Origin of the sequence: Dyadobacter sp. SG02, from assembly GCF_900109045.1 — a bacterium.
Classification (GTDB): domain Bacteria; phylum Bacteroidota; class Bacteroidia; order Cytophagales; family Spirosomataceae; genus Dyadobacter.
On sequence record NZ_FNYL01000004.1, the window covers coordinates 232,055 to 289,725 of the forward strand.

Genomic DNA, 57,671 nt, shown 5'->3' on the forward strand with positions numbered 1-57,671 from the left:
CTTGGCTGCGCTTGCCTCATGAGGCTAAAAAACTCTCAGCACAATCCATCCTTTGCCGCCGACTTCAGTCGACGGAACAAGGATAATAGGGATAGGTTAGTTTTTGTTTGAATTGGTCCAGCCATATTTCAGCATGAATCTGTTGATCTCTGTTTCAAAGGTTTTGCCTTTGTGGTGTTCTTCTTGCCTGAGTATGTAGCCGCGAACGCGCGTTACATGCTTTTCACTGACACTTACAGCCCAATAGTCGTCCTGCCAGACAAACTTTGTTTTCGTCAGCTTGTTCTTGTTGATCCAGTAAGCTGATTCTCCCTTAATAATCTTCATCACATCCGCGAGTGTCTGGCCACGCGCGAGGCATATGAGGCAATGTGCGTGATCGTGATACCCGTTTACGACATCCAGCTCAATCCCCTTCGACATTGCATACGTTTTGATATGCATAAATACCCCCATGCGAATCTCGTCCCGCAATACAGGGGCCCGATATTTCGTAGCGAAAACACCATGAATCCAAATTCGAGTCCAGCTCATACCGATAAGATTTAAACGCGTCCAACAATAAACCACTGGCGGTTTCATTGATACGCTAAATCCCGAACTTGGTCACACATTAAAATCTTCCCAACACAAAAAAATCAACTGCCGTCGACTTCAGTCGGCGAAAAAAGGGTTAGGAATGAGCTAATGATGTTAAATTTGTGATGAAATTTTTAGATTTTAAATTTACCATTCCTGCATTTTGAAACTCTGGCAAAAGGAAAATACTGTCACTTCTGAAAAAATAGAACGCTTTACGGTTGGGCGTGACCGTGAGATGGACCTGCATCTGGCCGAATTCGACGTGCTGGGTAATATCGCCCATGCTACAATGCTCGAAACGATCGGCCTGCTGACGGCCGACGATCTCGCCGCATTGAAAGCCGAGCTCAAAGTCATTCATCAGCAAATCCAGAACGGCGAATTCGTCATCGAGGAAGGCATTGAGGATGTACATTCGCAAGTGGAGCTGCTGCTAACGCGCAAACTCGGCGATACCGGCAAAAAAATCCATTCAGGGCGCTCGCGTAACGATCAGGTGCTCGTGGATATGAAGCTGTACACACGTGCGCGGCTTTTCGAGGTGGTTCAGGCTACCGAAAAGGTTTTCGATGTGCTGACACGCAAATCGGAAGAGCACAAAACCGACCTGCTTCCCGGATACACCCATTTGCAGATCGCCATGCCGTCGTCGTTCGGGCTGTGGTTTGGCGCCTACGCCGAAGGTCTTATCGACGATATTATCCAACTCAACGCCGCCTACCGCCTTGCCAACCGCAACCCGCTGGGCTCCGGCGCGGGATACGGCTCGTCGTTCCCCCTGAACCGTCAGCTTACCACCGAACTGCTGGGCTTCGAAGGAATGCACCACAACGTCGTGTACGCGCAGATGAGCCGCGGGCGGACGGAACAGGCAGCATTGAGCGCCATTGCGTCGCTCGCCGCCACGGTTTCAAGGCTTGCGATGGACGTATGCCTTTACAATAGCCAGAACTTCGGTTTCATCGTACTGCCCGACGACCTCACGACAGGCAGCAGCATTATGCCGCACAAAAAGAACCCGGACGTGGCCGAGCTCCTGCGCGCGAAAACCAACCGTATGAAAGCATTGCCGATGGAGGTAACGATGGTGCTCAGCAACCTGCCGTCGGGCTACCACCGCGATATGCAGCTGTTGAAAGAAATCCTGATGCCCGCATTCGACGAAATCCTCGACTGCCTCGACATCGCCGCATTCATGCTCGAACATCTGAAAGTGAAGCAAAACCTGCTCGACGATCCGAAATACGATCTGCTGTTCAGCGTAGAGCGCGTGAACGAGCTCGTGATCGCCGGCGTGCCGTTCCGTGATGCATATAAGCAGGTTGGGGCTGAGATTGGAGATGGCACCTATACCGCACCTCGCGAGTTGAAACATAGCCACGAGGGGAGCATTGGTAATTTGCAGACGGATGCTATTCGTGCGAGAATGGAGCAGGAAATAGGTGCATTTGGCTATGACCAGGTTCTTGCCACGCTTGACAACCTGATCCGTTAAGCGATCCACAATGATACTTTTCAAAAAAGCCCTGCTTATTGCTGTGCCTATCGGAATGGCAGGGCTTGCGCTTTCCTTTCAAAGTATAATACCAGAAACATACGGACACCAGCCGTTGGCAGACTCCATTCAGGAAGGCAAAAAACTGGCAATGGACTATTGCCAGCGTTGCCACCTGTTCCCCGAACCCTCATTACTGGACAAACAGACCTGGGTAGCCAGCGTGCTACCTAATATGGGATTACGCCTGGGCATCAGGGTCAACGGACAAGATCCCTATGCCGACCTGATCCCGGAAGAAAAGCGTGTTATGCAGGAACTGAATGTATATCCGGAGACAAAACTCATTTCGGAAGCTGAGTGGAAAAAGATACTAGCCTACTACCGGGCGATGGCTCCTTCTCAGCCCCTGCCTCAGGAAACACCCCTGCCCGTTAAGGATTCTCTCCGTCTTTTCCATGTATCCGACTTGACTGTCGGGGATAAACAGGTGCCCAAAACCACCTTATTGAAATACGACCCGGCCTCGTCGCAACTCTTTATCGGCGACGATCAGAATGCTCTCTACGCATTCGGCAAAACCGGATTGAATGACACCTGGTGGATCGATTCCGCTCCGACTGACATTGATTTTCCTAAAAACGCTCCACCACGCTTGCTTTCCATAGGCGTTTTCAAGCCTTCCGATCAGCGATCGGGGCGGCTGATGTCTTTGTCCAAAACCATGAACCCGGCGCTGGTCAATATCCAGAACCTGCCCCGCCCCGTACAATTTGCGGCCGGTGATCTGAATATGGATGGGAAAGACGATGCTTTAATCTGCGGTTTTGGTAATCACTCAGGCAAATTGTTCTGGCTGGACGATTTTCAACCAGAGAAAGAGCATGTCTTAAAAACGCTCCCCGGCGCGCGAAGAGCCGAAATACGGGACATGAATGGCGATATGAAGCCAGATGTGGTCGCGCTTATGGCGCAGGCCTGGGAGCAAGTATCGGTGTTCTATAATCGGGGCGACGGCCAGTTCAAAGAAAAGGTGTTGCTTCAATTCCCTCCTTCCTATGGCATGAGCTATTTTGAAATGCTGGATTTTAATAAGGACGGCTTTCAGGACATTTTACTTACCAATGGCGACAACTGGGACCTGTCTCCGGTTAACAAGAACTATCACGGCATAAGATTGTACCTGAATGACGGGAAAGACAATTTCAAACTCGTCTGGTTCTACCCGCTTTACGGTGCCAGCAAGGCCGTCGCCCGAGATTTTGATCTCGACGGTGACATTGATATCGCCGCCACAGCATTCTACACGGATCTCGCCAACCCTGCGCACAGCTTCATCTATTTATCCAATGAAGGAAAAATGAATTTCGAAGCCTTCGCCACCCCTATGGCGGCGGCCGGCAAATGGCTGACCATGGAGGCAGGTGACTTTGACCAGGACGGCGACACCGACATTGTATTGGGCTCCTACTTTCATACAATAGGCGAAATGACCAAAATGATCTCTCGGGGACAATTGATATTCCCGCAATTACTCGTACTCACGAACAGGCGCAGATAATCTTGTCCGAAAGTATGAGGCAAAAAAAGCGGCAGATCAAATGACCTGCCGCTTTTCGAATATTAACTAAATCTATTGTCAAGAATTCAATCGACTATTTTACATCCCAGAAGAGCTTGGTAGTGAGTTTATCGTTCTCACGAACCGCTGCGTAGTTGAGCGGGTTGTAAGTGATCTCGTTGCCCGGGTAGTTCAATCTTACCGGAGGCAAAGTCTGGTTGTTGTTATTGTCAACCCAGAAAGTAAGGCCCGGCAAGTTCAAACGACGGATATCTGCCCAGTTTTCGTATGGCTGCACCAGGTTGTAGTGTACCCATTTCTGAGCCGCGATCAATTCCAGTTTCTGGGCAGCAGTAGTCGCTTTCGCCCAGCTCACGCCGTTTCCGGCGATGTAGGCAGTAGCCTCGGCAGTAGTTACGTTGGCTGGCTTGGTTCCCTGGGCCGCGTTGCTCACGTTGGCGATGCGATTGTAGAAATCCATTGATTGACCGATCGCAGTTTCGTAAGCAGTTTTTGCAGATGCATCATTACCAGATCTCAGATAATATTCAGCTTTAATCAGGTTCACCTCAGGTGCATTGATAATGATACCTGGGAAGAACTGGTTGTAGTTGGTTACATAGCGGTTGTAGATCGCAACCCGTCCCGCATTGGCGAGCTCGGTTTGTACCTGAGCTGTTGCAGTTGGATCGATACCGATATACTGGCCATTGGCATTAGCTCCCGGCTCGAACAATATGCGTAGCCGTGGATCGGCGTTCGTGCTGAGGAAATCGATCAGTTTCTTGCCAGCCGTGTTACCAAACCAAGTACCAGGACCCAGACCTTCCTGGAAGCCTTTCGAGTTGATACCGCTGTTGAGATCGAATACGTTGATCTGGATGTTCTGATCATTGGTCTCAACAATCGGGAAAGTAGTTGCATTGCCCAGTATTTCTGCGATTTCCGAGTTGGAGCGCGACTGGAATGCCGCTACGTCCGAAACACGGTTCAGCATACGTAAACGCAGGGAGTTGCAGTAACGTTTCCATGCGGTGAGGTCGCCTTTGTTTACAAAATCCTGTGTCTTGAACGACTGTTGGTAGCCCGCATTGATGGTCGTTGCATTAAGCTCCGCAGAGATGCCTTTCAAATCGTCAAGCATCATCGTATAGAGTACCTGAGGATCATCGAACTTTGCATTGGATGAGTTGTAATCACCACCTTTTGTGCTCAGCAGGCCCGCTTCCGTGAATGGAATCGCACCGAAAACGTCGATCATTCTTTCTGTCTGATCGTAGAGATAAACCTTCGCTACGGTCATAAAGAACTTACGGTCGGCCTGGTCAGTTGCAGATTTGGAATTATAAACTTTTTCCAGTTCGCGGTATTGCGCCAGCAGGTTATAATAGTTGAACCAGATGTTCTCCACACCCGCCGAACCAGGAACATATTGTCCTGAACCATTCACCCAGCCAATCGCCTGGTTGTACTGGTTCAATGTAATGCGGAGCATTGTGAAATAATGCGTGTAACCCGGCAATACGTAGTCCTTGTTGGCTTGGAGAAACCCTGTGAACTGCTTCTCGATCGTCGTTTCGGAGATCTTCGAAGGATCAGGATATACGTCGCTGAAATCGGACTCCTTGCAGGACGCCGCTACCAGCATGAGCCCTGCCAAAATAACTGATGATATCTTTTTCATTTTCATAATCTGATTGAAATTAGAAGCTGGCTCTCAACATTACACCCGCAGTACGGAACGATGGGTTAGCACCAGCGTTTGAGATGTTTTCATACCATCTTGTAGAAGTGTTGGTCTGTTCGGCATCCAGGTCTTTGACGGTACGGTAAATGAAGAACAGGTTACGTCCGAATACAGAAATGGTCACGTTCGAAGCACCGATTTTGCTTCCGATGAAAGATGGCAGGCGGTATGCAAGCGAGATCTCACGCATTTTGATGTAGGTGTTTTTCTGCACATACAATTCATAACGTGCATTACCGTACTGTGGTCCACCCCAGTTGTAAGTAGCGTTATAATACACCGCTTGCGAAACAATGTTGGTATTAGCTTCGCCCGTTGGGGTAACACCGTCCATCAGCATCCCATCGTGGTACACAACCTGACCTGTTGGTCCTGTTGCCGCAGTGGTAGGGATTCCTTTACCATCCTTATCCAGGTAGTAGCTCAAACCGCCGTGCTCGGCATCCATGTTGTTCAAGCTTTCTTTTGTTAAACCACGAGAGGTCATCCAGTTGATACCCGTCGGCATAATAGAACCGCCAAAACGGAAGTCAGTGATCGCGTCAAGTGTAAAGCCTTTCCATGAGAAGCTGTTGATCAAACCACCGGTCAGTTTAGGCATTGCATTGCCTACTTTGATCCAGTTCGCTCCGTCAAGCTGATAAAGCCCGTTCGGACCTACAATACCCTGGCCTTTCTCGTTCCGAAGGATATCGTGAGCATAGATATCACCTATTGGCTGACCTACTACTGAACGAATCTGAGCCGCGTTACCATCGAGGTCGGAGTGAAGCAATTCGGTTGAGTTGTTAGCCAGTTTCTCCACCTTGTTCACGTTTTTCGCAAGGTTCAAAGTCAGATCCCAGTTGAACTCATTCAATGTTTTACCCTGGATCGGCGATACGTTGAATGCGAATTCCACACCCTGGTTTCTTAGCGTACCCACGTTCGCAAGAATCGAGCGGGCGCCCGTTGTAGCGGCGATGCTCAGAGGCAGAATCTGGTCAATAATCTGCGCATTATAGTATGCGATGTCGAGGCCGATACGGTTGTTGAAAAACTTAGTTTCCAAACCGAATTCGAATTCGCGTTTTCTCTCAGGGCGGATCTTATCATTACCATATCTCGAATCGAGGTAGGTGTACAATACCGGCTGGCCACCATTTTGCTGAACGTTCAATGTACCCTGCATATAGGCTACGTTCGCACTGTAAATCTCAGGATAGTTACCTACCTCACCCCACGATCCGCGCAATTTACCATAGCTAAAGAAAGCTGGCAGGTTAAATGCATCTGTGAATACGAACGACGCGTTCACCGAAGGATAAACGAATCCGTTGTTTCCGGGAGCAAGTGTAGAAGTTCGGTCTCTACGGACGGTACCTTCAATGAAGAACAGTCCTTTGTAGTCAAATTGCGCAGTTCCCAAAACGGCATCGCGGGTCCACCGGTCACGACTTCTTGTAACGCTCAAGTTATTCACAGAAGCCGATAGATCGAAGAAGTTCTCGGTACTCAATCCACCTTCGGTGCTGGTGCTGATTTTAGTATTCAGCTGCTTGTAAGCGTTATACCCGGCCATCAACGAGATAGATACATCGTCGGTCAGCTTTTTATTATAGGTCAACAAAGCTTCACCATATACGTTTCTGTACACGTTGTTAGCCATGCTGAAACCACCAGAATAGCCGAAAGCCAAAGGCTTTTCAGTAGAATTGTTATTTTCAAGACGCTCACCGGTAACGTCCGCTCCGATACGGCCACGGAGTTTCAGGTCGTCGGTAATCTGCCAGTGTTGCGTAATGCTGGCGATCACACGGTCACTCCACTCGTCGGAAGTATTTTTTCTGGTATTCCAAACGTAGTCCGCGATGTCGCTTTTAAAACCATTGTACCGGATATTCTCATTGGGGGTCAAGCTTGGGTTGCCTGACGCCTGTGTCACATACTTATATCCCTGGCTGGTTTGATACTTGTCAAAATACCAGTCTGCCGACTCGAAACGGTTCATCATACCGGTGAAGTTGTTGATCATACGGTCAACTTTGAACGGACGGTTGTGCGTTTTCTGGTTGATATAGTTGACCATCAAATCGGTTTTCAGCTTTTTATTCACATCGAAGCTCGCGTTCAGGTTAGCTATGTTTTTGCTGTTTTTTGCCCCGTAGCTGATCATGCCGTTGTCCTGACGGGTAAAAGAGAAGCGAACGTTTGAGTTTTCACCACCTTTCGACACGGAAAGGTTAATGTTGGAGCTGGTCGCATTCTGGAACAAATCCGCGTAGCTATTTCCTGAAGGAGAGTAAGGACGGATCTGGCCGTCGAAAGCCATTACTGGCTGGCCATCGAATTTGGGGCCGAAGTTTACAGTTGCGTTTAGCAAACCTCTTGTATCTCCTACGCCATCACCATTCGTGTCATAGGAAATAAATCCATTGGCATCCTGACCTGCATCCACATAGTTTTTCAAGTAACCAGGGCCTCTTACATCTTGGTAGCGTGGCAAATAGGCAATTTTATCGACACTGTAACTTGCATTGAAGTCAACGCCAAGGCCTTTCTTTCCTTTACCCGTTTTCGAAGTCACGAGGAGTACCCCGTTCACTGCTTCCGAGCCGTACAATGCAGCCGCAGAAGCACCTTTCAAGACTGTAATATTCTCAATATCAGCCGGGTTAAGATCGAGAAGACCGTTACCGCGGATACGCTGATCGCCCCAGTAATCACCGTTGCGTGCTTCACCGTTGCGGATAGGAATACCGTCCAACACGATCAATGGCTGTGTACTACCGGTAATAGAGTTAATACCGCGGATGTTGATACTTACCCCGGAAGTTGCACCACCAGGCGTTGCGTTGATCGTCACACCCGGAGCCTTTCCGTACAATGCAGTAGCGAAGTTGGGAGAAGCCGTTTTAATAAGTGCGTCACTTTTGATGGTCGTAGTCGCGTAACCAAGCGCGCGGGATTCCTTCGCAATACCCAATGCGGTTACGGTTACTTCCTGCAAGTTGGAGGCATCTTCCACCAAGGTCACGTTCAGCACATTGCTGTTGCTTATCGCGACCTCCTGCGTTTTGTACCCGATATAAGAAAACACGAGTGTGCCGTTGGCTGCTGCGTTAATGCTATATTTTCCATCCGCGTCGGAAGTCGTACCGGTAGTCGTACCCTTCACCAGTACAGACACGCCGGGCAGGGTTGCGCCGTCGGAGCTGCTGGTTACTTTTCCGGTGATCGTTTGCGCGAAAACCGGAGCGCTTATCGCCATCAACATGACAATAAGTCTTAGTAAATTTTTTGCCATAATTAAGCTAGATTTTTTGGTATTAAAATGGGTCCTGGTAATGTCTGAGAGAGTTAAGCGTAGATTTTCGATGTTGTCATAGAGGTTGTTAATGAATTTTAGATTTGTTTATACTGACGGTTTGATGCTGATGCTTCTCCGGACCAGCTTACGGCGTTTACGTGTTCACATTCCCTTAACAATTGAATGTCAAATATAAATATTTTATTAACAAACCTCCTAAGATTTATTAAAAAAAATTAATAATTACTCTCCAATTGAGATAGACTATTTGGTAAATAGCCCCATTCGGCCACTTTTATTTTTAAGTAACCGCGATTAATAAAATTAACTGAATGTAACTGAAAGGCAACTATCGTTCACAACAAAGCCAGTTTGCCACATTGACCTGACATAGCTGATCTTTACCGGACCTAAACAAATATTGACTAAGAGGGCAGAATCCGCAGCCCAACCTTAACGCTAACCCATATACGGCATTTACAACACAATCGCCGTCCCCGCCCCACCAACAACCGCATTCGCCAATTCATCCGCATGGCAAATCGTCACCTGCTTCACCCCCGAATTCAATGCAGCAAATGCATTATCGAGCTTAGGGATCATTCCTTTATTAATAGCGCCGGTGGATTTGTATTCTTCATAAGTGGTGGGAACAAGTTTGCTGATCACCGCATCGTCGTCGTCGGGGTCGGATAGCACGCCTTTTTTCTCGAAACAATAGATAAGGTTCACTTCAAATGCTTCCGACATCGCTACGGCTGTTGCGGAGGCCATCGTGTCGGCATTGGTATTGAGGAGCAGACCCTCGGCGCTGTATGTCAATGGGGCGATGATCGGCGTGAGGCCGCTGGACAGGATTGCGTTGATTTGATCGCCGTTTACAGCCTCGATGTCGCCCACAAATCCGTAGTCGATCGTTTTGACCGGGCGTTTGACCGAACGTATGATGCCGCCGTCAGCGCCGGTGAGGCCGATGGCATTACAGCCTGCGGCTTGCAGCTGCGCTACCAGGTTTTTGTTCACCAGCCCGCCGTAAACCATTGTTACCACGTCCAGCATCGGTTTGTCGGTAATGCGGCGGCCGTCGACCATCTGCGTTTCGATCTGCAACTTCGCGGCGATCTGCGTCGCTACCTTTCCCCCGCCGTGGACAAGGATTTTGGGGGCATCGAGTTGCGCAAAGGCTTTCAGAAAACGGGCACATGCTTCGGGATTGTCGATTACATTACCGCCGATTTTGACTACGTATAAGGCTTGGGACATGTTAATAACTGTTAACTTATCTGGATTTGAGCCGACAAAGGTAGCAGAATCACGAATCGGTGAAAAGGGAATTTCAATTGATGAATTTTTTTGTGAAAATTACGTTCGTTAAGAAAGCTCTATCAAAATTATAGATTGATTGTCCGAGCGTTCGTTCACAGCGAACCCTTCAAAGCCATTACCCCAAAACATCGACATGAAACGCGGTATCATACTCATTTTCAGCATTTGTCTTTTTGTAGCCGGCTACGCGCATGCGCAAGTCCAGAAAGCCAAAGCGCACTGGACCTATTCCTTTTCCAAGCCGGAAGTCAAAAAGGGCGAGACTGTCGACCTGATTTTTACCGCAACGATCGACAAGGACTGGTACATGTATTCCTCCGACTTCGACCCTGACCTGGGACCGATGCTGACCACATTTACCTTTGAAAAGAGCAACACCTTCGAGACCGTCGGTAAGCTGAAACCGCAGAACCCGAAAACGAAATTCGAGGAAGTATGGCAAGGAAATGTGCGTTATTTTGAAGGAAAAGGTGTTTTCAAACAAACTGTCAAAATCCTGGCCGACAATCCAGTCATCAAAGGAACTTCAGAATACCAGACTTGCAGCCACGTTTCCGGCCTCTGCATTCCGGGAGGGGAAGATTTTGAGTTTAAAGGCCTGAAAGTTGCCGCCGCTACCAATGCGAGCGAGCAACCCACCGTAGGAGCTATCACACCAGCCGACAAACCGGGTACGGCGCCTACCATCGAACCAACCGCGCCAACCACTTCCAGCGACACTGCGATAGCGGTTTCAGCAGGGGACATTCCCGCGGCAGCCGACACCTCCGCCGCTGCCGCAACCACGATCGAAGCAACACAAAAATCCGCTTCCGAACCTGCCACGAGCGGTTCGCTGCTGGGCTTTGCGTTTGCCGCATTCCTTTCCGGCCTGGTGGCATTGCTTACCCCCTGCGTTTTCCCCATCATTCCGATGACCGTGAGCTTTTTCACCAATCAGGAGAAAGGCAAATTCAAGGCATTTGTATATGGCATCTCCATTATCCTGATCTATACATTAATAGGTACCGTGGTTTCACGACTGAACGGACCGGCATTCGCGAACTTTCTCAGCACGCACTGGCTACCTAACCTGCTGTTTTTCGCGATTTTTATCACATTCGGTTTGTCCTTCCTCGGGCTTTTCGAAATCGTACTGCCGAGTGGTTTTGTCAATAAAATGGACCAGAAAGCCGATCAGGGTGGATATGCGGGTGTTTTCTTTATGGCATTCACATTGGTACTCGTTTCATTCTCCTGCACCGGCCCGATCGTCGGCAGCTTGCTGGTAGCGTCTGCGGGCGGTGAAGTCGTGAAGCCCATTGTAGGTATGGCCGCTTTTTCGGCGGCATTTGCGATACCATTTACTTCATTTGCACTGTTTCCGCAATGGTTGAAATCGCTGCCCAAATCCGGCGGCTGGCTCAATACCGTGAAAGTGGTGCTGGGATTCCTGGAACTGGCGCTTGCACTGAAATTTTTCAGCATTGCCGATCAGGTTTACCATTGGCATTTGCTCGACCGCGAAGTGTACCTGGCATTCTGGATCGTCATTTTTGCATTGTTGGGCTTCTACCTGCTCGGCAAGATCCGCACGCCGCATGATTCGCCCATTGAAAAAGTAAGCGTTCCGCGCCTGCTATTGGCCATTATCACTTTCACATTCGTCGTATATATGCTCCCAGGCATGTGGGGCGCGCCGCTCAAAGCATTGGCCGGTTACCTGCCTCCGCAATCCACACTGGACTTTGATTTAAATAAAAGAAGTGCTGTTACGGGAACGCCTTCCGCGATTTCCGGCGAGGCACGCAAGTATGCCGACCTCTTTCATTTACCCCACGAACTTGAAGGCTTTTTCGACTACCAGGAAGCATTGGCTTATGCCAAAAAGGTCAATAAACCGGTTTTCATCGATTTCACCGGTCACGGCTGCGTCAATTGCCGCGAAATGGAAGCCCGCGTGTGGGTCGATCCCGCGGTATTGCAACGCCTGAACAATGACTACGTGATCGTCGCATTGTACGTCGATGACAAAACCGAACTTCCCGAATCGCAGTGGTATACTTCCAAATATGACAACAAAGTGAAGAAAACCATCGGCGCGCAGAATGCCGACCTTCAAATCGTGAAGTATAACAACAACGCACAACCGCATTATTGCCTGGTGGATCATGAGGGTAACTTGCTCGTAGCGCCTAAAAATTACGATCTCGATCCTGCGAAGTTTGCTTCGTTTTTGGATAGCGGGAAGGCGGCTTTTGGGAAGAAGTAGGCGTCGGTTTGCGCTGTATAGAACTTATCCCCTATCATTACGGGATTTTTCTAAACACTGTTTCCAAAAAACCGACCGAAACTATGCTCAAACGCTGGCTAACCGCGCTGACGCTACTGACAACCTCAACGATTTTTGCCCAATCCATCCGGCCACCGGCTACTCCCCTCGTCACCATCGATCCCTACACCAGCGTATGGTCCTTCGGCGACCAGCTGGCAGGCTCCGTTACCAAGCACTGGACCGGCAAGCCACATCCGATGGACGGCCTCATCCGCGTCGACGGCAAGGCCTATCGCTTCATGGGTGCCGCCACGGCTGAGATGAAAACCATCCTGCCGACGGCCAAGCAGGAAGCTTACACCGCCAAATTCACCACTACGAAACCCGATCCGAAATGGTGGTTCAAAGACGGTTACAACATCAGCACCTGGAAACAAGGCCCCGCACCATTCGGGACGCACGAGCGGAACGACGCCATGCTCAAAGGAGGCACCGAATTTCCGCAGGAGCTCTGGTACCGGCGTGATTTCAACCTCACCAATGTCGATTTTGAAAAACCTGTCCTGAATATCTTTCATGACGACGATGTGCAGGTATTCATCAACGGCGTGCCTGCCTATGACTGCGCGCCTTGCTTTACGAGCGATTACGAGTTCAAGCCGATCAGTGCGGCGGCCGTGAAGGCGTTGAAAAAGGGTAAAAATACATTGGCTGCTTATGTTAAAAACGGTGCGGGACCTGGCTATATCGACATTGGCCTGGCCGATGAAATCGCCCCGAAAGGTGCGGAAGCCGTCGGGCTTGCAAAACAGACTGGCTTTGAAATGAAAGCTACCCAATCGGTTTACCGCTTCGATGCCGGTCCTGTGCAGCTAACGGTTCGTTTTGTTGCACCGCTGATCATGAGGGATTTAGTACTATTGTCGCGTCCCGTGAATTATGTAATATATGAAGTCAAATCCGCCGACGGCAAGCAACATGACGTGAGCATTCTCAATTCCGTATCCGGGCTTTGGGCTACCCACGACGCGAGCCAGTCCGTAACCGGGAAAGAAGCCAACCAGGATGGTTTGACCACATTAACGCTCGGGAATACCGTACAAAACCTGCTCGCCAAAAAAGGCGACGATGTCCGCATCGACTGGGGCCAGGCTTATCTCGCCGCTCCCCAAGGCACGGTGAAAGGTTCCGCGATTGGCCTTTCCACCGATATTATCAAAGAATTTGCTTCCAAAGGTTCGTTAAGCGTCGATCAGGCTGGTGCCGCTCCGGCGGATACCAAATCGATGGGTTTGATATTGAATGCGGGAAAAGTGGGAGCTGAAACCAAATCGCTACATGCATTACTTGCCTATGACGATGGCTATTCGGTGCAGTATTTTGGCCAGAACCTGCGTCCGTGGTGGAATAAGGATGGCAACAAAACCATCGCCGGCGAGCTGAAAAGCGCCGAGGCCGATTTCACCAAAATCCTGCAAACCTGCGACGACACCGACAAGGCGATTTACGACGACGCATTGACTGCGGGCGGCAAACAATACGCGGAACTCTGCGTGCTCTCCTATCGCCAGGCCATCGCAGCACACAAACTGGTAGCCGGTCCTGATGGCACGCCGCTGTTTTTCTCCAAAGAAAATTTCAGCAACGGCTCTATCGGAACGGTTGACATCACTTATCCATCGGCCCCATTGTTCCTGCTTTACAACCCTACCCTGCTCAAAGGCATGATGGACCCGATCTTCTATTATTCGGAGAGCGGCAAATGGACCAAGCCTTTCGCGGCGCATGACGTAGGCACCTACCCGCTCGCGAACGGGCAGACATACGGCGAGGACATGCCCGTGGAAGAATCCGGTAACATGCTCATTCTCACCTACGCCATCGCGAAAGCCGAAGGCAACACAGACTATGCCAAAAAACATTGGAAAACGCTCAGCGTTTGGGCCAACTACCTGAAAAAAGAAGGCTTCGACCCCGCCAACCAGCTCTGCACCGACGATTTCGCAGGTCATTTGGCACGGAATACCAACCTGTCGATCAAAGCTATCATGGGTCTGGCCGCCTACGCCAAACTTGCCGAGCAACTTGGCGATTCCAAGGAAGCCGCCGAAGTGAATGCATTAACCAAAGACTTCGCCCAGAAATGGACACAGATGGCCGCCGACGGCGATCACTACGCATTGACCTTTGATAAAAAGGGTACCTGGAGTCAGAAATACAACCTCGTTTGGGACAAGCTTCTGGGCTTGAATGTATTTCCCAAAACAGTAGCTCAGAAGGAAATCGCCTATTACCTCACCAAACAGCAACCTTTCGGCCTGCCACTCGACAGTCGCAAGACCTATTCTAAATCCGACTGGATCGTCTGGACGGCCACATTAGCCGAGAAGCCTGAGGACTTCCAGGCATTGATTCAACCCATTTACAAATATGCTAACGGCACTCCCGACCGCATTCCGCTTTCGGACTGGCATGAAACTACCAACGGGAAGTCGGTTGGCTTCCGCGCGCGGTCTGTGGTTGGGGGGTATTGGATGAAGGTGCTTGGGGAGCGGTGGAAGTAGGAAGCTTCGTTTAGTCATTGGGTCATTGGGTCAGGGGTTGTCAGGTTTGGCGGTTTCTGGCCCTTTTTTAATGGTTTTAAGTCAAATGAAGTGGCTGCTTATCCTTGTAAATTTAACGCTCGATGTTAAATCTGCAAGGATGATTTCCGTTGGTTCAGTAGAATCCATCGATGGCACATTGGTAGCCTGAAAAACAGTTAAATCATTCCTTAAAAGGTATTTATGCTGAAACAAGCCTCAATAGGGCTTGACAAATATTAAGTTATAACTTAACTTTATGTCAAAGTTCAGCATCCAGTTATCACGAAGAGTTTCACTAACCCGAATTAGGCTATTCAAGCTTGCAATCAACAACATTTGCCCGATAGACGAATTTGAAAAGGCAATGAGGCGTGATGCTGGGTTGAATATTGAAATTAATAAGATTTATTCCACGATTGAAGATTCGTGTAATCTCGTGCTGCTGCCCAAGACAGTTTTTCGACAGTTGAAACTGGAAAAACTTCCCTACCGACTGTATGAGGCCAAAAGTAAGCACTTACGATTTTACCTCATGAAGCTGGAAAAGACAGGTAGAGTGATTTTGATCGGCGGACGCAAGACCAATCAAAAAGCAGATCTCAAATACCTTGAATCCCTCGTAAAAGAAATTCATTCACAAGGCATATCAACATAAATTACTCATGACCGAACGCGAAGAACTTTTGAGAAGCTCAGAATATTGGCTTACAAAGGTACAGATTCAGGTTTTCAATCTGCTCAATACCTACATGGAAGAAAACAACCTGACTCAGAAGCAGGTCGCCGAGAAATTGAATGTTTCGCCATCCTATGTCTCTCAAATTCTGAATGGAAATTTCAACTTCACTGTTTCCAAGTTAATTGAATTGGCTTTGCTGGTCGGAAAGGCGCCTATCATTCACTACGAGACGATAGAGCAGATTATGAAGACTGAGGCAGCGCAGTGGAATGCAGAATTCAAATCGAAAAGTAAGAAAGCTTCAAAAATAGATAGGCCTGGCTCGAAGGTTTCTGTCCAATAGAACGAGCGATCTTAGCTCTACATTTGGCCTCGTTCATTTGGCAAGTCCGAGCTGTCTTCTAAGATCACTTACCAAAGCATAGTACTCTGAAATAGGAATTACTTTCCTCGAATTCTCCTCTATCTTCTTTCCTTCCTTCGTCCAGAGATAGGATAAAAACTGACCACACTATCACCAGACATTTTGGATACCTCATCCTTCCACGACTTCCAACGATAGCCGTCATAAAAGTTATCAAGGTCATTATTGAAACAAAATAACAGAAAGTCGGTGTAGCCCATATCTAACGGCTCGAAATCCAGTGTATCCGGCGCGAGATAATAAACTTTGCCAACGTCTTTTCCCAACGAACCATCATTCAAGACAAAAATCCCACCGATAGCGTCTTCGGCAATTACAAGTAAGGGTACATTCTTGTCAGAAGCTTTGAGCGGGCTAACTTTGGGCCAGCCCGGTAGAGAACGCATTAGCCGCTCGCTTCCGGAACCGAGAATGCGTATCCAGCCATTATCAACCAAAATTCCCCCACTCATATAGACGATGGCGCCCATTGGCGAGCGCGTCGTCACCTGAATATCATATAATGACTGTCTCGCTTTGAGGCTGTCGGCAGATAGGATTTCTACTCGATTGGTCGCTGCCTTGATCCAATCTAAAACGAACGGCCAACCCGGATCTTCGTTATTAATTAATTCTTCCACTGGTCGCAACTTCTGTTGCCCGAAAGTGCTCAATGCGATAAGGATTGATATGGACGTAAGATAAATCTTGATTTTCAAGTTGGCGTAGATTTGGGTTAACAAGCGCAGAAATTAACCAATTTTATGCTCATTCCTACCGTATGAAAATTGCAATCAAATGGTCGTTGCATTTTACCCAGCAGTTCTCCAATTTACTTCTTCCCTAAGACATTATTTATTACGAAGAATTTGCAAGGTATTGCCCTGCTATGGTGCGGGTGTGGCGAAAGCCCCCGAACGTAGTGACTGGCGTTAGGACACCTAATGCAGGGCATTCCCATTCATCCTAATTCATTATCATCACGCCACATGACTGTAAAAACCAGCTCTCCTCAGTAAGGTAAATGCGACGATCCTAACCGGAGGATAATCGCATTAACGCCTCCTTGTATTTCTCCCGGCACTTCCCCAACTTACGCCTTCCTTAAAAATTATCTATCATGAAAAAGCTTCAAGTTTTTGCCCTGCTATGGTGTGGGTGTTTCGAAAGTCCCCCGAACGCTGATAATGGCGTTAGGACACCTAATGCAGGGCATTTTCATTCATCCTAACTCATTATCATCATGTCAACTTCATCACACACCACCGAGTCCGAGGACTCGGTATGCCTCGCTTATGGCAGGCAAGTAAAAGAACTTTTGAACGTAGGCAGTCCTTCCGAAATGCTCGATCACCTTTGGGCGATTTACAGCGATTCGATGGCGTTCCAACAGGAGGCTGGCTATAACCCGCGGATTAGTGACACATTTATGACTTTCAGGGAGCTGGTGTTTTTCTTTCAGCGCATTGAAAGTGTGAGAGTGTAGAAACCGAAAATGCCCCGCTATCAACCGACAGCGGGGCATTTCATTTATCAAAGCTCATCGCAGAGCTATATTCAAAAGCATTATTAAGCCTCTAAAAGCACTTCCTCCTTCGCCTTCCGCTTCTTACGCTTCGTAAACCGCTCCTTGATCCTATCCACCACATAATAAGCACTAGGAACCAGAAACAGCGTCAACAACAAAGAGCTGGTCAAACCACCAATAATCACCCATGCCATACCATTCTTCACCTCTGCGCCATCACCAGAGGCGAGGGCGATAGGCAACATACCCGCTACCATTGCGATGGTGGTCATCAAAATCGGACGGAGACGTTCCTTACCGGCTTCGATGAGTGCTTCTTTCAATGCATACCCTTCTTCTTTGAGCTGATTAGCAAAGTCGACAATCAAAATCGCGTTTTTGGCTACCAAACCAAGGAGCATAATCATACCGACGATCGAAAAGATCGTTAAACTTTCCATCGTGAGCGCGAGGGCGGTGAGGGCACCGACCAATGCAACCGGGATCGAGAAGAGCACGACGAAGGGGTAAATGGTACTTTCGTAAAGCGCCACCATGATAAGGTAGATCAGCACGATACCAAGCAACAATGCTACGCCGAGGCTGCCGAATGCGTCGGCCTGGTTTTTCAGGTCACCCCGGTATTCGATGCTGATGCCTTCCGGCAGTTTCACTTTCGCCATTTTGGCCTGAATGTCGGCACCGATGGAACCCGACGGGCGGCCTACTACCTGCGAATTGATCGTGATCGACGACAGACGGTCGATGCGTTGCAGTACGCTTTCGCCCATGCCTTCGCGGATGGTGGCGAATTGCGAGAGTTCGAAGGTCTGGCCCTGGCTGTTCACGAAATTCAGGTGACGGATGTCGTCGGCTTTCGAGCGGTCGAATTGGTCTAAGTTGACCATAATATCGTACTCCTTACCATTCTGCTTGAACTTCGAACGGTCGTCGCCGCGGAATGCAGTTTGCAATGTGGCACCCACTTCGGCGGCATTGATGCCGAGTTGCGCCATTTTCTCGCGGTCGAGGGTCACGCCTACTTCCGGTTTCGGGTCGTCCACGGAGTAATCGACGTTGGAACTTCCGGGTACTGAAGTCACGATGTCTTTCACCTGTGCGGCGACTTTTCGGATCACGGCCATATCGGTCCCTTTTACGGCTACCTGGATCGGCGCCTGGTTAGCATTACCGGTGATCGAAGTCGGTGCGACGGTCACTTTCACGCCCGGGATTTGCAGGATTTCGTTCTGGATGCCCTGACCAAATTCTTCCGACGATACCGTACGCTCTTTTTTATCAACCAATTGAACAGTCAAATCGGCAATGTTGCTATTGGAAGTGGTTCCCAAGCCGGTACTGCTGTAACCGACATTGGTAAATACCTTGGTTACCTCCGGTTTTGCCAAAAGGATTTTCTCCACGCGCTGCGCTACCTGGTTGGTTTGGTATACCGAAGCAGTCGGGGCCAATTCGATGGACACGTTCAACTCGCCGCGGTCGCTTTGCTGCATAAATGCCGCTCCCACGAATCCACCCGGTACCAATGCGATGGAACCGATGATCAATGCAAACGAGAGCAGGAAAATATAGCGTTTGTGACCCAGTACCCAGGTCAGTATGCGACCGTACTCTTCTTTTACATTATCCAAAAACTTCTCGAAACCGAGGTTCAAACGACCCCAAAGGCTGTTTTTATCCAAAACTTCGACTTTACCGAAACGGGACGCGAGTAATGGGGTCAATGTAAATGATACCAACAAACTCATCAATGTCGAGAACACGACTACGAGCGAGAACTCGCGGAGAATGTTACCTATAAGGCCCTGCGTCAATGCGAGCGGCACGAACACCACGACGTCCACCAGGGTAATCGCCAATGCGGTGAAACCAATCTCGGCCCGACCATCCAATGCGGCCTGCCAGCGGCTTTTGCCCATTTCCATGTGGCGGTTGATGTTTTCCAACACCACAATCGAGTCATCGACGAGGATACCTACCACGAGCGAGAGCGCCATGAGCGTCATCAGGTTCAGGGAGAAGCCCATTACACTCATCAGAATGAAAGTCGGGATCATTGACGACGGCAACGCCACGAGGATAAACATCGAGCTGCGGAAGCTGTGGAGGAATAAAAGCATTACCACGGATACGATCAGTACCGCAAGGCCAAGGTCGAATACCACCGCATCCGCCGATGCCAATGTGTAAATCGATTGGTCGGAAGCAATGTTGAATTTCAAACCTTGTGCTTCATATTGCTTTTCAAGGCTCGTCAGCCGCTCGCGGGTGAGCTTGCTCACATCTACCGCGTTCGCGTCGGACTGTTTCTGGATTTGCAATGCAACCGATGGTCGTCCATTGATGTGGTTCACGGCCGTAGCATCGGCGACACCGTCGTAAACCTCGGCAATGTCTCTCAAAAAGATCTGTCCGCCATTCGAGGATTTACCTACAATCACATTTCTAAGGTTGGCAACAGTAGTTAGCTTAGCGTCGAAACGGATAGACAACTGGTCGTCCTGGGTTTTCACCTGGCCGGCCGGGTAAGAAGTATTCGCATTATTGATCGCAGCCGAAACCTGGCTGATCGATAAATGGTAGGCTTTCAATTTATCCTGACTGATATTCACCTGGATCTGGCGCTCGGTACCACCGATAATGGTCACCTGACCTACACCGGTCACGTTCGAAAGCTGCGGTTTCAGCTTGTCGTCGATCAAATCATACAGCTCGGAGGGCGAAAGGTTCGCGGTAACGCCCATTCTCAAAACCGGGATTTCGTCGGTCGAGAACTTGTTGATAACCGGACGGTCTGCATCATCCGGCAGCAGTGAAATCACTTGCTCCACCTTCCGTTGTGCTTCCTGCTGCGCCAAATCGACGCTTACGCCTTGTTTTAGCTGGATAATCACGGACGATACACCTTCTTGCGAAGTCGAGTTGATCTGGTCCAGCCCTTCAATGGCCGATACCGCGTCCTCGATATGCTTCGTCACGTTCGTTTCGACTTCATCCGCAGAAGCTCCGCGGTAAGTCGTCATGACGCTCACAACATTCGCCTCGAATTTAGGCAACAAGTTGTAAGACAACTGGTTATAACTGATCAAACCGAATAGTACCAGTACTACGAATACTACGGTTATGAAGAGCGGTCTTTTTACGGCTACTTCGGTAATTGACATAATTCTTTCAGTTTGCTGATGAAGACTATTTTGTAACGGTAACCGTGGCGCCTTCACTGAGGTTGATCTGTCCGGTCGTAACCACCGTCTCGCCCGATTTCAGGCCAGCCAACACTTCCACATTGTCGCCCACTTCGCGGCCCACCTCGATCTTGCGCTGCTTGGCCACGCCGCCTTCCACCACGTACACATACGGGTTACGCACGCTTTCCACCAGCGCGCTGCGCGGGATCAGGAGCGATTGCGCGCTGCTTTTTTGCTGGAACTCAACTGTCACGAACGTACCGGCCTTCAATTCGGTAGAGTTTTTCACCACGATTTCAACCGGGTAGTTATGCGACTCGTCGCCTTGCGGAGCGATGTAGGAAATCAGGCCGTCGATCTTTTTACCAGGGAAAATACTGGTACTCACCTGCACGTGCTGACCTTCTTTGAGCTTGTAAACATCATTTTCGTTAATCATCACCTGCACTTTCAGGCGCGACACGTCCAGGATCGTTCCCAGCGAAGTACCAACATTAACAAATTCTCCGGGTTCGATATTCTTCTTCACAATGCGGCCGCTGATCGGCGCCTGAATGGACGCGTCGCTGATCTGTTGTTTGATCTGCTCGGCCTGGTTCAATGCATTGTCGTAGTTGTATTTGGTATCATTCACCTGAACTTCGGTGGCTGCATTACCTGCCAACAGTTTGGAATAACGGTCGGTATCCTTTTTCAGTTTATTGATATTCAACTCAGTAGCTTCCAGGGACAGTTCTTTTAATTTACTATCCACCTTCACGATCGTCGCGCCCTGCGCTACGTGCGAACCAAGCTCGTATTTGACGGCCAATACCTTACCAGCGGCAGTAGCCATAATTTCGGCTTCTTTAAAGGGGATAAGACTACCCGTGCGGATCAGCTGCTGGTCTGCGCTGCCCTCTTTCACGGCAATGGCCGTTACCGGAATAGTCACATTTTTATTCTCGGGCATTTTCTTCTTCTCGTCGATTTTCGCCTTGTTGGCAACAAGCCGAACGCCGATCAAAACGCCTATAATGACGATGGAACCGATGATGATAAGTTTTCGCTTCATAATTTTGAATGAGTGAATGACTGAATGAGTGAATAAGCTGCTGTGAAACAGTGGATAATGCAGTTCAAACAGCTTTGTTGATGAAGTGTATTATGGTAATGCTGTGAAGAAATCGTTCAGGCTTCCTGTTGATTGTTCCAATCCTAATTTCGCCTGGTAATAGCTCAGCATCGAGTTGATATAGTTGCTTTGCGACTCTTTGTAGGAAGTTTCTGCATTGAGCAAATCGGTCAACGGCACGGTGCCTTCCCTGTATTGGAGTGTGGTGACGTCGTAAACTTCCTTTGCGAGGGCTACGTTATTTTCGTCGCTTGCCAGGCTGGATTTCGCTTTTTGAAGCTGTGTTAATGCGTTGCTGTTTTGCAATTCGTAATTCTGCACATTGAGTTTCAATTGCTCCTTCTGCGTCATCAGGTTCAGATCGGCCTGTTTGTACTGCGCGTCGCGGCGGAAGCTGTCGAAAATCGGGATATTCAGTTTCAGACCGATAGCGCCGTAGCTGAACCAATTACCCCACGAAGTACCAAGGTCGTTACCGAGCGCCTGCACGCCATAGCGGCCGTAAACCGATACTTTGGGCAGATAACCGGCCTTAATGCGCGCCTTTTCGAGTTGTTGCAGCTCCATATTCAGGTTTTGTATTTTAAAATCGGTGAGGTTCGAAGCATCGAATGCGCCCGGCTCCACGATTTTGAAAGGTTGATCGAGCGGGTTGTCTGCCAATACGAGTTGCTCGGTGAGCGGCATACCCATCTGGAATTTCAGCTGGTTTTCAGAAAGGGTAAGATTGCTTTCCGCCAATGTCAGCTGGGACTTGATATTGTTCAAATTCACCTGCGTGCGGTCGTAATCCACTTTTTTGATCACACCGTTGTCGAGTTGCAGTTTCAAAGTGCTCAGGATCTGGCTGGTTTTGTCCAGGTTATCCTTCAAAAGCGCGATCTGCTGCGAGGTCACAAATACCTGATAATAGGCGTTCGCCACATTGTATATGATCGTCTCCTTTGTTTTCTTCGCATTTAATGCGGCATTTTGCTGGTTAGGCTTATTGGCTTTGATACCGATCAGCATTGCCTGGTCGAACACCACCTGGTCCACCTGCGCCGATGCATTACTCTGGTATTTGGTACCCAATGCCACGCGGCGGTCTTCCCCGCCAAACAGCGCACCCGGCAAAACGGTCGATTGCAGTTTCAGGTTGTCGTCGAGCGACCCCGTACCCGCCACTTGCGGCAGATAACCCGCCAGCGCCTCTCGTCCCTGCTGCACCGCCGTACTTTCCTTATACTGAGCTATTTTGACATTCCCGTTATTCTTGATCCCGTAGGCAATGCAATCTTTCAGCGTTAGGCTCGTCTGAGCCCAGCCCTGCCCCACCGAGGCGGCCGCTATCACGATTGCTGCGATCCATTTACTTTTCATTTTGACCTGTTGTTGATTGTTGTGGCTAATCCTAGATAGTTGATACCTCTACTGGTGATATATCAACTATTAATTTAAAAAAATTTATTTGTCTACTACCTTGACGACGCGGTCCAGATAACCCAGGAAAGTCGTCCATTCCTGCTCTGTAAAATGTTCCATAATCTGGTTGTTGAAAGCAATCGCGAGTGACTGAATGCGCTCGCAGACAAACTTTCCACTCGGAGTAAGCGATATCAGGTTCTTTCTTTTGTCCTCAATATCACTTTCAATTTTCAAGAAACCATCTTTATGTAATGTCTGCACAGAACGCTGGATACCTGCTTTATCTTTCTGTAAAATATTGGCAATGTCCTGCTGCGTGCGTGCCTGTTCCTGGAAATATACAACCATCAGAATCGGCAGCTGCTCCGCGAGCACGGGAATACCTTCATTGACCAGCTCCGCATTCATTTTCTTGAAAACCGTCTTGGTAACAGCCCCCAATTTGAATTGCAAAGAGTTCTTCAATTCTTCCCTAAGGTTTTGCCAGCTATCTATGTTTGCGCTCATGATGATACAAAGGTATATTGTGTTGATATGTCAACCAAATTTCAAAGTAAAAAGTTTCTGATCCCTTGACCAATGGCAGAATGGTCGGGATGAACGGTTAACAAAAAGAGCGGCGACATCGATCGTGCCGCCGCTCTCATGATTTTCTAAGTGATCTTCTTATTTACCCAGCGTCTTGAAAAGCGTCCCTTTTGACACCTTGTCGGTCAACGCCATGCCGTTGATAATAGCCAGCTCATCCAGCTTGCCGTCGGCCTGGTTGTTGTCTTTCAGCAAATCCCGCAGCGTAGCATCGCGTTGAGCTGTTTTGATCCGGACGCGTTCAGGCTGGCGGTTGAGTATATTCGGGTCCGAAACCGATTTGAAACCCTGCGCCACCGAGCGGAACTGGCCTGCATTAGCAGCATAGTTGCCTGCCGAAGCCACACCGTGGATCGCATATATATTGCCGCCGTACTGGATCAGCCACGTGCCGACCTGAATGGTATTGGCCGTTGCGGCCGCAGCCTGCCCATTTGCGCCCTGTTCCACCTGCTGCGATACCATTACAAGCGCCGGATTACCATTGATAGTCGCCTTCTCATTGTCGAGCACTTTCAGACTGTAATTTTTAACCACGGCCTGCGATGCTTCTTCCAGGGTTTTTCCCTGCGCGAGCGTGAACAGCATCATCGACTTCCCGTCTTTGGCCGCCATCTGGAATTGCGCCGGCGAGTTTTCATATTGCCAGCCACTCGGTACCGGGAACTGGAATTTCAGGGAAGGATGATAGAAATTGTTGTTTTCCACAAAGCCCTGCTGCGGGTCGTTGCCATATATAACGCCATCGATTTTGCGCAGGTACGCGTCACGATTAACATTGTACTTACCCGGGTGCGCTGTCTGATAATCGGTCGCCAGCTTTCCTACCTTCTGCATACGGTCGCCCGGATCGGGGTGGGTCGATTGGAATGTAGGAATGGCTTGACCCGCTTTTTCAGAGATTCTTTTCAGTGTACCAAAGAAATCGGCCATTTCTTTGGCGTCGTAACCGATCTTACTGGAATAATCCACTCCGATTTTGTCGGATTCGGTCTCATGGTCGCGACTGTAACTTAAAAAAAGCAAACCCAATGCCTGCTGCGCCTGCTCACCCATAGCGCGTACCTGCGGGGAAAGGATCATCCCGGCCGCCAAACCTACCTGACCAAAAATCTGCGAAGTCTGCTGCCGTGCCGAATGCCGCGCGGTAATGTGGCCGATTTCGTGCCCAAGCACCCCCGCGAATTCGGCTTCGTTATTGAAATGCGCCATAATTCCCCGTGTAAAGTATACGTAACCGCCAGGTACCGCAAATGCGTTGACTACCGGCGAGTCTACAATGAAAAACTTGTAGGGCAAATCGGGCCGGTGGGAGATTTTCGCCATCGCCATACCCTTTTCGTTGATGAAGGATTGCAGGTTCTTATCGTCGTAAATGCCCATAGTGGCCACGATAGAGGGGTGCGATTCGGCTCCGAGCGCGATCTCTTTCTCTTGCGACATAAAGACAATCTCTTTCTTGCCCGTCACCGGATTTTTGGAACAACCTGCGAGCATTCCAGCCGCCACAACTGCCGGCAGAATGCGAAATGCGTATTTCATTTTCATAAACTTCGAAAAATGACTTGAATGAAGGGATTGGTCAAAATTAAAGGTTCTCGCGAATTATATGCAAAGAATCATGCCAAATAGTGGAGGTTAGGCGCTGATCGCGGCGACCATAGACCATCGACGATCCACCATGCTACGTTCGATGCGGTCAAACAAAATATTTCCATTCCGCTCGCTTATTCTCTAAATTACGGCACCGATCATAAGAACCGGTGGAATACAATTTTCAATGCAAACAGCCTGACCCAATTGCATGCCGCACTGTTTACATCAACATGACATTTAAAAAAATCACATATAGCGCGCTTCCCTCCTGGCTCGCCCGCATGGATTTCCTGGGGCTTTTCGAGAAAGACCCGTTCGGCAACTTTCTGGCAATTAAACGATTACTCATTTTCATACTGGGCTGGTTTACCTATTATCGGTATACGGCTGTCAACAAAATCCGCATTACCGGCACCGAAAACCTGATGGACCTACCCGACCAGGGCGTATTATTCCTGTCGAACCACCAGACCTATTTCGCCGACGTGATCGCATTCTTCCATATTTTCTGTGCCGTCAAATGGGGCTATAAGGACACGATGTCCCCGCCATTCTACCTGCTTTCGCCCAGGGCAAGAATGTACTATGTGGCAGCTGCGGAAACCATGAAAGGTGGTTTTTTACCCAAAGTGTTCAGCATGGGCGGTGCTATTACCATCGAACGCTCCTGGCGCGCCAATGGTGAGGACGTCAAACGCCAGCTCGACACCTCCGCGCAGGATCGCATCGGGATGGGTCTGCAGCATGGCTGGGTAGTGAGTTTTCCACAGGGAACGACCAAACCGTACGCCCCTGTACGTAAAGGCACGGCGCATTTAATCAACGACCAGCAGCCGATCGTGATCCCCGTCGTAATCAACGGTTTTAGAAGGGCTTTTGATAAAAAAGGGTTGCGTTTCAAGAAACGGAATACCCGGCTGACCGTGCAGTTCAAACCGCCGATGCATTTCCGTCCCGACGAATCGGTGGAAGAAATGGTCGCGCGCGTCACGCAGGCGATCGAGCAGGAGCATCCGGGCGACGGTTCACAACATCCCGAAATCTAGCGTGGTATGCTTTTTTCAAACCAATATTTATGGGAAAGAAAGTATTGATCACCGGCGGCACTGGCCTCATCGGCAAGCGGCTGACGCAAATGCTGCTCGATAAGGGTTATGAAATTGCATTTTTGAGCCGCAAAAAAGCCCGGATTCCGTCAGTGCAGGTTTTTGAATGGGATATTCAAAAGGGATATATCGAAGAAGGCGCCCTCGACAATCTGCATTTCCTCGTGCATTTGGCAGGTACCAATGTAGGCGAAGGTCGCTGGACGGAGGAACGCAAGAAATCCATCCTCGAAAGTCGCACGGAATCGATCAAACTCATTGCCCGCAAACTCGCCGAAAAGCCGGCAAAACCGGTTGCATTTGTATCGGCGTCTGGCATCAGTTACTACGGTCAAGACACCGGCGACCGCAAAAACACCGAAACTACCCCCGCAGGCAACGATTTTCTATCACATGTGAGCGTCGAATGGGAAAAAGCCGCGGACGAAATTGCGGCATTGGGTGTCCGAACCGTCAAGCTCCGGACCGGCATTGTGATCAGTAAAGAAGGTGGTGCGATCCCCAAAATGGCATTACCTGCACGCTTCGGCGTTGGCGCCCCGTTGGGTTCGGGAAAACAATGGATGTCCTGGATCCACCTTGAAGATATGTGCCGATTGTATATCGAAGCGCTTGAAAACGAAAACTGGCATGGCGCCTATAATGCCGTTGCCGCACCACCCGTAACCAACGAAGGCCTGACAAAAGCCATTTGCAAAGCGCTCAACCGACCGCAATGGTTTCCTAATGTGCCTGCATTTGCATTAAAACTCGCTTTCGGGGAAATGGCTGCCGTAGTGTTGGGCGGGAATTATGTGGTGAATGATAGAATTGAGAACGAGACGGAGTTTAAGTACCGGTATGGGGATTTGGGAAGTGCTTTGCAGGCAGAGTTGGGTTAATTTGACGATGGACGACAGACCATCGTCCATCGTCGGCGGTTCATGGTCGACAAACGCCACGTCATTCTTCCTCCTCATCCTCCTCCAATTCCTCTTCCTCAATCGTCAGCACCTGTACCGTTTCGAGCCATTTTTCCCGCTGTACCTGAGCCTTAAAATCATCCAGCACATTCAGTTGCACATTACCATTGCTGAAAACCGACATTTGCAGGCCTACAAATCCAAGCGCTTCATTCAGGCGGTCTTCAAGTGGCGTGGCGGTGAAAATGCATTCTTGCCAATACCATTCGAGCGATTCTCCCGCCACTTCCTCGACAATACCCATGTAATCTTCGAGCGTATACCCGACGAACGGCTTGCCGAAACGCACCCATAGCAGCTTCATCACATCGTCCAGCGACTGCGCGTGATTGGTTTTCTTCCTTAAATACAAATCCAGAATGAGCGCTACCAGTGCGCCTTTGTGGTAAACCGACACTTTCCGGTTTGGAATGCCCTTTTCATATCCATCCAGCCAAAGATCGAACGACGATTCCGCGAGCGACTGCGCCGCGTGGGCGCTGCTTTCGAAATGGCGCTTCATATATACCTGCAATTCCTTCACATAGGTTTCGTCGTTGAAAACGCCGGCGCGTCTCAGGAACAGGTCGCCGTAGTAGGTTGTGCAGCCTTCGGCCACGAAGCAGGTCCGGAAGTAATTTTCTTTGGTAAAATCATAGGGCAAAAGCTCTGCCGGCCGAATGCGGATAATATTCCAGGCATGGAAAAGCTCGTGCGAACTCACACCCAGGAGGTCGGAATAAAGGCCTTCGCCTTCATCGTCGGGGCCGAGCACGATCATCGTCGAGTTCTGATGCTCCACGCCGTGGTAGAATGCGGTCGGCAAAATCAGGTTCAGGAAATGGTAATCGTTTTCAGGGAACTCGCCCATCATGGCGATCTGCTCGCGCGAAAACCGTCGGAAATCGCGCTCGATGCGCCGCCAGTTGGGTTTCAGGTTACCGTGCATCCATATTTTAAACTGAATGCCACGGACTTCGTATTCGCATTTCTGCAACGTTTCGGAGGCAAGCATCGGACTATCTACCAATTGATAAAAATCTCTCGCCGATAATGTATTCTTTCCTGCCGATGGCAATCCACACGCAATCTGGTAGCCTTCGGGCAAATCGAGTTTCACGCGGTAAGGATCGGTTATCCTGCCTTCGGTATACATGCAGAAGTTAATGAAGTTGAGGTACCACAATTCTTCGTCCACGTAGCTGCTGCCCGCATTTTGAATGGATGCGTAGTAGCTATAATGTATCCGCACCTCGGATTCTCCCGCAGTTCCAACCCGCCAGCGGTCTTTGGTTACCTTATGCAAGGGCAGTTTGTGACCATCGGATGAGATCGCTTCAATAAATTGAATATTTTTGGCAAAATTTTGAAGCTCGTACCGCCCCGGGCGCCATGCCGGCAGCTGGATTTCGATCTGTTCGCTATGGATTTCGGGAATGGTGTAATAAATGTCAAGAAAACGGGATTGTGGGTCAGGAACCGAAATGTGATAAAGCATAGACGAAACGCGTGGTGTTAAGAGGAGCCGGAAGCGCAGAGCCGCTTAGACAAAAATCAGATAGTCCTACGTTACCAGTTACAACATTCTAAAATAAACGATTTTAACATGAAAAGTAAAATTCTCCTGCCATTCCTGTTTCTCCTGGCGGTTTTGATGAGTCCTTCGCTCATGGCGCAAAACGACGAATACTACCGCCCCGATTCGCTTCGGAAGGACCAGCCGGAAAGAAAGGAAATCCCTCCCGTCGAAAGAAAACCGCAAAACGATAAACCGGTACTCGCGGAAAAGAAGAAGCTGGCAGATTTTGAGGATAAGAAATTCATCGAAAGGGTGCGCCTCGGAGGCAGCTTCGGATTGAGCCTGGGAACCGTTACGAACATCAACGTTTCACCGATGGCCGGTTATGAGCTTACTGAAAAACTAGTAGGTGGCGTAGGCGCGACGATCATGTATTTCCGCTATAAATATTATGATATCAACACTGCTTATTACGGTGGCCGGGCGTTCCTCATGTATAATGTGATCCCCGTCGTGAATATCATCGGTGAATTTGAAGCACTGAATGTCGAAGGATCGTACCAGAAACGGCAATGGCTCGGCTCGCCGATGGCGGGGGCTTCCTATTCGCAACCGATTGGCGGGAAGTTTATCAAAGCAGTGCATTTGACGGCGCTGTACAATTTCAGCTACGACAGCCAGATCGACAAATACAGTGGCCAGAACCTGTCTCCCTACGGCAGCCCCTTTGTTTTCAGGGTAACATTCCTTTAAGTATTATATTCAGGCCTAATTTTTAAGTCTTCATTTGAACTAACCATTCGAATGAAGACTTTTTATTCAATACCAACATCAATTATGGAAAACCCCGTATTAATCTTCGGCGCCGGCGACCTCGGTATGCAGGCCCTCGATATTTTCAGAAGGAATAATGTACTCGTTTACGGCTTCCTCGACGACCATGCGGAGCTGCACGGTAAGGAATTCGGCGAAGTGAGTGTACTCGGCAATACCGACGACACCAGCTTCCTTAATATACTCGGCTCGAAATGCGAGGCATTCATCGCGATCGGCGAGCGCTCGGTGCGGGAACGGCTCGTAGAAACATTGAATGAGGAGTACAAGAATATGCCTGTGAATGCGGTCCACGACACTGCGGTGATCTCTGGGATGGCCGCGATCGGCCATGGTAACCTTATTGCGGCGCGCGCTACCATCGGCGCACGTACGGTTGTGGGACATCATTGCCTCGTACAAACAGGCGCAATCATCGATACTTCGACCATCGTAGGCGATTTCGTCACCATCGGTGCGGGCGCGATCATCAACGACCGCGTGAAGCTGGCAGACGGTGTTTTCATCGGCTCGGGCGCGGTGATCGTGGCGGGTATCGAAGTAGGCAAGAATGCGCGGATCGGTGCGGGATCGGTAGTGGTGGAGAATGTACCGGCTGGTGCTACCTATTTTGGCAATCCGGCGCGAAAAATCTGATAAAGCAGCAGAATAGCGACCGACGGGCAACAATTTTCCGGCCCAATGTTTTTTATTAAACTGAAACACATTACCTTTGCACTCCTTTTGACAGAAAAAGTGAAAGAGCTAAGTAAATACAACATAGACATTTACGGTTTGGAAGACAAACAGTATGACTATGATATGGAGTCTGGCGACGCATTTTTTGAAGAAATGGAGCAGGATCTGATCGAGCACGGGCACTTCAAAACGCACGTGGTCCTGAACAAATCGGCGACGATGATCCAGCTCCGTTTTCACACAAAAGGAAGCGTAATCCTGACTTGCGACCGCAGTCTCGAGACATTCGAAGAACCTGTTGATTCCGACGAACGCATCATATTGAAGTTCGGCGATCACAACGAGGAACTGACGGAAGAGATCGAGATTATCAGCCGTAACACCAACAGGATCAACGTAGCGCGTTACATTTTTGATTTCATCGCGTTGTCGTTACCGGTCAAAAAGCTCCACCCGAGCCTTAGGACGGAGGAAGACGAGCTCGATTTGGAAGACGACGAGGAAGAAGGAACACTGGTGTACACCTCGGGAGGACAGGAGGAAGGGGACGAAGCGGAGGATGAAGAGAAGATCGACCCACGCTGGGAAGCATTGAAGAATTTGAAAAAATAATCTTTCTCTTCTGATCAGTTGATTAAAATCAACTGCAAAGGATTGAGAGAGAATGAGCAAGAATCACTTTGCAGTCTGCTTTAGCTGACTGATATAGATTATAAAATAGTAAATAACAATAGACCAAAAATATCATGGCACATCCTAAGCGGAGACATTCCAGCACCCGTCGCGATTCACGCAGAGCGCACGATTTCCTTACCGGAAAGCAGTTGGGAACTGATGCTACAACCGGAGAAATCCACCAATTGCACCGTGCGCACGTACACGAAGGCAACCTGGTTTACAGAGGTAAAGTTGTAGTTGAGAACTATACTAAAACGGTTTAGTTTCAGTCGATGAGCAATTCAATTTCGCAGCAGCCCTATAAAAGTTGTTGCGAAATTCTTTTTTACTGCGGCACATCTGCTAAATTTACACCTTCGGTTTCTAACTTATTTGTCAAAATAACAGCGTGTAAATGAAAATTGCGGTAGATGCTATGGGGGGAGATTTAGCTCCGCAAGCAATTGTTGAAGGGGTGATCCAAGCCTCTTCTGAGCTACCATCCGAGGCGAGAATCGTTTTAATTGGCCGTGAAAACGTGATCTGGGATATTTTCAACCAGCATAACTTCACTCCTACTAATGTTGACGTCGTTCACGCAGAAGATGTAATCGAGATGGGGGAACATCCTACCAAAGCCCTTTCTCAAAAACCCAATTCCAGCATTGGCGTGGGGTTCAAGCTTCTGAAAGAAAAAGAGGTAGATATATTCTGCAGTGCAGGAAATACAGGTGCCATGCACGTGGGCGCCCTTTTCAGCATTAAAGCCATTGAAGGTATTCTTCGTCCCGCCATCGCAGGTCTCGTACCGCAGGTAGGAGGCGGTTATGCCGTAATGCTCGACATCGGTGCCAATGCCGATTGCAAACCGGAGGTCCTTTCGCAGTTTGGGGAAATCGGCTCGATCTTCGCCCAACACACTTTCCAGATCGACAAGCCGCGGGTTGCGTTGATGAATATCGGGGAAGAAGAGCAAAAAGGCTCCCTCACTTCGCAGGCCACCTATCCCCTGCTGAAACAAAACAAACGCATCAATTTTATCGGAAATATCGAAGGGAAAGATCTCTTCACCAACAAGGCCGACGTGATCGTAACGGACGGCTTTACCGGCAATATTTTGTTCAAACTCGGAGAGTCCCTTTATGAGATTTCGAAGAAGAGAGGTTTCCAGGACGATTTTATCGACCAAACGAACTACGAGTCCATTGGAGGCAGTCCCATTATCGGGGTTAATGGAAATGTGATGATCGCGCACGGGGTATCAACGCCTCTGGCTATCAAAAATATGGTTGACTGGGCTTACAAGCAGGTAAAATCCAAAGCTTACCAGCACATCGCCCAGGCATTGAGCTAACGACGGATGCTGACAACCACATGACTATGAAAAAACTGAAACTGTCCCTTTTTACCAAATCTATTCGGATTTTGAATAGTTGATTTATCATGACCCATATTAAAGCCTCTATAACAGGAATACAAGGTTATGTGCCTGATTATGTGTTGACTAATGCAGAATTGGAAACAATGGTTGCGACGAACGACGAATGGATCGTTAGCCGCACAGGCATCAAAGAAAGGCGTATTCTGAAAGGCGAAGGTTTAGGAAGTTCACATATGGGTGCAGAGGCTGTAAAGGGTTTGCTGGCCAAAACCAATACAAGTCCCGGGGAAATCGACCTGCTCATTTGCGCTACTACCACACCCGATTTTGTTTTTCCCTGCACGGCTAACCTCATCTGCGATATGGTCGGCATCCGTAACATTGGAAGCTTCGACATCCAGGCTGCCTGCTCGGGTTTTATTTATGCATTGACACTCGGTTCGCAGTTTATCGAGACCGGAAAATATAAAAAGGTCATCGTCGTAGGTTCGGATAAAATGTCCGCGATCGTCGATTATACCGACCGCAAGACCTGTATCCTATTCGGCGACGGCGCAGGTGCTGTATTACTCGAACCGGACACGACAGGAAACGGCATTCTGGATTCCATCATCAAGTCGGATGGGGCCGGTTATCCCTACCTGAATCAGAAGGCCGGGGGAAGCCGCTACCCGCCTACCCACGAGACGATTGACAACAGGTTGCATTACGTTTATCAGGATGGTGCGCAGGTATTCAAATTCGCAGTAACAAATATGGCCGACATCGCTGCCGATATTATGGAGCGCAACGGCCTGAACAGCGACAACGTAGCATGGCTGGTTCCTCACCAGGCGAACCGTCGGATCATCGAAGCCACCGCCAATCGCATGGGCGTCGGGATGGACAAGGTGATGATGAACATACACAAATACGGAAATACCACGGCGGCGACAATCCCGCTTTGCCTGTGGGACTATGAATCACAACTAAAAAAAGGCGACAACCTGATACTCGCCGCTTTCGGCGGAGGCTTTACCTGGGGCGCGATGTATCTCAAATGGGGTATTGGAGCGTAGACATGTGATTTTCATTAAAGCATTATCATACAATTCATTAGCATAAAAATGGCAACTACTGCAGATTTGCGTAACGGTTTGGTAATCCATTTCAACCATGATCTTTTTCAGGTGATTGAATTCCAACACGTGAAACCCGGTAAAGGAAACGCGTTCGTACGTACCAAACTGAAAAGCCTTACTAGCGGCAAAGTACTGGACAACACGTTCTCGTCAGGCGCAGGCATTACGCCCGTACGTGTGGAGAGACACAAGTTCCAATTCCTATATAAAGACGAGGTTGGCTACAACTTCATGAACTCCGAGACATTCGATCAGGTATTGATCGACGAAAAACTGGTGACCAACGCCGACCTGATGAAGGAAGGCCAGGAAGTTGAGATCCTGATCAATACCGAGACGGACGCTGCGCTGATTTGCGAATTGCCTCCCTTTGTCGAACTGACTGTTACCTATTCGGAGCCAGGCTTGAAAGGCGATACCGCCAACTCTCCCAAGAAAGCTATCGAGGTAGAGACAGGCGCCCGCATTATGGTTCCTTTGTTTATCGAAGAAGGCCAGAAAATCAAAGTCGATACGCGCACATACGATTACGTAGAAAGGGTTAAATCTTAATTAAATGGAAACCAAAGAAATCCAAAAACTGATTGACTTCATTGCCCAGTCGGGACTAGATGAAGTGAATATTGAAACGGCAGATCTGAAAATCAAGGTAAAACGCTTTGCAACTGCACCAGTGGTAGCCTACACTTCGGCACCCGTTGCGGCACCTGCGCCTGCAATCGCTCCTGCGGCTCCCGCAGCAGCTGCACCGGTCGCTTCGACTGAGCCAGTGGTTTCCAAAGAATCAGCTTCTTCGAATCTCATCACGATCAAATCCCCGATGATCGGTACGTTCTACCGTGCATCAAGCCCGGAAACCCCGGCATTTGCCAACATTGGTGATGAGATTAAACCCGGAAAAGTAGTTTGCGTGATCGAAGCGATGAAACTGTTCAACGAAATCGAATCCGAAGTATCAGGTAAAATCGTTAAGATCCTGGTTGAAAACGCAACGCCGGTAGAATTCGACCAGCCATTGTTCCTGGTTGAACCTGCATAATGCAGCGAACGAAAACTCACTGAATTACATGTTTAAAAAGATACTCATTGCTAACCGGGGCGAAATCGCCCTGCGTGTAATCAGGACCTGTCGTGAAATGGGCATCAAAACCGTCGCGGTTTACTCGACAGCCGATCGCGACAGCCTTCACGTACGGTTTGCCGACGAGGCCGTTTGTATCGGTCCTCCGCCCAGCAGGCAATCCTACCTGAGCATTCAGAATATCATTTCGGCCGCGGAAGTAACCGGCGCGGATGCGATCCATCCGGGTTACGGATTCTTGTCGGAAAACGCCGAATTCTCGCAAATCTGTGCTGACTACGGCATCAAATTCATCGGCGCCACCGCCGCCCAGATCAACGGGATGGGCGACAAGGCTACCGCGAAAGCGACGATGATCGCTGCCGGCGTACCGGTCGTACCGGGTTCGGAAGGCTTGCTCGAATCTTTTGAGCAGGGTAAGGAACTCGCGGAAGGCATCGGTTACCCGGTAATCGTAAAAGCGACAGCGGGCGGTGGCGGACGCGGTATGCGGGTGATCAACAAGCCGGAAGAATTCGAAAAAGCGTGGAACGATGCCCGTACGGAATCTGCGGCAGCATTCGGAAACGACGGTTTGTACCTCGAAAAATTCGTGGAAGAACCACGTCACATCGAAATCCAGATCATCGGCGACCAGTTCGGCAAAGTATGTCACCTTTCGGAACGCGACTGCTCAATCCAGCGTCGTCACCAGAAGCTGGTGGAGGAAACGCCATCCCCGATCATCACGCCCGAATTGCGTGAGAAAATGGGAGCTGCGGCCATCAAAGGCGCTCAGGCGATCGGTTACGAAGGTGCCGGTACCATCGAATTCCTGGTCGACAAGCACGGCGATTTCTACTTCATGGAAATGAACACGCGCATCCAGGTAGAGCACCCGATCACCGAAGAAGTTACCGATTTTGACCTGATCAAGGAGCAAATTAAAGTAGCGGCAGGCGAGCCGATCTCGGGCCAGAATTATACGCCCAAGCTTTTCGCGATGGAATGCCGTATCAATGCGGAAGATCCTGCAAACGGATTCCGCCCGGCTCCGGGTAAGATCACCAACCTGCATTTCCCCGGCGGTCACGGCGTACGCATCGACAGCCATGTTTACAGCGGCTACACCATCCCACCAAACTACGACTCGATGATCGCTAAACTGATCGTCAGCGGCCAGTCGCGCGAGGAGGTGCTTACGCGTATGAAGCGCGCATTGCAGGAATTCGTGATCGAAGGGATTAAGACTACGATTCCGTTCCACATTAAATTGATGGATGATCCCGGGTTTAAGTCAGGAAATTTCACTACGAAATATTTGGAATCGTTTGATTTTAGTGCTCTTTAAGAACTTAAACGTCGAATAATTCCTCCGTTCTCTGAAGAGGACGGGATAGATATTTAAGCGGCCGACAGTTTAACTGCCGGCCGCTTTCTTTTGTTTCCTGGTTTTGTTGTTAAGCTACCATTGCGAGCATTTTTTGCGTCGCATCCATGCCGTGTTTGATAATTCTAACAGATGGAGTACCATGATAATACCCGGCCAGGTGCAGTGTATCATAAGCTTCATTGAGGTAAGAAAGCAACGTCTTGTTGTGCTTATTCAACCGAATCCTGTATTCGTCAATGCTGTTAGGCTTTGTAAATTTCGTTCCTTCCTTTTTCTTCAGATATTCGTCCGCGATCATCAATGCCGCATTGTAAGCTGTGCCCGATGCCATCTGGACATATTTAATGTCTTTATAGAACTGGCCTTCCTTCCCGGCCTTCGTACTTAAAATATCCCGTGCATTGTCGAGATAGCGTGTGATTTCCTGATAATTATTCATAGTTAAAAGTGTGGTTAATGTGATCACAAATTTTCTTTACGAGTGTAGCGTCTCCTGCGGTACTGCATCCTCCTCTTCTTCCATCATTCTTTCCCCCTCCAAACGGTAAGGGCGGTTGAATGCCTCCTGCCTCATCGCAAAACGCGTGGCCAGCTTGCGGATAACATCTTTGGACATTCCTTTTTTGTAGTTGAGAATTTCGGACACATATCCTTTGCTGACATTTAGCAGCTCGGCAATATCCTTGGCCTTCATCTTATGATCCTTCATGACTAATTTCAGCAACTCGACAGGATCGGCATCGCTATTTAGGGTACCATGTTCCGCGTCATAATGTTCAATCAGGACTGTCAACAGGTCAATTTCTTCTTCATACTGATCAGGGTTTTCTGACTCTAACATCTGTATGAGCTCGTTACAGTAATTATTGTACTGCACCAGGTTTCTGATCACCTTGTATTTCAACGTTTCCATGCTAGTATATGTAAATTGAATATTGCTGTCCCCATTTACACAATTGTGTGTATTCCGCGTGCGTTCCGATCCAGCATATGGACAAATGCACACGATTTGGACCGAAGAAGTATTTACAAATCATACGAAAATTGTTTCCGCCAATGTCAAATACTACCCGCTCAGAACCTTTTCCAAGAATATCTGCCGAGGGATAGGTTTCGTGTATTCCCTCAGGAGAATGCCAGTTCGCCGTTTTTAAATGTGTCAGCCAATTTTTGAATGATGACTTACTTCTTGCGTGATCATGGACAAAGTTGTCAATAGTCTGTTCTTTTATGAGATGTACTTTCATATAAAGTGTGTGAATATAAGAAAAGTTCTCATAAAGAGAACTTTTCAATTAAACAATAATTCCTAAATATCTCCGAACGCTACACCACCTGCGGCAACGCATAAGGCGAACGATACTTCCTGGTCAGCAGCTTGTTAGCCTCTTCATCCCCCACAAACTTCTCCGTCTTATTATCAAAAGTCAACGCCCGACCGACGCGGTAGGCGATATTGCCCAAATGCGCCAGACCCGAAGACAAATGCGCAGTTTCAACAGGTCCATTGAGCAGCTTCGCATCTTTGGCTATCACCGCATCGATAAAGTTCTTATAGTGATCACCACCTGCTTTGCGTGACGGGCCGGCCTTTTTGTCTTTACCGAGAAAGGTTTCGTAATAATCATAACCTTTCACCACCATATACCCTTCCGAGCCGTAGAAGATGTTACCAATGCCCACGCCTCCTTCTTCGTTCGTCATCCAGGGCCGCACTTCGAATTCGATGATCTTTTTTTCTTTGGTATACACAAATGAAGAACTCAGCACTTCCGGCGTTTCCTTCGCGTCGTTCCAGAGGAATTTGCCGCCGGAGGAGGTGATCTTGTCCGGAAAACTTTCGACCCCGAGGCCCCACATGCACATGTCAGTTTCGTGAATGCCCTGGTTACCGATGTCGCCGTTACCATAGTTCCAATGCCAATGCCAGTCGTAATGCACGTAATTGCGGGAGAACGGTTTCATTTCGGCCGGACCGGTCCAGAGGTCGTAGTTCAGGCCTGCGGGTACGGCTTCGGTACCGCGGTCGCCGATGTCGGGGCGCCATTTGTAGACAAGCCCCCGGGCCATGTATACGTTGCCGATCAGTCCGTCGCGAAGGTGTTTCACGGCTTCCTTCAACGCTTCGGAGCTGCGGAGCTGGACCCCGTGCTGTACCACTCTCTTGTATTTATGGGCGGCTTCCACCAGCTTCCGACCTTCGTGCAGGTTGTGTGAACCCGGTTTTTCGACATACACATCTTTTCCTGCCTGGCAAGCCCAGATTGCGGCCAGGGCGTGCCAGTGATTGGGTGTAGCGATACTTACGGCGTCGATGGTTTTGTCATCGAAAACCTTACGAAGATCGTTTTCCGTTTTGACCTTCTTGCCCGTCTTTTGCTCGAATTCCTGCGCGCGTTTCTGCAAAATGTTATTGTCGGGATCACAGAGCGTCGCTACTTCCACATTACTCAGGGCATTAAAACCCGAAATGTGGCTCTGCCCACGTCCGTTCACGCCCAATACGGCCACGCGTACACGGTCGTTCGCGCCGAATGCACTCGCGGGAATAAAGGCAGGAATAGAAAGTGCGACGGCGGCACCCGTGCTGTTTTTGATAAAGTTTCTTCTCGATACGTCGGCTGGTTTGTCCATATGAAAGATTTTAGGATTTAGAAAGGAATATATTTTACCTGATCGGCAATGAGTTAGACGAAAATCAGAAGTAACTCCCTTATTGGTTACCTATAAAAAAGTACTACTCATTTTAAATTAAGTACTATTCTACTCTACATAATTTGAACGATCCCGTAGCCGCTTACAAAGAGAATGGACAACACGCTGATCCAGAAGAATACATCATAAGTCGCGGAAGGCTTTAAAGTAACCGGCAACTCCCGGTAACGGAACATGAGAGATACATAAACCACCAGCAGCAGCAATACCGATGTAGCAATGCCGCCCACAATGACCATCATCACCGGTGCCTGAAAAAAGAGGAACAGCAGGCACCACGCGATGGGAAGCACCCAGGAAAGGATGCCGATACTGCGTTTTTGCTCTCGTGAGGATTCAAACTTCATCCAACCGATCTGCCCGAATGCGTCCGCCCAGACACGCGCCCAGCTGGCCGCCGCAGTGAATAATGTAGAGTAGAGGACAAAAAAGGCACCAATCAGAAAGATATTCTTCGCCCATGGGCCTAGCGTCTCGGTGAAAATGCGGGAAAGGGTCTCCACCATGCCGTATCCCTCGGGAACATTGCCGCCCGAATGCAACACCGCCGCACCAAGCAAATAAAATGCGGCCGTTACAATGGTGTACACCACCATCGACATCACCGCATCGAGGTACATTACCTGAAACCAGCCCCTGGCCCTCTCCGACCATTCTTTCGAACCGTCATTCGGTCCGGTGTAGGCTGCATAGCCCTTCTCGATGCACCAGTAATTGTAATACATGATCTCGTCGCCGCCGACACCCGTGATCCCGAATGCACCGAATGCCGTTGCCACCATTGCAGTCGGCAATGAAAACCGCAAGCCGCTTTCGATCTGCGGCCAATGAATGGCATACTGCGTCCATTGAAGCGAAATGACAGATATAAGGATCACAACCGTGAAAAGAATGATCATCACCAGCGAGCCTTTTTCAACGGGGCCATAGTTGCCCTTGTAAACCCAGAATGAAGTGATCAGTACCGAAATAATCGCCCAGAAATTGACCGAAACCAATGGGAAGGCCATATGCAACACAATAGCCGTGCCGCCCACGATACCGCCTACCTGCAACAGTTTCAACCCTTGCAATGAAAGCCACAGCCAAATACTCCAATGCGCCTTGCCCAGCCTGAGACCCGGCAGATTATTGAAGTTATGCATGATAAATGTGCCGGTGTAAATGGCATTTTTACCAAATTCCAGCTGCAATGCGACTTTGACGAGGCAGCTCAGAATGATAAGCCAAAACATGACGAAGCCGGCTTTGGCACCCAGCGCGGTAGTAGCGATGAGCTCGCCGGAGCCTACAATGGCGGCGGAGAGAATGAAACCGGGGCCGAGGTAGCGGAGCCTGCCTGTGAAAGTGGTGGGCGGGGATAAAATTTTGGACATAAACGAGAATTTATGTCCAAAAGCTAAGAAACTACTTGGCTTACTTTAATATGCCACGAAGACACGAATGGTCACGAATGTGTTTCCTATTCCTTCGTGCCTTCGCGGCATTAAAAATCAATCACAAATTCCCCACAGCCTGGTGAATCTGCTTCACCGTATCGACGTAGTTATTCTCGCTCGGAAGCCCGAAAAGTGATTTTTCCTTGATAATCTGCGCCACATTCTCCGGCACCAGCTTCTCCCAACCCGGCTCCCCGCGCTTGATCATTTCAAGTACGAAATCCGTGGTAATGTGCATATGCTCGGTGTTGTAGTTCTTAATGTCCTCGATCTTGTCGTTCACGATCAGATACTGGAACAACGGCCGCAAATGATCCGGTACGCGGAAATTTTCGCAACTATACACAGAGCCATCCGGCTGCAATGTCGGGTAAATGTAGAGCTTTACTTTCCGGCTGAAAAGCGTCGCGAAGGATTCGAGAATGCCACCTTGCAGGAACTGATAATGCTTTTCTTCGAAAATATCCTGCAAATTCGGGCTACCGAGCAGCAGACCGGATTTCAGTTTCGTCAATCGCGACAGGTAAGCCACGAGCCGGTAGTATTCATGGTGGTTGGAAATCATCACCATATGTCCCAGCGAGCAGAGGATATCCACGCGGTCGAGGAAGTCCTTTTCGTCAATGTCGCGGTCGCCGGCTTTGAGGTTATGTAATGTGAGCTCGGAGATCAATACCACTTTCGACTCGTCCACGTCCTCTTCGGCCAAAAACTGTCGCTGACCGTTGCTGATCAGGTCGATATGCACGTTCGTGATGGGGCGCAGGCGGCCGCGCATCATGAGGATATGCTTTTTGTACAACGCCTCGGAAGGTTGCAGCACGCCGCCGTCGCTGCCGAACAATGCGGCATCGGTAAAACCATTTTTCACCAACCGCAGGCTCATCAAACGGTTATCGACTTTGGCAAAATCCGGCCCGCTGAAACGCACCATATCGATCTCGATCCGGTCGATCGTCAGGTCGTCCATGAGCGACATAAGCAGGATTTCGGGCGATTTGTAGTAATAATAGCAGCCGTAAATCAGGTTTACACCAATAATGCCCAATGCCTGCTGTTGCAGAATATTCTCGTCGTCGCGCATGCGCACGTGGATCACGACGTAATTCGTCGGGCCCATGGGTGTGAGCTGGAATTGCAGGCCTATCCAACCATGCGATTCGTTCGTTTTCTGAAAATTGAGGGCTACTACTGTATTCGCGAAGGCAAAAAAGGTGCTATCGACACCCCGTTTCTCCGAAAGCCGCTTTTCTACGAGGTTGTACTCGCGGTTGAGCATTTTCATCAGTCGGGATTCCACCACATACCTTCCGCCCTCTTCCGTCCCGTATATCGCGTCGCTGAACGTCATGTCGTAGGCCGACATCGTTTTGGCGATGGTTCCGGATGCGCCGCCGGCTTTGAAAAAGTAAGCCGCCGTTTCCTGACCCGCCCCGATTTCCGCGAACGATCCGTAGATCCGGCGGTCGAGGTTGATCCTTAATGCTTTTTGTTTTGTACCAAGATTCTTTTCGTACATAACGGTATATTAGTAAATGAAGAAGCTTACATGTAAATATAAGAAAAATACAGTTCAGCATTTAGCCGAATTTCTGATCTTCTGGCAGCAGAATGGAAAAGTTATATAATTTATTTACTTACGGCACTTTGATGCAGGGTTTCGACAACCCCTATGCGAGGAAGCTACGGTTGTTTTCAAACTATATAGGAAAAGGCTATTTCAATGGAAAACTGTTCCGCGTGGAGTGGTACCCGGGCGCGCTGCATGAGCCTGATGCGCCCACACGTGTACACGGGGAAATTTACCAGCTAAACTCCTTTGAAATACTGAAAGAACTGGATGAATATGAGGATGTTCTGGAAGACGAAACGGCGAGTTTGTACGTCCGTAAAGTGGTACCTGCCAGGGATGATCAGGGAATCGTCAGGGATTGTTGGGTGTATTTGTATAATCAACCGGTTTGGGATCTGCCTTTGATTGAAGATGGCTGTTTTAAAACTAAGCCCTGAGACTTTCGCCGATAATGCGCAGGCCGTCCAATGTTAATTTTCTGTCAATTTCTGTGAACTCGTCTCGAAGCGTGTCGATGATGGAGGACAGTCCGCCCGTCGCAACGGCAATGCATTCGCCGCCCAGCTCCGCACGAATGCGGCTCAACAGCGACTTCACAAGTCCTTCATAACCCAGCAAAATACCTGCCTGGATCGCCTCCACCGTATTTTTACCAATGGCCGACGGCGGAAGTTGGAGCGGCACTTCGGGCAACTGCGCGGTATTGGCGAATAATGCTTTCACAGCCGTTACCAAACCCGGTAATATGGCCACGCCGAGGATTTTACTGTCTTTGGAAACCGTCGTGAATGTCAATGCGGTACCGAAATCGACGACCACGCAATTTTCTTTGTAACGTGTCGAAACCGCTACCGCATTGGCAATGAGGTCCGCGCCGATTTCGTGCGGATGGTTTATTTCAATGGATAATGCAGGGTAAACATCCGGCCCGACCACGACGACACCTTCGCCAAATAGCGAGCGGAGCATTCGCAAAATCACGGGTGTCAATGCGGGTACGACGCTGCTCAGCACCACCGTTTCCACATCCCCGAACCACAAGCCGGCTTCCAGGAAATGCAGCCGCAGCTTCGACTCGTAATGCGCCTCGTTTTCCTGTATCAACGAGCGCATCCGCCAGATATGCTCCCAGTTACCGGAATCATAGAGCCCGAAAACGGTGTCGGTATTGCCAAGGTCGACAGCTAACAGCATAACAGAGAATTTACATGTGCAGGCAAAATAAGGGCATTCTTCAAATAAAACTTCATGGTACCCCCGTTTTGCGTCCGTTTCTTTTTGATTATACCTAATTTTAACTCCCGAAATAAAAACGCGTGCTTGCCTGCATTCAAACAAAGCGCCGCACGAATATCACCACAGAAAGTAATATGCAATTCTCTACCCGTTGCGGATTTCCGATACTGTTTTTTTTAATACAAATTCTAAACCACTCGGCTCACGCCCAAGCCATTCCCGAATGGCAGGACCCGCAGGTGATCAGCATTAATACCGAGAAGCCGCGCGCCGATTTTTTCCCCTACCCTACGGAAAAGTCCGCATTGGTCATGGACAAAAAAAGCCCGTTCGTCCAGTCGCTGAATGGTACCTGGAAGTTCAAATGGGCGCAGCATCCGTCGAAAGCACAACTGAATTTTTACGATCCGAAAGTGTCGGATGCGGGTTGGGACAACATCCCGGTACCGTCCAACTGGCAGGTAGTAGGCGCGCGCGAGGGCCGCAAATACGACCGTCCTATTTTCAGTAATATCAAACACCCGTTCAAAGCTGCGCCGCCGCGCATTACCGCCGATACCAATGCGGTAGGCATGTACCGTACCACGTTCACGGTTCCGGATGTGAGGGATAAGCAGGTATTCCTGCATTTCGGGGGCGTGCAATCCGCCTGCTACGTATGGCTGAACGGTGTCGCGATAGGCTACCACGAGGATGGTATGACGCCTTTCGAGTTCGATGTGACGGAAGATGTGAAAGCAGGTGTGAACAATCTGGCCGTGGAAGTGATCAACTGGTCGGATGGCAGTTACCTGGAAGATCAGGATTACTGGCGGCTTTCGGGCATTTTCAGGGATGTAAACCTGTTGCTTCTGCCCAAAGTGGTTTTAACTGATTACTCCGTCAGGACGATTCTGGACGCTAATCACGAAAACGCGACATTGAAACTGAGCGCATATGTCAAAAACTATGGCCCGCAGCCCATTCATGCGCATCAGGTACTTTTCACCTTATACGATGCTTCCAAAAACGTGGTCGCCACGCCGGTGAGCCAGATGGTAGGTACACTGGAAATGGGCAAGGAAGGAGCGGTACGCGCCGAAATGCCGATTCCTAACCCTGCGAAATGGAGCGCGGAAATGCCTAATCTTTACACGCTAACCGTGCAATTGATGAACTCCGACGGCAAAGTGCTTGAAGCAACGAGCCAGCGCGTGGGTTTCAGGGATGTGAAGATCAAAGGCGGGCAATTGCTCGTCAATGGCAAAGCGGTAACCATTAAAGGAGTCAACCGCCACGAATTCGACCCGGAAAACGGCCGTACCATCAGCCGCGAGTCGATGATCAGGGACATTAGTTTAATGAAGCAGCACAATATCAATGCGGTCAGAACTTCGCATTACCCCAATGCTTCGGAATGGTACGATTTGTGCGACCAATATGGGCTGTACGTAATGGACGAGGCCAATATTGAGAGCCATGAATTGTGGGGAAAGAACATCATCCTCGCCGATAACCCGCAATGGCGCGCGGCATTTCTCGCACGGGGCAATGCAATGGTAGAAAGGGACAAAAACCACCCGTCGGTGATCATCTGGTCGCTGGGTAACGAGTCGGGAATGGGCCAGAATTTCGCGGATATGGGCGATTTCATCAAACTAGCCGACCCTACCCGCCCTATTCATTACGAAGGCCGTAAGGATTATAAACCGACGACACTCAGCAGTTTCGATATCGTTTCGGTCATGTACCCGTCCACGCAGGACATGGTCGAACTCGTCAAAAAGGACAAAACCCGCCCGCTCATCGTCTGCGAGTACGCGCACGGGATGGGCAACAGCATCGGTAACCTGAAAGAATATTGGGACCTGATCGAAAAATACCCGACCATGCAGGGCGGATTCATCTGGGACTGGGTAGACCAGGGATTAAAACTGAAACGCGCCGACGGCACAGAATACTGGGATTATTTCAACTACGTCGACGGCGCCAATGCGGGCGACGGGCTCGTGAACCCCGATCGCACGCCCCAGCCGGAGCTCAGCGAAGTGAAGAAGGTATATCAATATGTAAAATTCGAAACGCCGGACACGCTGAAAGCCGGTGCAAAGGCCGTCACATTGCATAATACCTACGATTTTCAGTCGCTGCACGGGTACGAACTGGCATGGTCGCTGATCGAAAACGGTAAGCCTGTGGGCAAAGGCGGAAGCATTACGAATCTGAATGCATTGGCACGCCAGAAACAACAGATTACCATTCCCTATGAACTGCCCGCTTCGGCGAAACCGAATGCAGAATATTTTCTGAATTTAAGTTTAAGATTAAAAGAAGCAACGCTTTGGGCCCCGAAAGGCCACGAAGTCGCCTGGTACCAGGTTCCGGTGATGAAACCGGCTGCCCCGCGCCCGAATCTCAGCCTGTACAGCGAACGCCCACTCCGCATTGCCCAGGTAACAGCCGCACGCGTGCAGATTTCCGGCCAGGACTTTACAGTAGTTTTCGACAAAAACGAAGGCCGCATGATTTCTTTCAAAAATAAAAAGGAAGAAATGCTCGAAAGTGGTCCGTACGCCAACTTCTGGCGCGTACCGAGCGATAACGACGAAGGTGGCGGCGCAAAAAGCTACGCTACCCAATGGCGCAATTTCGACCTGGATACCCTGGAACGTGTTTCTGCTGAGATGAAAACACAGAAGCTGACGGCACAGATCTACAAGGTGACGCTCAACCAGACATTAAAGCAACCCAAAGGCGAAATGGATGTGCAATCGGTATATATGGTTTATGCCTCGGGCGACATCCATATACAAAACACATTCACACCACGCGGCGAATGGCCGCCGCTCGCGAAAGTGGGAATGCAGCTGAAAATGCCTGCCACATTTACCAAAACCCAATGGTACGGCAACGGCCCGCACGAAACCTACGCCGACCGGAAAACGAGTGGAAAAGTAGGCATTTATGCCGGAACAGTAGCCGAACAGCATTTCCCGTACATTACGCCACAGGAAAACGGTAACAAAACAGCCGTGCGCTGGGCCACGGTGACCAATGCGGAAGGTGCCGGATTGCTGGTACTCAGCGACACCGCATTCAATTTCAACGTCCATGATTATACAGACAAAGACCTGCTCGCCGCCAAACGCCGCGCGGCGGTGCTAAGCCGCGGCACCTCAACCGTCGTAAATATCGACCTCGCACAAATGGGTCTCGGGGGCGACGATAGCTGGTCGCCGCGCGTTCACGACGCGTACCTGCTGCCCGCGAAGGCCTATTCCTATTCTTACAGGCTGAGACCGATCGAAAGCACTTCGAATATCGAGCAAATCGCGGCTGTGCGCTTGCCTTACGTGGATCAAAAAGAAACCAATGAGACGGTATCGATCGCGGAAACTGCCTCAGCGACCGAGGAGGCTGTTGGCGAGGATGAGGAAGAAGAGGAGGCAGTAGCAGCGCCGATACGCAAAGCTACCGTCAAAAAAGCGCCTGTAAGAAAAAAGGTCGTTCGTAAAAGAAAACCGGCCCGCCGTCGCCGGAGGAGATAATAAAAAAGACTTGGCAAGTTCAAGAAAGGCTTACCAAGTCTGTAACACCCCACAGTTTTAATAAAGACCTGCGATCCGGCGTACCGGACCGCAGGTCTTTATCATTTTTTTGGAGACAATGCATATTGCGTCTTCACCTTGATGATCTGCGCGATTTTCACGAAAACCACTTTCGGTACTTCAATGTTGTGATCCACCAGCGCTACCTCGAAGTCGGACGTGATCGTAATCTTTCCTCCTCCGATCTTCATTTTCCCCTTGATCGTCCGCTCCTTCGTAACACCATGAACGGTGAATTTCCCGGTCGCCGATAAGTCGTAATCACCGTCCTTGGTGTAATCCGGCGCTTTATCGACTTTTCCCGAAAAAGTGGCCGTCGGGTATTTCGCCGATTCGATATAGTTTTCGTTGAAATGTTCCTGCATGAGTTTATTGGGAAAAGAAAACTCCCGCATGTTCATCCGGATCGCGATCTCGTTGTTGGCCGTATTCAGGATCACCTGCGACTTCTTGTTTTCCGCTTCGATATTTTCCAGAGGTGTCGACGCCGAGAATTGCGTATTACCGCCCGAAGTGGCGAACATTTGCGCAAAAGCAGTTCCCGAAAGCAAAGCGGTACCGAGCATGGCCAGGCAGGCCACGCGAAAAAAATGCAGTTTCATAGTCTGGATCAGTTTGGCTGCTTCTTGTTCTTCTTGTCAAAGCTGAATGTACGGGAAATGTTGAACCCGTAATGAATATCCCCTTTGCCCCAGCTTCCGGCGGTTTCACCGATGAATTGCTTCTCGATCATGCCGAGGGAGTTGGTAAAATGCAGTTGGAAAACGTGCCCGCCGGTTTCGATATCCACACCGAACGACATGGAATCATGGTAAGGCGCAGTAACCGTGTTTTTTTCACGGGCTGTATAAAAGTACTCCCCATTGAGCGAAACCCGTTTCGAAAGCTTGAACCGCCCACCGATACCCACTGCCAGCACCACTTTTTCGTCACCCTGTACATCGGGCATCGTGCGGTACAAATAGGTTGGCGACAGTTGCAGCGAGAGTCTTTCACCGAACTTCCGCGCTACCAGCACCTGAGCGGTATAATACAATTTGTCCTGAAATTCCCGCTCCTTGTCCACCGTAGCCACACCCGTTCCACCGAACAGCGTAATCGAAACCGGGATATTGCGTGCACCGGTGGTTTGTTTCAGCACTTTATATTTCGCGAAGGCGTCATACACTTTCTGCGACGTGCTGCGGCCGACTCCGATTTCCAGGTCGTCGGTAAGCCCGTATTCGAAACCCAGCCGCATGGTAGCCTGATCGAGCCCGAAGAACTGATAAGCGCCCGAATTGAGCTTCCCGAAACGGTGCGAAATGCGGAAATCGAGGTGCTTCTTTTTCATCGTTTCCACCGACTGGCCATTCACCACGCGGGTCGATTTGAAAGTGGCGGTTACCGGAACGGTTTGCGCGCTGTCCTGTTTCGACAGCTCGTTCAGCAAGTCATCCTGTGCATATAAAACTGTTGATGAACACATCAACATCACGAGTAGGCGGAGTACTTTCATGGTTAGTTCAGATTAAGCTTTCACTGTTAAAGTGTTGCCGTCAGTGGAAACGGTTACTGTATACGTTTTGAGCGCTACGGCAGCCGGACCGTTCGTCACCGCACCGGCAATGCTGAACGTGGAGCCGTGGGTTTGGCAGAAAACATCGTTGGACGTCGGCCGATATGTCACCGGATTTCCTTCATGCGTGCAGATTTTGCTCAGAGCAACGTAGCTGCCGGCAGTTGTTTTGGCTACGAGCACGTCACCTGTGATGATGAAACCTCCGTTGGTTTTCAGCTTGGTATTATTCGAATTGGTCATATCAACCGTGAAATTGATAGCTGTGCCGGTTGTTGTGCCTGATATGCCTGTACCTGTGCCCGGGTTTGGATCGGGATCGGGATCGGGATTTGGATCGTCGTCGCTGGAACCGCAGGCCGTCATAGTTGTTCCCAGGCACCAGTAGGCCATTAACGTTGAGGTACTAAGCCCTAGGCTGCGGAGGAAATCCCCCCGCTTCATGCTTCCTTTTTCAATTGAGTTCATAGTGAATAATGAATTAATTAGAAGATACAATTCAAGAATAATGTGGGCATAGTGCTCACTTGAAAACAGGGGTGTAGCGCACTGATAGCCAAAGGCCAGTGGTAATAAGGTTTACATTTCCAAACCCTACACGTTTGAGCGGCAGGCGGACGGAAGGTTCCGCGAGCAAAGACAGCTTACGGGAGATTCGATACTCGTATCCGGCGGAGACATTGGCATGACTGAACCAATACCATCCCGTTTTAGTGTTCCAGCCAGGATATTTGATTGCATTAGGGTCATTCGGGTTCACGTAGTTGTATTTATACTTCTCGCTATTCATATGATAGGACGAGAAACCCGCTCCTGCGAACCAACGCGACCTTTGGCCCGACGCAATGTCATATCTCAAATTTATCGGCACTTCGAGTACTTTACAGATGCCGTCGATGCCTGTCATATCCGGTAGGTATACATGGGGGATTTTCGGTAACCGGTAAGCTTCCGCCGGAGCGTAATAATCTTTTCTGCTCCATACCACACCGCTTTGCACAAATAATCTTGGCAAAACCGAATATTCCACCAACAGCGAAACCGAAGCCCCCGGTTTTGAAAAATTCTTCAAACCTACCGTGCTCAGATCGGGCGAATAGCCAAATCTGAATGCTACAAGCGGCTGATCTTCTGCCGACATGGACGACTGCTTAGGTGGTTTGGGCGGTTCCGCAAGCTCATACACCGGTTCGGAGATTCCAGGCAATTGCAATGCATTCCATTTCGGCTTCTTACTATCTAGCGCAAATGCTGAAATTAGCGCGCGACCTGACTCATCAGCCTTTGCCAACGATGTATTCGCAGTTACTGGCTGCATTTCTGCCAATGCTTTTGAAACCACATTACCGGCCTGCGGAGCGGTTGTTTGGGACAGGGACGTCTCCCTGCCACCCGTTTTTGCATTGTTTGTAATAGAAAGAGCCCCGTCGCCTCCTTCCACTTTTGAGCGGTTAGGCTCTAAGTACACTCCGCCTGCCTTAGATTGGCTCCGGGGCAATGGTTTTCTGCTATTACTATTAACAGCAGTATTCAATTCTGATTTCGAGGAAGATTTACCAGCCTCTTTTACACTGGTTTTCGGTTTGTTCCCAATACGTTTTCCGTTGCCAACAACGGCTTTATTTCCATGAGCTACCGGTTCTTTTGCATTATCAACAACCGGCCTTCCATTATCCACATTCGCATCAGCCACTCGCTCTTTCTTAAGATCCGCTTCCGAGCCTCCCGACTCCCTGGCAACACCTGACTCCCCGTCAGCGGCCTCCCTTCCTGCATTCTCACCATTCCCAACAACACCTGACCCACTGACAACACCCGACTTATCCTTACTCCCCTCTCCCTTTCCTGCATTCTCCCTATTCCCAACAATACCTGACTCACTGACAACACCTGACTTATCCTTCCTCCCCTCTCCCTTTCCTCCATCCTCCCTTTCCCCAACAACACCTGACTCACTGACAACACCTGACTTATCCTTACTCTTTCCTCCATCCCCCCCTTCCAAGGAGTACAACAGCACCCCAGCCGGGATCAGCAGCGCCAGCACACCCACTGGCCACCATTTCCGCCACCACCCTGCCGGAGTTCTTCCATCCTGCTGATCGAGTCGCTTCCGCAGGTCATTCCAGTCGTCGGGTTCGTATGTCGGATCAAGCTCTTCTGATGACTTTCTGAAGAGCTTGTCCAGTTCGTCATCTGGCAACTCTATCATAGTCGTCAATATTAATCTTGGATAACATTTCTCTCAACTTTTCTCTTGCACGCGACAAATTCGATTTTGACGCCCCAACTGAAATATTCAGCTGTTCTGCAATTTCTTCGTGTGTGTAACCGTCAATGACCGACAAGCTGAAAACCAGCCGGTATGCCGGAGTCAGGCGCTGGATCAATCCGACCAGCTCATCGTGGGAAAGCTTGCTGATAACCGTTTCGTCTACGGACACCTGGTCCGCGACCTCCACGTCGTCAAAAACATCTCTGCGAACTTCCTGTCTGTAATGATCGAGGGCTGTATTAATCATGATTCTGCTCAACCAGGTTTTAAATGGCCGGCTTGCATCAAAGCTTTCCAGCTTCGTGAAAACCTTCAAGAATCCATCGTTGAGTATTTCTTTCGCCTCTTCCCGGCTACGTGTATAGCGTAAACAAATGCTCATAGCATAGCCGTAAAACTGCTTATACAACAGCTCCTGACTGCGGCGGTTTTTCTTTAAACAGCCGTCGAGTAGTTCTTGAAGAACGGCGGAGTTATACTCGGGCATGCTATTTGCTTTTTTGAACCTATACGAGGGATTCCGGCACAGGGTTGCCTGGGGTTTGCAAGTTTTTTACAACTTTTTTACACCGGCAAAAAGACTCATCGTCCGTTCATTGAAAAATTAGGCATTTTTACGCACAATCGCACGTAAACTTGACAATAATGCCCTGCCTAAGCAGCCCTGTCCGGGCGGCCCTTCCCGGGCAGCTTTGAATTAATGCTTACTTTTGCAGGCTAACGATCGAATGTTTATCCAAACCGGTTTAAAACAGCTTTCCGGTGTACTCATATTCTAATGGCCAACAATGAAACCCCATCCCCGTTTGCAGTCAAAAAGATCAGGTGGGAAGGCCTGAAAATTACACTTCAGCTGTTGCGCTACCTGCGCCCCTACCGCATGATGTTCGCGGCCGGGATGCTGTTTCTTGTGCTGTCCACAAGTACGTCACTTGCATTTCCGAAGCTCGTAGGAAGCATTATCGAGGTCATTGAGGGTAAATCGCGGTTTACGATCAATCAGATCACCGTGCTGCTTTTCGTGGTGCTGGCAGGCCAGGCGGTATTTTCGTATTTCAGGATCTATCTTTTTTCCAAAGTCAGCGAAAAGGCCGTTAACAATATCCGGCTGGATGTTTTCAGTAAAATCATCACATTACCCGTGCCTTTTCTCGAAGAACGTCGCGTTGGCGAGCTCACAAGCCGCATTACTTCCGATGTTTCGCAGTTGCAGGGCCTGATGTCATTTACACTCGCAGAACTCTTCCGTCAGGCCGCGACGCTCATCGTCGGCATGACGATACTATTTTATACATCCTGGAAACTGACGCTCTTCATGCTCGCGACGGTGCCTATCCTCGGTGTGGCTTCGGTCTTCTTCGGGCGTCACACACGCAGGCTCTCGCGCAAAGCGCAGGACCAGCTCGCAGCCGCGAATGTGGTGGTGGAGGAAACGCTGCAATCCGTGAATGTCGTAAAGGCATTTACCAATGAGCCTTTGGAAATCAATCGGTACCAAACGATTCTCGGCAAAGTTGTCGATCTTACATTGTACGCCGCACGTTTCCGGGGCGGGTTTGTATCCTTTATCATTTTCGCCACTTTTGGCGGGATTGTGGGTGTAGTCTGGTACGGCGCGGCATTGGTGCAGGCCGGGGAGTTCGGGCTTTCGGACCTTTTTACATTTATCCTTTACACCACTTTCATCGGCGCGTCCATCAGTGGAATGGGTGATTTGTATGCGCAGATCAGCCGTACGGTAGGTGCTTCCGAACGTGTTTTTGAAATCCTGGGAGAAACGCCGGAGGTATCCGTCGACGAAGCACAGAATGCCGTCGCAAGTCATGTAGAAGGTCGCGTTACTTACCAGGATGTCCATTTTGCTTATCCATCACGTTCCGATCTGCCGGTATTAAAAGGAGTTTCGCTGGATGTTCAGGCAGGTGAGAAAATTGCATTGGTCGGTTACAGCGGGGCAGGCAAATCGACTATCGTACAGCTCCTGATGCGTTTTTACGATTATCAGTCGGGCGAAATCCTGGTCGACGGCAAGCCGATACGGGAATACGGCATTTCGGCATTAAGGAAAAATATCGCGATCGTACCGCAGGAAGTTATGCTTTTTGGCGGGACGATCTATGAGAACATTGCTTACGGAAAGCCCACGGCCTCCCGCGAAGCCATTGTAGATGCTGCGAAGCGTGCCCATGCGCTGGAATTTATCGAATCTTTCCCCGAGGGTTTTGAAACGATTGTCGGCGAAAGGGGCATTAAACTCTCCGGCGGCCAGCGGCAACGCATTGCCATTGCGAGGGCTATTCTAAAAGATCCCAAAATCCTGATCCTCGACGAAGCGACCAGCTCCCTCGACGCGGAGTCTGAAAAACTCGTGCAGATTGCATTGGATGAGCTCATGAAAAACCGTACGACGATCGTGATCGCGCACCGCCTTGCTACGATCCGGAAGGTGGATATGATTTATGTGCTGCGTGAAGGCCGGATCGCCGAGTCAGGTACGCACCAGGCATTAAGCACCATCCCCGACGGCATGTATGCCAACCTCATCAAACTGCAATTTGAAACCGCTGAAAACTTTTCATGAAAAACGCCGATTTAAAGCATTCCACATCATTTTTTCAAACACAAAAAGAAAAAGCGACGGTCGCGGAACAACAGGAGCATGAAAGGTTCAAACGCATTGCACTCCTACGCCTGGCTACCTTCGCCGGAATGGTGCTGCTGGCAGTGGTTTGGAACAAAACGGGCATTGCCTACTGGGGAATCGGGATACTGGTATTGCTCGCGATCTTTCTGATTTTAATGCGGAAACAGCAGCAGGCACGCGTTAACCGCAATTTCCAGCGAAACCTGATCACCATCAACGACGACGAACTCGCCCGCCTCGACCTTCGATTCAAAAGACCAGAAACCGGTTCGGAATTCCGTGAAAAGGACCATAACTACTCCGACGACCTCGATATTTTCGGAGAATTCTCCCTTTTCAAGCTCCTCAACCGCACCCGTACCGCCGAAGGAAGCCGCCGGCTGGCCAGCTGGCTCAAAAACCCCGCCGATGCAGGCGAAGTAAGCCTCCGGCAAGCAGCCGCCATCGATTTCAGCCGGCATCCCGAACTGATCCAGGGCTGGGAAGCGACCGCGCTCTTGCACGAACACGCCGCCAAACATGTAGGCGAATTTCAGGGGTGGGTCGTGGAGAAATTCCCGGAGCCATTGCAAAAAGCATTACCCTGGCGCTGGTTCCCAGTGCTGACGCTCGTGATCGCGATTCTGTATTTCACCGGCGTGCTGCCCGGCATTGCGGTACTGATCAGCCTCGGCATCCATCTTTTGATATTAGGCCGCTACGCCGATTACGTGAAAGTACTTGCGAACCGCACGACCTCAATGGGACAAACGCTTACGGCCTATTCGGAGCTATTGAAAAAAGCTGAAAACGCTCCCTATCAATCGACCTGGTGGGAGAGCCGAAAGGCGCAGATCAGCGGTTCGTCTGCCGCATTGGCGAAGGTAGGCGGCCTGTTCGAAAAGCTGGACTACCGCAACAATCCCTATTTCGCAATTTTTATAGGCATTCCGACGCTGTGGGACATGCATTGCCTGGCCAGCCTCGAAGAATGGAAGACGGCACATCACCAGCATCTCGCCGACTGGCTCGATGTACTGGCCGATACCGAGGCGATGAATAGCCTGGCAGGTCACGCATTTGCCAACGCGCATTACATTGTACCGGTTGTCAGGGACACTACCGAGGTTATAGTCACCGCAGAGGCATTGGGGCACCCGCTGATACCTGCGACAAAGCGCGTCAGCAACGATTTCGGAATGCAAGGGACCGGCAAAACGATACTCGTGACCGGCTCGAATATGTCGGGAAAAAGTACTTTTTTAAGAACGATCGGTTTAAACCTCGTGCTTGCACAAATGGGCGCGGTCGTGAGTGCGGGCGCTTTCTCGTGCTCGCCAGTGCGCGTGTTCAGCAGCATGCGTACGCAGGATTCTTTGGAAGAAAGTACTTCCTCTTTCTATGCAGAGCTCAAAAGATTACGCAAACTGCTCGGGTTGGCGGACGAGCATGCCGGCGCACCGGTTTTCTACCTGCTCGACGAGATATTGAAAGGTACCAACTCGGCAGACCGCCACCGGGGTGCGGAGGCGCTGATCCGTCAGTTGCATTCCAAAAAGGCATCGGGTATGGTGTCCACCCACGACCTGGAACTCGGCGAATGGGGCGCAACCGAAAACTACATCCACAACTTCCATTTCCGGTCGGATGTGGAGAACGGCCAGCTGCATTTCGATTATCGTTTGCATGAAGGTATCTGCCGTAGTTTCAACGCTTCGGAACTGATGCGGATGATGGGCATCGCCATCGGACCCGACAAAACCCCGCTCGCACACTGATACCGGGCATTTGCAAGGTTGTTGGAGGATTTGCGTAACTTTACTGTTTACATTTACGTTTAAAACACTGATCCGGTAGCGGAGATCGAACTTTTTTTGATTAACAATTAACCCGTAACGATTACAAAACCTGAATGGAATTACAGAAAGCATTGGAAATATTGATCATGGCAGGGCAGCTTATCCTGGGCCTGTCGATCCTGGTGGGGTTGCATGAGTGGGGGCACATGGCTGCCGCAAAATTGTTCGGAATGAGGGTTGAAAAATACTTTATAGGCTTTCCTCCTAAAATTTTCAGTTTTCAAAAAGGTGAAACAGAATATGGTATAGGCGCTATCCCGCTCGGTGGGTTTGTGAAAATTTCCGGTATGATCGACGAGTCGATGGACACCGAGGCGATGAGCCAGGAGCCGCAACCGTGGGAATTCCGCTCGAAACCGGCCTGGCAACGCCTGATCGTGATGCTCGGCGGGATCATCGTGAATGTGATCGTGGGTATCATCATCTTCATCGCGATCGCCTACCACGAGGGTAACCAGTTCCTTTCGATCAGTGAAGTAAACAAATATGGTATTGTGGCAGGTGAGCTGGCGCAGGAAATCGGCCTGAAAACCGGCGACAAAGTGATTCGCGTCAATGGCAAACCTTTCACAGATTTCAGCGACGTGATCAGCTCGGAAGTTTTTCTGGGGAGCAACAGCTCTTACACCGTTGACCGCAACGGCCAGGAAGTACAGATCGAAATCCCAAACAATTTCATTGAAAAACTATCCGATCCAGACGAGAAACGTAATTTCATCCGGGCGATAGAGCCTTTCAAAATCGGCGAACTGATCCCCGGAATGCCAGCCGAAAAAGCCGGCGTTGAAGTAGGCGACCAGATCACGTCGATCAACGGCACGCCTATCCGTTTCTTTCATGAATTGCAGGCACAGCTCGAAAAACTCAAAGGCAAGGAAACCACCCTGGTAGTGCAACGCGGCGCGGCGCAGAAATCACTGAAAGTGGCCGTAACCGAAGACGGGACCCTCGGCTTCTACCCCGAAACACTGCTCAACTTCACAGTTGTTCAATACACATTTGGAGAAGCGGTGGCTATTGGTACGGAGAACGCCTTCGGCGTCGTGTATAACAATATCAAAGGTTTCGGTAAAATATTCCGTGGCGAAGTTTCGGCTTCCAAAGCATTGAGCGGGCCGATCGGCATCGCGCGTATGTTCGGCGGCGTTTGGGACTGGGGCCGTTTCTGGCAGCTTACCGGCTTGCTTTCGATGGTACTCGCATTCATGAATGCATTGCCTATTCCGGCATTGGACGGCGGCCACGCGGTAATCCTTTCGTACGAAATCATCTCCGGCCGCAAGCCATCCGACAGATTCCTCGAAAATGCCCAGAAAGTAGGTATGGTGCTCCTTTTAGGCCTGATGGCTTTCGCGATTTTCAACGACGTATGGAAAGCGGTATTCTGATGAAAAGGAGGATAGCACCAATTGGTGCTATCCTCCTTTTCTCATTTCTCCTGACGTCATTCAAACCGAAACACGATTACCACGTTTCGGTGACGCAAATGCAATACAATGCGACATCCCGGACTTTTGAGGTAAGTATCCGGATATTTACCGATGATCTTGAAAAAGCATTGTCGCAAAGCCATTCCAAACAACGATTTGTGATCAAGGACAATGATCAAAACGATCGCTTCGTTGAAGAGTACATTCGCAAATCATTTGTTTTGACAGATAGTCAGAAAAAAAATACCCCTATCAAATACCTCGGAAAAGAACAGGAGCAGGATGCAACGTGGGTGTATCTCGAAATCCCTTTTCAGGGCGCTTTGAACGGCTGCAAACTTTTGAACGTTACGCTTATGGAAACTTTTGACGATCAGGTCAATATGACGAACGTTAAATTCCAGTCCGAAAAAAAGACGTTTTTATTTAAAAAAGGACAGACTTCTCACCTGCTGTAATTAGTTTGTGACCGCTTATAAAAATGCATGACAATATGTGTAGTGGCACGGCTATTTTGTTTTGATAATGCCTTTCTTTTGAAAGTCATTATTTATATATTGGGAAAAGATTATCTGTCAATTTGACAGAATGCCTATGAAATTTGAACCTTCTGATCTATATAGCCGGCTGCTAATGTCCGACTCGGACATGGATAGCCTTGAAATCGTTCCTCTTGGTGGCCCCGATGGCTCTGACGAGCCTTTTGAACTTCCTAACGAACTGGCGATACTTCCGATCAGGCAAACAGTGCTCTTCCCGGGGATGGTAATTCCCGTGACAGTGGTGCGCCAGAAAGCCATCAGGCTTGTTAAAAAGATATACCGCAACTCCGATATCAATCAGCGTATTCTCGGTGCCGTCACTCAGGCTATTCCCAACAAGGAAGACCCTACGGCCGAGGACCTTTACAATATTGGTACCGTCGCGCAGATCCTGAAAATGATCACGTTGCCTGATGGCAATGTGACGATCATCGTGCAGGGACGCCAGCGTTTCGAAATCAAAGCCATTGTCAGCGAAGAACCTTACCTGACTGCCGAAGTACGGGCGATCGAGGACTCGTTTGTGGGGCCTACCAAGAAAGAGGCAAAAGCATTATTGCAATCGCTTCGTGATGGTGCGCACAAAATCATGCGTCTGAACCCGGAAATCCCGCAGGAAGCACGCATTGCGCTCGATAATATCGAAAGCCCGATCTTTTTGATCCACTTCCTGTCTTCGAATATCAATGTAGAAATCGCCGACAAGCAGAAATTGCTCGAAGAGCGCAACGGCCACAAGCAAGCCACGCTTTTGCTGCAATACATGATGCGGGAGATTGAAATGCTGGAACTGAAACGGGAA

At 49.6% G+C, this 57,671-nt stretch carries 48 protein-coding genes (1 of these 48 cut by a window edge); 25 read left to right on the forward strand and 23 right to left on the reverse strand.

Annotated elements, in window-relative coordinates:
* Positions 1-96 precede the first annotated feature (96 nt).
* Entirely contained in the window at positions 97-582 is a 486-nt protein-coding gene (locus BMW93_RS11020; RefSeq protein ID WP_310590236.1) for a transposase, read from the reverse strand.
* Between the two features lie 160 nt (positions 583-742).
* Between BMW93_RS11020 and argH the strand changes: the two genes are divergently transcribed.
* Positions 743-2,077 carry an argininosuccinate lyase gene (gene argH / locus BMW93_RS11025; protein WP_090375358.1) on the forward strand — a complete coding sequence of 445 codons (1,335 nt, stop codon included), beginning with the start codon at positions 743-745 and terminating at the stop codon, positions 2,075-2,077.
* A 10-nt stretch (positions 2,078-2,087) separates the two neighbouring features.
* Positions 2,088-3,638 carry a VCBS repeat-containing protein gene (locus BMW93_RS11030; protein WP_090375359.1) on the forward strand — a complete coding sequence of 517 codons (1,551 nt, stop codon included), beginning with the start codon at positions 2,088-2,090 and terminating at the stop codon, positions 3,636-3,638.
* Between the two features lie 94 nt (positions 3,639-3,732).
* Here BMW93_RS11030 and BMW93_RS11035 read toward each other — a convergent pair whose 3' ends face one another.
* From BMW93_RS11035 to argB, 3 genes are all read right to left on the reverse strand, one after another.
* Positions 3,733-5,322 (reverse strand): SusD/RagB family nutrient-binding outer membrane lipoprotein, encoded by a 1,590-nt coding sequence (locus BMW93_RS11035; protein ID WP_310590237.1) that lies wholly within the window; start codon positions 5,320-5,322, stop codon positions 3,733-3,735.
* Between the two features lie 19 nt (positions 5,323-5,341).
* Complete coding sequence (locus BMW93_RS11040) at positions 5,342-8,671, reverse strand: SusC/RagA family TonB-linked outer membrane protein (RefSeq protein ID WP_177194066.1); 3,330 nt, start codon at positions 8,669-8,671, stop codon at positions 5,342-5,344.
* 480 nt (positions 8,672-9,151) lie between these two features.
* Positions 9,152-9,937: an acetylglutamate kinase gene (gene argB, locus BMW93_RS11045; protein WP_090375365.1), complete on the reverse strand. Its 786-nt coding sequence runs from the start codon at positions 9,935-9,937 to the stop codon at positions 9,152-9,154.
* A gap of 196 nt (positions 9,938-10,133) precedes the next feature.
* Here argB and BMW93_RS11050 point away from each other — a divergent pair, with 196 nt between their 5' ends.
* From BMW93_RS11050 to BMW93_RS11065, 4 genes are all read left to right on the forward strand, one after another.
* On the forward strand, positions 10,134-12,251 hold the full coding sequence (locus tag BMW93_RS11050; RefSeq protein WP_090375367.1) for a protein-disulfide reductase DsbD: 2,118 nt from the start codon (positions 10,134-10,136) through the stop codon (positions 12,249-12,251).
* Positions 12,252-12,334: 83 nt separating this feature from the next.
* The gene (locus tag BMW93_RS11055) at positions 12,335-14,818 is read left to right on the forward strand and encodes a glutaminase family protein (protein ID WP_090375369.1); all 2,484 of its coding nucleotides are present in this window, start codon (positions 12,335-12,337) and stop codon (positions 14,816-14,818) included.
* 277 nt (positions 14,819-15,095) lie between these two features.
* The gene (locus BMW93_RS11060) at positions 15,096-15,494 is read left to right on the forward strand and encodes a hypothetical protein (protein WP_143061639.1); all 399 of its coding nucleotides are present in this window, start codon (positions 15,096-15,098) and stop codon (positions 15,492-15,494) included.
* A 7-nt stretch (positions 15,495-15,501) separates the two neighbouring features.
* On the forward strand, positions 15,502-15,861 hold the full coding sequence (locus BMW93_RS11065; protein ID WP_090375373.1) for a helix-turn-helix transcriptional regulator: 360 nt from the start codon (positions 15,502-15,504) through the stop codon (positions 15,859-15,861).
* A 119-nt stretch (positions 15,862-15,980) separates the two neighbouring features.
* Here BMW93_RS11065 and BMW93_RS11070 read toward each other — a convergent pair whose 3' ends face one another.
* On the reverse strand, positions 15,981-16,640 hold the full coding sequence (locus BMW93_RS11070; protein WP_218147686.1) for a DUF2625 family protein: 660 nt from the start codon (positions 16,638-16,640) through the stop codon (positions 15,981-15,983).
* A 524-nt stretch (positions 16,641-17,164) separates the two neighbouring features.
* Here BMW93_RS11070 and BMW93_RS11075 point away from each other — a divergent pair.
* Positions 17,165-17,407, forward strand: coding sequence for a hypothetical protein (locus BMW93_RS11075; RefSeq protein WP_090375375.1), 243 nt, complete (start codon positions 17,165-17,167; stop codon positions 17,405-17,407).
* Between the two features lie 83 nt (positions 17,408-17,490).
* Here the strand turns inward: BMW93_RS11075 and BMW93_RS11080 are convergent, their stop codons facing one another.
* From BMW93_RS11080 to BMW93_RS11100, 5 genes are all read right to left on the reverse strand, one after another.
* On the reverse strand, positions 17,491-20,613 hold the full coding sequence (locus BMW93_RS11080) for an efflux RND transporter permease subunit (protein ID WP_090375377.1): 3,123 nt from the start codon (positions 20,611-20,613) through the stop codon (positions 17,491-17,493).
* A 25-nt stretch (positions 20,614-20,638) separates the two neighbouring features.
* Positions 20,639-21,691, reverse strand: coding sequence for an efflux RND transporter periplasmic adaptor subunit (locus BMW93_RS11085; protein ID WP_090375379.1), 1,053 nt, complete (start codon positions 21,689-21,691; stop codon positions 20,639-20,641).
* Between the two features lie 90 nt (positions 21,692-21,781).
* A complete protein-coding gene (locus BMW93_RS11090; RefSeq protein ID WP_090375381.1) occupies positions 21,782-23,113 on the reverse strand; it encodes a TolC family protein in 1,332 nt (443 codons plus the stop codon).
* Between the two features lie 84 nt (positions 23,114-23,197).
* Positions 23,198-23,665, reverse strand: a complete 468-nt coding sequence (locus BMW93_RS11095; RefSeq protein ID WP_090156145.1) for a MarR family winged helix-turn-helix transcriptional regulator — start codon at positions 23,663-23,665, stop codon at positions 23,198-23,200.
* A 159-nt stretch (positions 23,666-23,824) separates the two neighbouring features.
* Positions 23,825-25,294 (reverse strand): M48 family metalloprotease, encoded by a 1,470-nt coding sequence (locus BMW93_RS11100; protein WP_090375383.1) that lies wholly within the window; start codon positions 25,292-25,294, stop codon positions 23,825-23,827.
* A 278-nt stretch (positions 25,295-25,572) separates the two neighbouring features.
* Between BMW93_RS11100 and BMW93_RS11105 the strand changes: the two genes are divergently transcribed.
* Positions 25,573-26,388 (forward strand): 1-acyl-sn-glycerol-3-phosphate acyltransferase, encoded by an 816-nt coding sequence (locus BMW93_RS11105; protein WP_090376219.1) that lies wholly within the window; start codon positions 25,573-25,575, stop codon positions 26,386-26,388.
* 29 nt (positions 26,389-26,417) lie between these two features.
* The gene (locus tag BMW93_RS11110) at positions 26,418-27,329 is read left to right on the forward strand and encodes a TIGR01777 family oxidoreductase (RefSeq protein ID WP_090375384.1); all 912 of its coding nucleotides are present in this window, start codon (positions 26,418-26,420) and stop codon (positions 27,327-27,329) included.
* 61 nt (positions 27,330-27,390) lie between these two features.
* Here the strand turns inward: BMW93_RS11110 and BMW93_RS11115 are convergent, their stop codons facing one another.
* Entirely contained in the window at positions 27,391-28,887 is a 1,497-nt protein-coding gene (locus BMW93_RS11115) for a M61 family metallopeptidase (protein ID WP_090375386.1), read from the reverse strand.
* 108 nt (positions 28,888-28,995) lie between these two features.
* Here BMW93_RS11115 and BMW93_RS11120 point away from each other — a divergent pair, with 108 nt between their 5' ends.
* The 9 genes from BMW93_RS11120 to accC all read left to right on the forward strand — a co-directional run bounded on the left by BMW93_RS11120 (position 28,996) and on the right by accC (position 35,990).
* A complete protein-coding gene (locus BMW93_RS11120; protein WP_090375388.1) occupies positions 28,996-29,661 on the forward strand; it encodes a hypothetical protein in 666 nt (221 codons plus the stop codon).
* A gap of 84 nt (positions 29,662-29,745) precedes the next feature.
* Positions 29,746-30,378 carry an acetyltransferase gene (locus tag BMW93_RS11125; protein WP_090375390.1) on the forward strand — a complete coding sequence of 211 codons (633 nt, stop codon included), beginning with the start codon at positions 29,746-29,748 and terminating at the stop codon, positions 30,376-30,378.
* A 45-nt stretch (positions 30,379-30,423) separates the two neighbouring features.
* On the forward strand, positions 30,424-31,032 hold the full coding sequence (locus BMW93_RS11130) for a DUF177 domain-containing protein (RefSeq protein ID WP_090375392.1): 609 nt from the start codon (positions 30,424-30,426) through the stop codon (positions 31,030-31,032).
* 134 nt (positions 31,033-31,166) lie between these two features.
* Complete coding sequence (rpmF, locus tag BMW93_RS11135) at positions 31,167-31,361, forward strand: 50S ribosomal protein L32 (protein ID WP_015813599.1); 195 nt, start codon at positions 31,167-31,169, stop codon at positions 31,359-31,361.
* A gap of 131 nt (positions 31,362-31,492) precedes the next feature.
* Positions 31,493-32,431: a phosphate acyltransferase PlsX gene (plsX, locus tag BMW93_RS11140; RefSeq protein ID WP_090375394.1), complete on the forward strand. Its 939-nt coding sequence runs from the start codon at positions 31,493-31,495 to the stop codon at positions 32,429-32,431.
* Between the two features lie 89 nt (positions 32,432-32,520).
* A complete protein-coding gene (locus BMW93_RS11145; RefSeq protein WP_090375396.1) occupies positions 32,521-33,516 on the forward strand; it encodes a beta-ketoacyl-ACP synthase III in 996 nt (331 codons plus the stop codon).
* 48 nt (positions 33,517-33,564) lie between these two features.
* Positions 33,565-34,131, forward strand: a complete 567-nt coding sequence (efp, locus tag BMW93_RS11150) for an elongation factor P (protein ID WP_015813596.1) — start codon at positions 33,565-33,567, stop codon at positions 34,129-34,131.
* A gap of 4 nt (positions 34,132-34,135) precedes the next feature.
* Positions 34,136-34,618, forward strand: a complete 483-nt coding sequence (accB, locus tag BMW93_RS11155) for an acetyl-CoA carboxylase biotin carboxyl carrier protein (protein ID WP_090375397.1) — start codon at positions 34,136-34,138, stop codon at positions 34,616-34,618.
* A gap of 28 nt (positions 34,619-34,646) precedes the next feature.
* Positions 34,647-35,990: an acetyl-CoA carboxylase biotin carboxylase subunit gene (accC, locus tag BMW93_RS11160; protein WP_090376222.1), complete on the forward strand. Its 1,344-nt coding sequence runs from the start codon at positions 34,647-34,649 to the stop codon at positions 35,988-35,990.
* A 109-nt stretch (positions 35,991-36,099) separates the two neighbouring features.
* Here the strand turns inward: accC and BMW93_RS11165 are convergent, their stop codons facing one another.
* The 6 genes from BMW93_RS11165 to BMW93_RS11190 form a co-directional block, all read right to left on the reverse strand.
* Positions 36,100-36,471, reverse strand: a complete 372-nt coding sequence (locus tag BMW93_RS11165) for a DUF5618 family protein (protein ID WP_090375399.1) — start codon at positions 36,469-36,471, stop codon at positions 36,100-36,102.
* A gap of 36 nt (positions 36,472-36,507) precedes the next feature.
* Positions 36,508-36,945, reverse strand: coding sequence for a type II toxin-antitoxin system HigA family antitoxin (locus BMW93_RS11170; protein ID WP_090375401.1), 438 nt, complete (start codon positions 36,943-36,945; stop codon positions 36,508-36,510).
* Position 36,946: 1 nt separating this feature from the next.
* Complete coding sequence (locus BMW93_RS11175; protein ID WP_090375403.1) at positions 36,947-37,279, reverse strand: type II toxin-antitoxin system HigB family toxin; 333 nt, start codon at positions 37,277-37,279, stop codon at positions 36,947-36,949.
* Between the two features lie 79 nt (positions 37,280-37,358).
* Complete coding sequence (locus BMW93_RS11180; RefSeq protein WP_090375404.1) at positions 37,359-38,666, reverse strand: Gfo/Idh/MocA family protein; 1,308 nt, start codon at positions 38,664-38,666, stop codon at positions 37,359-37,361.
* A gap of 134 nt (positions 38,667-38,800) precedes the next feature.
* Positions 38,801-40,123, reverse strand: coding sequence for an Nramp family divalent metal transporter (locus tag BMW93_RS11185; protein ID WP_090375407.1), 1,323 nt, complete (start codon positions 40,121-40,123; stop codon positions 38,801-38,803).
* A 121-nt stretch (positions 40,124-40,244) separates the two neighbouring features.
* Complete coding sequence (locus BMW93_RS11190; RefSeq protein ID WP_090375410.1) at positions 40,245-41,705, reverse strand: nicotinate-nucleotide adenylyltransferase; 1,461 nt, start codon at positions 41,703-41,705, stop codon at positions 40,245-40,247.
* Between the two features lie 92 nt (positions 41,706-41,797).
* Between BMW93_RS11190 and BMW93_RS11195 the strand changes: the two genes are divergently transcribed.
* Positions 41,798-42,196: a gamma-glutamylcyclotransferase gene (locus tag BMW93_RS11195; RefSeq protein WP_090375413.1), complete on the forward strand. Its 399-nt coding sequence runs from the start codon at positions 41,798-41,800 to the stop codon at positions 42,194-42,196.
* On the opposite strand, the gene BMW93_RS11200 is transcribed toward BMW93_RS11195, so the two are convergent.
* Entirely contained in the window at positions 42,186-42,953 is a 768-nt protein-coding gene (locus BMW93_RS11200) for a type III pantothenate kinase (protein WP_090375416.1), read from the reverse strand. The genes BMW93_RS11195 and BMW93_RS11200 overlap by 11 nt on opposite strands.
* Before the next feature lie 176 nt (positions 42,954-43,129).
* Here BMW93_RS11200 and BMW93_RS11210 point away from each other — a divergent pair, with 176 nt between their 5' ends.
* Positions 43,130-46,522 (forward strand): glycoside hydrolase family 2 TIM barrel-domain containing protein, encoded by a 3,393-nt coding sequence (locus BMW93_RS11210; RefSeq protein WP_090375420.1) that lies wholly within the window; start codon positions 43,130-43,132, stop codon positions 46,520-46,522.
* 101 nt (positions 46,523-46,623) lie between these two features.
* Here BMW93_RS11210 and BMW93_RS11215 read toward each other — a convergent pair whose 3' ends face one another.
* From BMW93_RS11215 to BMW93_RS11235, 5 genes are read right to left on the reverse strand one after another with little or no spacing between them, the layout of a single operon-like run.
* Positions 46,624-47,184 carry a YceI family protein gene (locus BMW93_RS11215; RefSeq protein ID WP_090375422.1) on the reverse strand — a complete coding sequence of 187 codons (561 nt, stop codon included), beginning with the start codon at positions 47,182-47,184 and terminating at the stop codon, positions 46,624-46,626.
* Positions 47,185-47,192: 8 nt separating this feature from the next.
* Positions 47,193-48,080, reverse strand: a complete 888-nt coding sequence (locus BMW93_RS11220; protein ID WP_090375424.1) for a DUF5777 family beta-barrel protein — start codon at positions 48,078-48,080, stop codon at positions 47,193-47,195.
* Positions 48,081-48,092: 12 nt separating this feature from the next.
* Entirely contained in the window at positions 48,093-48,608 is a 516-nt protein-coding gene (locus BMW93_RS11225; RefSeq protein ID WP_090375426.1) for a ubiquinol-cytochrome c reductase iron-sulfur subunit, read from the reverse strand.
* 55 nt (positions 48,609-48,663) lie between these two features.
* Positions 48,664-50,352, reverse strand: a complete 1,689-nt coding sequence (locus BMW93_RS11230) for a hypothetical protein (RefSeq protein ID WP_090375428.1) — start codon at positions 50,350-50,352, stop codon at positions 48,664-48,666.
* On the reverse strand, positions 50,333-50,902 hold the full coding sequence (locus BMW93_RS11235; protein ID WP_090375430.1) for an RNA polymerase sigma factor: 570 nt from the start codon (positions 50,900-50,902) through the stop codon (positions 50,333-50,335). Before BMW93_RS11235 ends, BMW93_RS11230 begins: the two co-directional genes overlap by 20 nt.
* Positions 50,903-51,193: 291 nt before the next feature.
* Between BMW93_RS11235 and BMW93_RS11240 the strand changes: the two genes are divergently transcribed.
* The 5 genes from BMW93_RS11240 to lon form a co-directional block, all read left to right on the forward strand.
* The gene (locus BMW93_RS11240; RefSeq protein WP_090375432.1) at positions 51,194-52,996 is read left to right on the forward strand and encodes an ABC transporter ATP-binding protein; all 1,803 of its coding nucleotides are present in this window, start codon (positions 51,194-51,196) and stop codon (positions 52,994-52,996) included.
* Complete coding sequence (locus tag BMW93_RS11245; protein WP_090375434.1) at positions 52,993-54,816, forward strand: MutS-related protein; 1,824 nt, start codon at positions 52,993-52,995, stop codon at positions 54,814-54,816. Before BMW93_RS11240 ends, BMW93_RS11245 begins: the two co-directional genes overlap by 4 nt.
* 152 nt (positions 54,817-54,968) lie before the next feature.
* Complete coding sequence (gene rseP / locus BMW93_RS11250; protein WP_090376225.1) at positions 54,969-56,285, forward strand: RIP metalloprotease RseP; 1,317 nt, start codon at positions 54,969-54,971, stop codon at positions 56,283-56,285.
* On the forward strand, positions 56,285-56,785 hold the full coding sequence (locus BMW93_RS11255; RefSeq protein WP_229240350.1) for a DUF6702 family protein: 501 nt from the start codon (positions 56,285-56,287) through the stop codon (positions 56,783-56,785). The genes rseP and BMW93_RS11255 overlap by 1 nt, the downstream gene beginning before the upstream one ends.
* A 175-nt stretch (positions 56,786-56,960) precedes the next feature.
* A protein-coding gene (lon, locus tag BMW93_RS11260) for an endopeptidase La (RefSeq protein ID WP_177194067.1) crosses the window boundary here: on the forward strand, positions 56,961-57,671 show its 5' end (the start). The gene runs 1,767 nt beyond the window's last position; only the first 711 of its 2,478 coding nucleotides appear in the window; its start codon is at positions 56,961-56,963; the stop codon falls past the right edge of the window.

What these genes read in the sequence shown, in the direction of transcription:
- BMW93_RS11215 (WP_090375422.1), bottom strand. Translation starts at nt 47,184, where the DNA reads ATGAAACTGCATTTTTTTCGCGTGGCCTGCCTGGCCATGCTCGGTACC.
- BMW93_RS11125 (WP_090375390.1), top strand. Translation starts at nt 29,746, where the DNA reads ATGGAAAACCCCGTATTAATCTTCGGCGCCGGCGACCTCGGTATGCAG.
- BMW93_RS11105 (WP_090376219.1), top strand. Translation starts at nt 25,573, where the DNA reads ATGACATTTAAAAAAATCACATATAGCGCGCTTCCCTCCTGGCTCGCC.
- BMW93_RS11060 (WP_143061639.1), top strand. Translation starts at nt 15,096, where the DNA reads ATGTCAAAGTTCAGCATCCAGTTATCACGAAGAGTTTCACTAACCCGA.
- BMW93_RS11040 (WP_177194066.1), bottom strand. Translation starts at nt 8,671, where the DNA reads ATGGCAAAAAATTTACTAAGACTTATTGTCATGTTGATGGCGATAAGC.
- BMW93_RS11020 (WP_310590236.1), bottom strand. Translation starts at nt 582, where the DNA reads ATGAAACCGCCAGTGGTTTATTGTTGGACGCGTTTAAATCTTATCGGT.
- accC (WP_090376222.1), top strand. Translation starts at nt 34,647, where the DNA reads ATGTTTAAAAAGATACTCATTGCTAACCGGGGCGAAATCGCCCTGCGT.
- BMW93_RS11115 (WP_090375386.1), bottom strand. Translation starts at nt 28,887, where the DNA reads ATGCTTTATCACATTTCGGTTCCTGACCCACAATCCCGTTTTCTTGAC.
- argB (WP_090375365.1), bottom strand. Translation starts at nt 9,937, where the DNA reads ATGTCCCAAGCCTTATACGTAGTCAAAATCGGCGGTAATGTAATCGAC.
- BMW93_RS11180 (WP_090375404.1), bottom strand. Translation starts at nt 38,666, where the DNA reads ATGGACAAACCAGCCGACGTATCGAGAAGAAACTTTATCAAAAACAGC.
- BMW93_RS11185 (WP_090375407.1), bottom strand. Translation starts at nt 40,123, where the DNA reads ATGTCCAAAATTTTATCCCCGCCCACCACTTTCACAGGCAGGCTCCGC.
- BMW93_RS11175 (WP_090375403.1), bottom strand. Translation starts at nt 37,279, where the DNA reads ATGAAAGTACATCTCATAAAAGAACAGACTATTGACAACTTTGTCCAT.
- BMW93_RS11130 (WP_090375392.1), top strand. Translation starts at nt 30,424, where the DNA reads ATGTTTTTTATTAAACTGAAACACATTACCTTTGCACTCCTTTTGACA.
- BMW93_RS11065 (WP_090375373.1), top strand. Translation starts at nt 15,502, where the DNA reads ATGACCGAACGCGAAGAACTTTTGAGAAGCTCAGAATATTGGCTTACA.
- BMW93_RS11120 (WP_090375388.1), top strand. Translation starts at nt 28,996, where the DNA reads ATGAAAAGTAAAATTCTCCTGCCATTCCTGTTTCTCCTGGCGGTTTTG.
- BMW93_RS11080 (WP_090375377.1), bottom strand. Translation starts at nt 20,613, where the DNA reads ATGTCAATTACCGAAGTAGCCGTAAAAAGACCGCTCTTCATAACCGTA.
- BMW93_RS11085 (WP_090375379.1), bottom strand. Translation starts at nt 21,691, where the DNA reads ATGAAGCGAAAACTTATCATCATCGGTTCCATCGTCATTATAGGCGTT.
- BMW93_RS11145 (WP_090375396.1), top strand. Translation starts at nt 32,521, where the DNA reads ATGACCCATATTAAAGCCTCTATAACAGGAATACAAGGTTATGTGCCT.
- rpmF (WP_015813599.1), top strand. Translation starts at nt 31,167, where the DNA reads ATGGCACATCCTAAGCGGAGACATTCCAGCACCCGTCGCGATTCACGC.
- efp (WP_015813596.1), top strand. Translation starts at nt 33,565, where the DNA reads ATGGCAACTACTGCAGATTTGCGTAACGGTTTGGTAATCCATTTCAAC.
- BMW93_RS11240 (WP_090375432.1), top strand. Translation starts at nt 51,194, where the DNA reads ATGGCCAACAATGAAACCCCATCCCCGTTTGCAGTCAAAAAGATCAGG.
- BMW93_RS11225 (WP_090375426.1), bottom strand. Translation starts at nt 48,608, where the DNA reads ATGAACTCAATTGAAAAAGGAAGCATGAAGCGGGGGGATTTCCTCCGC.
- BMW93_RS11090 (WP_090375381.1), bottom strand. Translation starts at nt 23,113, where the DNA reads ATGAAAAGTAAATGGATCGCAGCAATCGTGATAGCGGCCGCCTCGGTG.
- BMW93_RS11110 (WP_090375384.1), top strand. Translation starts at nt 26,418, where the DNA reads ATGGGAAAGAAAGTATTGATCACCGGCGGCACTGGCCTCATCGGCAAG.
- BMW93_RS11230 (WP_090375428.1), bottom strand. Translation starts at nt 50,352, where the DNA reads ATGATAGAGTTGCCAGATGACGAACTGGACAAGCTCTTCAGAAAGTCA.
- BMW93_RS11095 (WP_090156145.1), bottom strand. Translation starts at nt 23,665, where the DNA reads ATGAGCGCAAACATAGATAGCTGGCAAAACCTTAGGGAAGAATTGAAG.
- plsX (WP_090375394.1), top strand. Translation starts at nt 31,493, where the DNA reads ATGAAAATTGCGGTAGATGCTATGGGGGGAGATTTAGCTCCGCAAGCA.
- BMW93_RS11220 (WP_090375424.1), bottom strand. Translation starts at nt 48,080, where the DNA reads ATGAAAGTACTCCGCCTACTCGTGATGTTGATGTGTTCATCAACAGTT.
- accB (WP_090375397.1), top strand. Translation starts at nt 34,136, where the DNA reads ATGGAAACCAAAGAAATCCAAAAACTGATTGACTTCATTGCCCAGTCG.
- BMW93_RS11190 (WP_090375410.1), bottom strand. Translation starts at nt 41,705, where the DNA reads ATGTACGAAAAGAATCTTGGTACAAAACAAAAAGCATTAAGGATCAAC.
- BMW93_RS11235 (WP_090375430.1), bottom strand. Translation starts at nt 50,902, where the DNA reads ATGCCCGAGTATAACTCCGCCGTTCTTCAAGAACTACTCGACGGCTGT.
- BMW93_RS11195 (WP_090375413.1), top strand. Translation starts at nt 41,798, where the DNA reads ATGGAAAAGTTATATAATTTATTTACTTACGGCACTTTGATGCAGGGT.
- BMW93_RS11245 (WP_090375434.1), top strand. Translation starts at nt 52,993, where the DNA reads ATGAAAAACGCCGATTTAAAGCATTCCACATCATTTTTTCAAACACAA.
- BMW93_RS11210 (WP_090375420.1), top strand. Translation starts at nt 43,130, where the DNA reads ATGCAATTCTCTACCCGTTGCGGATTTCCGATACTGTTTTTTTTAATA.
- BMW93_RS11055 (WP_090375369.1), top strand. Translation starts at nt 12,335, where the DNA reads ATGCTCAAACGCTGGCTAACCGCGCTGACGCTACTGACAACCTCAACG.
- BMW93_RS11200 (WP_090375416.1), bottom strand. Translation starts at nt 42,953, where the DNA reads ATGCTGTTAGCTGTCGACCTTGGCAATACCGACACCGTTTTCGGGCTC.
- BMW93_RS11255 (WP_229240350.1), top strand. Translation starts at nt 56,285, where the DNA reads ATGAAAAGGAGGATAGCACCAATTGGTGCTATCCTCCTTTTCTCATTT.
- BMW93_RS11075 (WP_090375375.1), top strand. Translation starts at nt 17,165, where the DNA reads ATGTCAACTTCATCACACACCACCGAGTCCGAGGACTCGGTATGCCTC.
- BMW93_RS11035 (WP_310590237.1), bottom strand. Translation starts at nt 5,322, where the DNA reads ATGAAAAAGATATCATCAGTTATTTTGGCAGGGCTCATGCTGGTAGCG.
- BMW93_RS11165 (WP_090375399.1), bottom strand. Translation starts at nt 36,471, where the DNA reads ATGAATAATTATCAGGAAATCACACGCTATCTCGACAATGCACGGGAT.
- BMW93_RS11050 (WP_090375367.1), top strand. Translation starts at nt 10,134, where the DNA reads ATGAAACGCGGTATCATACTCATTTTCAGCATTTGTCTTTTTGTAGCC.
- BMW93_RS11100 (WP_090375383.1), bottom strand. Translation starts at nt 25,294, where the DNA reads ATGAAAATGAAATACGCATTTCGCATTCTGCCGGCAGTTGTGGCGGCT.
- BMW93_RS11030 (WP_090375359.1), top strand. Translation starts at nt 2,088, where the DNA reads ATGATACTTTTCAAAAAAGCCCTGCTTATTGCTGTGCCTATCGGAATG.
- BMW93_RS11170 (WP_090375401.1), bottom strand. Translation starts at nt 36,945, where the DNA reads ATGGAAACGTTGAAATACAAGGTGATCAGAAACCTGGTGCAGTACAAT.